The 43,101-nt window shown below is 61.9% G+C and carries 43 protein-coding genes; 24 read left to right on the top strand and 19 right to left on the bottom strand.

Annotation, left to right across the window (positions count from 1 at the left end; genetic code table 11):
* The first annotated feature begins 422 nt into the window (after positions 1-422).
* The 6 genes from FJ319_06180 to FJ319_06155 all read left to right on the top strand — a co-directional run bounded on the left by FJ319_06180 (position 423) and on the right by FJ319_06155 (position 7,805).
* Positions 423-704: a hypothetical protein gene (locus tag FJ319_06180; GenBank protein ID MBM3933878.1), complete on the top strand. Its 282-nt coding sequence runs from the start codon at positions 423-425 to the stop codon at positions 702-704.
* Between the two features lie 22 nt (positions 705-726).
* Complete coding sequence (locus FJ319_06175; GenBank protein MBM3933877.1) at positions 727-3,459, top strand: PAS domain S-box protein; 2,733 nt, start codon at positions 727-729, stop codon at positions 3,457-3,459.
* A gap of 172 nt (positions 3,460-3,631) precedes the next feature.
* The gene (gene prfA, locus FJ319_06170; GenBank protein ID MBM3933876.1) at positions 3,632-4,705 is read left to right on the top strand and encodes a peptide chain release factor 1; all 1,074 of its coding nucleotides are present in this window, start codon (positions 3,632-3,634) and stop codon (positions 4,703-4,705) included.
* Positions 4,702-5,568 carry a peptide chain release factor N(5)-glutamine methyltransferase gene (gene prmC, locus FJ319_06165; protein MBM3933875.1) on the top strand — a complete coding sequence of 289 codons (867 nt, stop codon included), beginning with the start codon at positions 4,702-4,704 and terminating at the stop codon, positions 5,566-5,568. The genes prfA and prmC overlap by 4 nt, the downstream gene beginning before the upstream one ends.
* Complete coding sequence (locus FJ319_06160) at positions 5,568-6,107, top strand: hypothetical protein (GenBank protein MBM3933874.1); 540 nt, start codon at positions 5,568-5,570, stop codon at positions 6,105-6,107. The genes prmC and FJ319_06160 overlap by 1 nt, the downstream gene beginning before the upstream one ends.
* 144 nt (positions 6,108-6,251) lie before the next feature.
* Complete coding sequence (locus tag FJ319_06155; protein ID MBM3933873.1) at positions 6,252-7,805, top strand: aminotransferase class V-fold PLP-dependent enzyme; 1,554 nt, start codon at positions 6,252-6,254, stop codon at positions 7,803-7,805.
* 120 nt (positions 7,806-7,925) lie between these two features.
* Here the strand turns inward: FJ319_06155 and FJ319_06150 are convergent, their stop codons facing one another.
* The 3 genes from FJ319_06150 to FJ319_06140 form a co-directional block, all read right to left on the bottom strand.
* Complete coding sequence (locus FJ319_06150; GenBank protein ID MBM3933872.1) at positions 7,926-9,341, bottom strand: hypothetical protein; 1,416 nt, start codon at positions 9,339-9,341, stop codon at positions 7,926-7,928.
* Complete coding sequence (locus FJ319_06145) at positions 9,338-10,687, bottom strand: DUF4365 domain-containing protein (GenBank protein MBM3933871.1); 1,350 nt, start codon at positions 10,685-10,687, stop codon at positions 9,338-9,340. Before FJ319_06145 ends, FJ319_06150 begins: the two co-directional genes overlap by 4 nt.
* Before the next feature lie 372 nt (positions 10,688-11,059).
* Positions 11,060-11,851: a hypothetical protein gene (locus FJ319_06140; protein ID MBM3933870.1), complete on the bottom strand. Its 792-nt coding sequence runs from the start codon at positions 11,849-11,851 to the stop codon at positions 11,060-11,062.
* A gap of 149 nt (positions 11,852-12,000) precedes the next feature.
* Between FJ319_06140 and FJ319_06135 the strand changes: the two genes are divergently transcribed.
* The 4 genes from FJ319_06135 to FJ319_06120 all read left to right on the top strand — a co-directional run bounded on the left by FJ319_06135 (position 12,001) and on the right by FJ319_06120 (position 15,330).
* Positions 12,001-12,765: an enoyl-CoA hydratase/isomerase family protein gene (locus FJ319_06135; protein MBM3933869.1), complete on the top strand. Its 765-nt coding sequence runs from the start codon at positions 12,001-12,003 to the stop codon at positions 12,763-12,765.
* A 159-nt stretch (positions 12,766-12,924) separates the two neighbouring features.
* Positions 12,925-14,325, top strand: a complete 1,401-nt coding sequence (locus FJ319_06130) for a phenylacetate--CoA ligase (GenBank protein ID MBM3933868.1) — start codon at positions 12,925-12,927, stop codon at positions 14,323-14,325.
* 86 nt (positions 14,326-14,411) lie between these two features.
* On the top strand, positions 14,412-14,858 hold the full coding sequence (locus tag FJ319_06125; GenBank protein MBM3933867.1) for a hypothetical protein: 447 nt from the start codon (positions 14,412-14,414) through the stop codon (positions 14,856-14,858).
* Between the two features lie 49 nt (positions 14,859-14,907).
* Complete coding sequence (locus tag FJ319_06120) at positions 14,908-15,330, top strand: hypothetical protein (protein MBM3933866.1); 423 nt, start codon at positions 14,908-14,910, stop codon at positions 15,328-15,330.
* Positions 15,331-15,334: 4 nt separating this feature from the next.
* Here FJ319_06120 and FJ319_06115 read toward each other — a convergent pair whose 3' ends face one another.
* Positions 15,335-16,852, bottom strand: a complete 1,518-nt coding sequence (locus tag FJ319_06115) for a hypothetical protein (protein MBM3933865.1) — start codon at positions 16,850-16,852, stop codon at positions 15,335-15,337.
* 159 nt (positions 16,853-17,011) lie between these two features.
* Between FJ319_06115 and FJ319_06110 the strand changes: the two genes are divergently transcribed.
* Genes FJ319_06110 through FJ319_06090 form a run of 5 tightly spaced genes read left to right on the top strand, consistent with a single transcriptional unit; the run spans position 17,012 to position 22,184 of the window.
* Complete coding sequence (locus FJ319_06110; protein ID MBM3933864.1) at positions 17,012-17,914, top strand: ABC transporter ATP-binding protein; 903 nt, start codon at positions 17,012-17,014, stop codon at positions 17,912-17,914.
* Entirely contained in the window at positions 17,911-18,849 is a 939-nt protein-coding gene (locus FJ319_06105; protein ID MBM3933863.1) for an ABC transporter permease, read from the top strand. The genes FJ319_06110 and FJ319_06105 overlap by 4 nt, the downstream gene beginning before the upstream one ends.
* Complete coding sequence (locus FJ319_06100; protein MBM3933862.1) at positions 18,846-19,796, top strand: ABC transporter ATP-binding protein; 951 nt, start codon at positions 18,846-18,848, stop codon at positions 19,794-19,796. The genes FJ319_06105 and FJ319_06100 overlap by 4 nt, the downstream gene beginning before the upstream one ends.
* Positions 19,797-20,519: a hypothetical protein gene (locus FJ319_06095; GenBank protein ID MBM3933861.1), complete on the top strand. Its 723-nt coding sequence runs from the start codon at positions 19,797-19,799 to the stop codon at positions 20,517-20,519.
* Between the two features lie 51 nt (positions 20,520-20,570).
* The gene (locus FJ319_06090) at positions 20,571-22,184 is read left to right on the top strand and encodes a D-aminoacylase (GenBank protein ID MBM3933860.1); all 1,614 of its coding nucleotides are present in this window, start codon (positions 20,571-20,573) and stop codon (positions 22,182-22,184) included.
* Positions 22,185-22,328: 144 nt separating this feature from the next.
* Here the strand turns inward: FJ319_06090 and FJ319_06085 are convergent, their stop codons facing one another.
* The 4 genes from FJ319_06085 to FJ319_06070 are packed head-to-tail and all read right to left on the bottom strand — an operon-like array spanning position 22,329 to position 26,628.
* Positions 22,329-23,054, bottom strand: coding sequence for a ribonuclease PH (locus FJ319_06085; protein ID MBM3933859.1), 726 nt, complete (start codon positions 23,052-23,054; stop codon positions 22,329-22,331).
* A 53-nt stretch (positions 23,055-23,107) separates the two neighbouring features.
* Entirely contained in the window at positions 23,108-25,546 is a 2,439-nt protein-coding gene (locus FJ319_06080) for a DNA internalization-related competence protein ComEC/Rec2 (protein ID MBM3933858.1), read from the bottom strand.
* Positions 25,547-25,567: 21 nt separating this feature from the next.
* The gene (locus FJ319_06075) at positions 25,568-25,870 is read right to left on the bottom strand and encodes a hypothetical protein (GenBank protein ID MBM3933857.1); all 303 of its coding nucleotides are present in this window, start codon (positions 25,868-25,870) and stop codon (positions 25,568-25,570) included.
* Entirely contained in the window at positions 25,855-26,628 is a 774-nt protein-coding gene (locus FJ319_06070) for a ComEA family DNA-binding protein (protein ID MBM3933856.1), read from the bottom strand. The genes FJ319_06075 and FJ319_06070 overlap by 16 nt, the downstream gene beginning before the upstream one ends.
* Between FJ319_06070 and FJ319_06065 the strand changes: the two genes are divergently transcribed.
* The gene (locus FJ319_06065) at positions 26,613-26,966 is read left to right on the top strand and encodes a DUF971 domain-containing protein (GenBank protein ID MBM3933855.1); all 354 of its coding nucleotides are present in this window, start codon (positions 26,613-26,615) and stop codon (positions 26,964-26,966) included. The two genes, FJ319_06070 and FJ319_06065, sit on opposite strands and share 16 nt — an antisense overlap.
* 10 nt (positions 26,967-26,976) lie before the next feature.
* Here the strand turns inward: FJ319_06065 and FJ319_06060 are convergent, their stop codons facing one another.
* The 3 genes from FJ319_06060 to FJ319_06050 are packed head-to-tail and all read right to left on the bottom strand — an operon-like array spanning position 26,977 to position 29,612.
* Positions 26,977-27,807 carry a pantoate--beta-alanine ligase gene (locus tag FJ319_06060; GenBank protein MBM3933854.1) on the bottom strand — a complete coding sequence of 277 codons (831 nt, stop codon included), beginning with the start codon at positions 27,805-27,807 and terminating at the stop codon, positions 26,977-26,979.
* Positions 27,808-28,704 (bottom strand): 3-methyl-2-oxobutanoate hydroxymethyltransferase, encoded by an 897-nt coding sequence (gene panB / locus FJ319_06055; protein MBM3933853.1) that lies wholly within the window; start codon positions 28,702-28,704, stop codon positions 27,808-27,810.
* A gap of 23 nt (positions 28,705-28,727) precedes the next feature.
* Positions 28,728-29,612 carry a DUF2520 domain-containing protein gene (locus FJ319_06050; GenBank protein MBM3933852.1) on the bottom strand — a complete coding sequence of 295 codons (885 nt, stop codon included), beginning with the start codon at positions 29,610-29,612 and terminating at the stop codon, positions 28,728-28,730.
* A gap of 124 nt (positions 29,613-29,736) precedes the next feature.
* On the opposite strand from FJ319_06050, the gene FJ319_06045 reads away from it, so the two are divergent.
* From FJ319_06045 to FJ319_06015, 7 genes are all read left to right on the top strand, one after another.
* Positions 29,737-30,315 (top strand): hypothetical protein, encoded by a 579-nt coding sequence (locus FJ319_06045; protein MBM3933851.1) that lies wholly within the window; start codon positions 29,737-29,739, stop codon positions 30,313-30,315.
* 168 nt (positions 30,316-30,483) lie between these two features.
* Complete coding sequence (lpdA, locus tag FJ319_06040) at positions 30,484-31,866, top strand: dihydrolipoyl dehydrogenase (GenBank protein ID MBM3933850.1); 1,383 nt, start codon at positions 30,484-30,486, stop codon at positions 31,864-31,866.
* A 134-nt stretch (positions 31,867-32,000) separates the two neighbouring features.
* The gene (gene pdhA, locus FJ319_06035) at positions 32,001-32,978 is read left to right on the top strand and encodes a pyruvate dehydrogenase (acetyl-transferring) E1 component subunit alpha (GenBank protein ID MBM3933849.1); all 978 of its coding nucleotides are present in this window, start codon (positions 32,001-32,003) and stop codon (positions 32,976-32,978) included.
* Between the two features lie 81 nt (positions 32,979-33,059).
* Entirely contained in the window at positions 33,060-34,037 is a 978-nt protein-coding gene (locus tag FJ319_06030; protein MBM3933848.1) for an alpha-ketoacid dehydrogenase subunit beta, read from the top strand.
* A gap of 22 nt (positions 34,038-34,059) precedes the next feature.
* On the top strand, positions 34,060-35,409 hold the full coding sequence (locus tag FJ319_06025) for a 2-oxo acid dehydrogenase subunit E2 (protein ID MBM3933847.1): 1,350 nt from the start codon (positions 34,060-34,062) through the stop codon (positions 35,407-35,409).
* A gap of 84 nt (positions 35,410-35,493) precedes the next feature.
* The gene (locus tag FJ319_06020) at positions 35,494-35,832 is read left to right on the top strand and encodes a DUF4258 domain-containing protein (protein MBM3933846.1); all 339 of its coding nucleotides are present in this window, start codon (positions 35,494-35,496) and stop codon (positions 35,830-35,832) included.
* Positions 35,829-36,062 carry a YgiT-type zinc finger protein gene (locus FJ319_06015; GenBank protein MBM3933845.1) on the top strand — a complete coding sequence of 78 codons (234 nt, stop codon included), beginning with the start codon at positions 35,829-35,831 and terminating at the stop codon, positions 36,060-36,062. Before FJ319_06020 ends, FJ319_06015 begins: the two co-directional genes overlap by 4 nt.
* Here FJ319_06015 and trpB read toward each other — a convergent pair.
* Positions 36,059-37,267: a tryptophan synthase subunit beta gene (gene trpB, locus FJ319_06010; GenBank protein ID MBM3933844.1), complete on the bottom strand. Its 1,209-nt coding sequence runs from the start codon at positions 37,265-37,267 to the stop codon at positions 36,059-36,061. The genes FJ319_06015 and trpB overlap by 4 nt on opposite strands.
* A gap of 103 nt (positions 37,268-37,370) precedes the next feature.
* Between trpB and FJ319_06005 the strand changes: the two genes are divergently transcribed.
* Positions 37,371-37,601 carry a zinc ribbon domain-containing protein gene (locus FJ319_06005; protein ID MBM3933843.1) on the top strand — a complete coding sequence of 77 codons (231 nt, stop codon included), beginning with the start codon at positions 37,371-37,373 and terminating at the stop codon, positions 37,599-37,601.
* Between the two features lie 139 nt (positions 37,602-37,740).
* On the opposite strand, the gene FJ319_06000 is transcribed toward FJ319_06005, so the two are convergent.
* The 7 genes from FJ319_06000 to FJ319_05970 form a co-directional block, all read right to left on the bottom strand.
* Complete coding sequence (locus tag FJ319_06000) at positions 37,741-38,025, bottom strand: hypothetical protein (GenBank protein ID MBM3933842.1); 285 nt, start codon at positions 38,023-38,025, stop codon at positions 37,741-37,743.
* Between the two features lie 165 nt (positions 38,026-38,190).
* Positions 38,191-38,376, bottom strand: a complete 186-nt coding sequence (locus FJ319_05995) for a hypothetical protein (GenBank protein MBM3933841.1) — start codon at positions 38,374-38,376, stop codon at positions 38,191-38,193.
* 62 nt (positions 38,377-38,438) lie between these two features.
* Entirely contained in the window at positions 38,439-39,767 is a 1,329-nt protein-coding gene (locus FJ319_05990) for an aspartate aminotransferase family protein (protein MBM3933840.1), read from the bottom strand.
* 20 nt (positions 39,768-39,787) lie between these two features.
* Positions 39,788-40,555, bottom strand: a complete 768-nt coding sequence (locus FJ319_05985; GenBank protein ID MBM3933839.1) for an amidohydrolase — start codon at positions 40,553-40,555, stop codon at positions 39,788-39,790.
* Between the two features lie 4 nt (positions 40,556-40,559).
* On the bottom strand, positions 40,560-41,315 hold the full coding sequence (locus FJ319_05980; GenBank protein ID MBM3933838.1) for a hypothetical protein: 756 nt from the start codon (positions 41,313-41,315) through the stop codon (positions 40,560-40,562).
* A 22-nt stretch (positions 41,316-41,337) separates the two neighbouring features.
* Positions 41,338-42,105, bottom strand: coding sequence for an amidohydrolase (locus FJ319_05975; GenBank protein MBM3933837.1), 768 nt, complete (start codon positions 42,103-42,105; stop codon positions 41,338-41,340).
* A complete protein-coding gene (locus FJ319_05970) occupies positions 42,106-42,864 on the bottom strand; it encodes a hypothetical protein (protein MBM3933836.1) in 759 nt (252 codons plus the stop codon).
* Positions 42,865-43,101 lie beyond the last annotated feature (237 nt).

The following is a 43,101-nucleotide window of genomic DNA, read 5'->3' as shown; positions in this document are numbered from 1 at the left end:
ACGCCCCTCCAGAACAAGGTTCAGTATCTGTGCTCTCTTCGCTTCTCGCTCGGTCAAATGTAGTCCTCTCATGGACTGACATATTCACTGAGCAGTTACCTACTGACAATATCACTGAGCAAAGACAGTCCCGGCAGCCGGCGCAGGCGCCGAAACGGAGGCACTCCGGAGAACGAGCCGCAGCCGGTGCACATTCACTTCGGAACTTGCGGGCCAAACCTCGGCAGGGTGAGGTTCTCGCTGTCGGACGTGGTCAAGGGACAGTCCACCACGCTGGTGCCTGAGCCGCTCAACGTGTTTACTGACGGCAATCACGCCATTAATCTTCACAAGTCCTACGCGGAGATGTCCATCTACAACGCCTGCGGCAACATCCCCGTGCAATAGCGCCGGCATCCGGCGCAGCGCCCCGAAGGAGGCCGATGGCATCCACCGGTTTCGAGCGATCGGACACTGCGCAGGCGGATCGCACCGCCCGTAGCCAGCCGCGCTTTCCGTTGCTCCGCTATTACCTAATCACGAGCCTGCTGGTAATTGCCGTCATGACCGTCCTTGTCGCATTCCTGTTCGTCCGGCGCGCGGAAGCAGACTTTGCGGAAAGGGCTTCGGAGCGCGGCGCCATCGAAGCCGGGCACCTCGTACAGCTCTTCTACCGCGACGTCTACCGCCCGGCGCAGCAGGCCAACCCCTCCCCCCACCCTTGAGCAGGTTGCCACAGACTCCGCCATGGCCGAATTCTACGACTCCGTCTTCGGCCTCGGCGTCGTGTCCATGCGCCTCCGCGATCCACGGGGCGACGTGATCTGGAACAGCCCCAGGTCCGTTGCAGTTGCGAGCGAAGACAGCCGATTTGAGCTCCAGGACGCGATAGACCAGCACGTTATTCTCTCCCGCCTCCTCACAGGGACCCTGATGAGCGGCGACGTGGGCGGACAGCGAATGGACGTTGTTCGCACCTACCACCCCATCCGGGATGTGCCGCTCAACGCACCGGTGGAAGGCGCGACACTGGGAGGGCTGGAGATCGATCAGGATGTCACTGCAGCGCTCGCGGACGCCCGCCAGACCAGCCGTGTCTTCGCCATCGTCGGCTCTTTCAGCATGGGGGCCGTCCTGTTCACCCTCCTGTTCCTGATCGTGCTCCGGGCGGACAGGACCATCGGGCGCAACCAGAAACGCCTGCTCTCGCAACAGAAGGCTATTGAGGAGAGCGAAGCGCTCTACCGCGCTGTCGTCGAGAACGCACACGACGCCATCGTCATAACAACAGACACGGAAAGGATATTCGTCAACGCTGCATTCCTGAGGCTTATGGGATTCACCGACAGGGTCCAGGCTCTTGCGGCGCCCCTATATTCCTTTGTTGTCCCCGAGGACCGCGAAGACGTGAAGGACCGCACAATGGCCCGCAGGCGCGGCGACATGCCTCCCGGCATGTTCGACTTCCGCATACAGCGGGCGGACAAAGACATCCGCACCGTCCAGGCTACAGCGGTCGGCATTACATACCGCGGCCAGGTGGCCACCCTCTCCATGCTCCGCGACGTTACAGACCAGATGCGCGCTCAGGTTGCCCTGCGCACAAGCGAGCGACGCTTCCGCACAATCTATGAGTCCTCTCCCCTCGGCATCTGCATCGTCGATGCCCAGGGTGTCTTCACCCAGGCCAACGACTCATTCACACGAATGCTCGGCTACACGGAAGAAGAACTCCGCTCGTTACGCTTCCGGGAGATTACGCACCCTGACGACGTGCCCAGAAACCTGGGGCTGTTCGAGCGGCTCGTCGCGGGCAATCTGCCCCACTACGGGATGGAGAAGCGATACATTCGCAAGGACGGCGGACTTGTGTGGGTGCACATGAACGTTTCCGCCATGCCTCACTCAGACCCCGAGTTCCGCTGCGTGGCGCTGCTCGAAGACATTACAGAGCGAAAAAAGGCAGAGGCCGCACTGGACAGGAGCGAGGCCCAGCTTCACCTGCAGTCCAGCGCTCTCGCAGCCGCCGCGAACGGCATCGTCATTACTGACACGGAAGGCATCGTGGTCTGGACTAACGGAGCGTTCAGCAAGATGACCGGCTACTCGCGTGATGAGGTGATCGGTAACACGCTGCGACTGCTAAAGTCCGGCAAACAAGACGACGATTACTACGCCCGCCTGTGGAAGGCGATCAAGTCCGGCCAGAACTGGGAGGGCGAGGTAATCAACAGGCGCAAGGATGGGACTCTTTACACGGAATTCCAGACGATCACGCCGGTGAAGAGCCCTGCAGGGGAGATCACCCACTTCATTGCGATCAAGCAGGACATTACCGAGCGCAAGGATACCGAAAAGCGCCTCCAGGAGACCAGCCGGCTCGTCTCCATCGGCGAGCTCGCCGCCGGCGTCGCCCACGAGCTTAACAACCCCCTTACCGGCGTCATGGGCTTCTCGGAGCTTCTCATGCACGAGGACCTGCCCGCGCAGACGAAGGAGGACGTACGCAAAATCTACACAAGCGCCCAGCGCGCCGCGCGCATAGTACAGAACCTGCTTTCCTTCGCGCGCCGCCATGAGCCTGAGAAGAAGTACATAGACGTTCGCGGCGTGGTCCACCAGGTGCTAGAGCTGAAGGCCTACGACCTCAAGAGCGGCAAGGTGAAGGTAACGACTGACATGCCGGACGGCCTGCCGCCCACTATGGCCGATCAACACCAGCTTGTGCAGGTGGTCCTGAATATCGTCTCCAATGCGGAGCAGGCCATTCTGTCGTCCAGAGGGACCGGAAACATCCTCGTTTCTACAAGCACTCACGCCGGACGCATAAGAATAAGCATAAAGGACGACGGCCCCGGCATTCCCCAGCAGTTGCTCGGCCGTATATTTGACCCGTTCTTCACCACCAAGGAGGTGGGTAAGGGCACCGGCCTGGGCCTGAGCATATGCTACGGCATAGTGCGCCAGCACAATGGGGACCTTACTGTAGAGAGCGTGCCGGGCCAGGGCGCAACCTTCAACATAGACCTGCCCATCATAGACCAGTCGGGCCAGCCGGCGGCCGCAGAAGTCTCCGCCGTCGTGGAGATGCGGGGCCACAAGCGCATTCTGGTTATCGACGACGAAGGGACCATACGGGAGCTCGTGAACAGAATGCTCACGCTGGAGCGGTTCGAAGTGGATGTTGCCGACTCCGGGGAGCAGGGGCTTATGAAGGTGCACGGCCGCCGCTACGACGGCATTCTCCTTGATATGAAGATGCCCGGCATGACAGGCCAGCAGGTATACCGCCACATCCGCGAATACGACCAGGCTCTCTCACGCAGGGTGGTGTTCATGACCGGCGATACGCTTAGCCCGGATACGAAGGACTTCATAACTGCCTCCCGGAACCCTGCCATCAGCAAGCCCTTCAGCCGGGAGACCCTCCTCGCCGCCATCTCCTCCACCGCATCGGAGGAGCCCGCCGCCGGGCGCTGAGCCCTGGGAGACCTCTCAATGCAGCCCCATCGGCTCCCTGCCTGGCCGACTGTTGCTCTGAACCCCGTTTTCATCGGGGCCCACTGAGGCCTGCTATACTATCTTCTGAAACATGGAGGCGCCTGGCTTCCATGTTTCCTTTTGCGAAATCCCATTTCTGGACCCGCCCCACATGATGCAGAAACTCGCGGCAATGGAACAGCGGTACGAGGAGATCGAGCGGCAGATGGCCGATCCGTCGGTGGCCGTCAACTTCTCGCGCATCCAGGAGCTCGTCAAGGAGCACGGCGCCCTCAAGACGCCCGCAGCGCTCTACCGGGAGTACGCACAGGTCGACAGGGACCTGAAGGAGGCCGTTGCCCTGTCCCGCGACGACTCCGACCGCGAGATGGCCTCGATGGCGAAGGATGAGGCCGCGCGCCTCCAGGAACGCAAGGAGCAGCTTGAGAAGGAGATCCGCACGGCCCTGCTGCCCAAGGACCCCAACGACGAGAAGAACGTCATCGTGGAGATACGCGCGGGCACCGGCGGCGACGAGGCGGGCCTGTTCGCCGCGGAGCTCTACCGCATGTACCAGCGCTACGCCCAGCGAATCGGCTGGAAGACCGAGCTGATTGACATGAGCGAGTCCGGCATCGGCAGCATCAAGGAAGTAATCTTTATGGTGAAGGGCCAGGGCGCGTATAGCCGCCTCAAGCACGAGAGCGGCGTCCACCGAGTCCAGCGCGTCCCCGTAACAGAGTCCAGCGGCCGCATCCACACCTCCACCGCAACCGTCGCCGTGCTGCCCGAGGCAGAAGAGGTGGACGTTCACATCGACCCGGACGACCTTCGCATCGACATCTTCCACGCAGGCGGCCACGGCGGCCAAAACGTCCAGAAGGTCGCCACAGCCGTCCGCATCGTCCACATCCCCTCGGGCATTGTCGCCATCTGCCAGGACGAGCGCTCGCAGCTCAAGAACAAAGAGAAGGCGATGGCCGTTCTGCGCTCCCGTGTGCTTGCGATGGAGACGGAGAAGCAGCAGGCGGAGATAACGCAGAACCGGCGCGCACAGGTGGGCACCGGCGAGCGCGCTGAGAAGGCCCGCACCTACAACTTCCCCCAGGACCGCGTGACGGACCACCGCGCAGGCTACACGCGCCACAGCATTCCGTACGTGATGGACGGCGACATCGACGACCTCATAGAGGCGATGATTGAGCAGGAGCAGGCGGAGAGCCTCAAGGCCGCCGGCCTCGCATGACCGTCCGAGAGGCGTGGGTGCGCTCCGCCCGGCGGCTGGAGGCGGCCGGCGTGCCGGACGCCGGCCTGGAGGCCGAGGTGCTCCTGCGCCACGCCCTGGGAGTCGACCGGACCATCTTCCTCACCCTGCTAACCGAGCCCATGCCCGACTCGGCCTCCGCCGCGCTTGAGGGCTACATCGACCGCAGGGCCTCCATGGAGCCCCTCTCCTATATCACCGGTCACCGCGAGTTCTACGGCCTTGATATATACGTAACGCCGGCCGTCCTCGTCCCACGCCCGGAGACGGAGCTACTGGTCGGGCACGCCATCAAACACGCCAGGGATGCCCCCACGGCCACCATCGTGGATGCGTGCACAGGCAGCGGCGCCATCGCCGTCGCAATTGCACGGAACGTGCCGGGCTGTGTATTATACGCAACGGACATCAGCGAGCGAGCGCTCGCCGTCGCCGAGGTGAACAGGCGGCTGCACGGCGTTGCGGACAGGGTGTGCCTGTACCACGGCGACCTTCTCACGCCGGTCAGTGGGCCGGTGGACGTGATCGTCTCCAATCCGCCATACCTCCGGACGGGCGCCATCGACGGGCTTGCGCCGGAGGTGCGGCGGGAGCCGCGCGAGGCGCTGGACGGCGGGCCGGACGGGCTGGACATCGTGAGGCGGCTATTCGAACAGGCGTCGACGCGACTGAAGCCCGGCGGTATGCTCATCTGCGAGATCGACCCCGACCAGGCGGACGCCGTGGCTGGGATGGGACGCAGCGCGTTTCCGGGCGCAGTGGTCTCCGTTGAGAACGACCTCGCGGGGCTCAAACGCGCAGTCAAAGTATGCCTGGCCCCGGCACAAGTGGGCGAGGTGCAGTAATGACGCAAGTCAACAGGGCAAGGCAAAGCGGCGGCGACGAGGCCGCGCCAAGTGCGGCGGCCTACAACGCCCTCCTGAAGCAGTACGGCGAGGCGATGATCCGCATCGGCCAGCTTGAGTCCCGGGTGGAGCAGCTCCGCAGGCAGACTGGCGCAGGCGCGGGTCCATCCGCCACGCCATCCCGCGGGCCGTCCGGCGAGTCCCCGGAGGTGGCCGCGCTAAACGCGAAGATAGAGTCCCTCCAGGCGACCATGGCCGCCATGAACCAGCCGAGGCCCTCCGCGCCGGCACAAGCCGCCCCCGGCGAGTCCGAAGAGCTGCGACAGATGCGCCTGCAGATGAACAACCTCGCCAACCATCTCCAGATGACGGAGCAGCAGCTCGCCTCCGCCGCCGGCGGCAGCCACACCCGCCACCACCGCAGGCGCGGCGAGCACAACCGCCCAATGTGGAAAAAGTTCGCCCGCAAGGTCGGCCTCAGCAAATCCAAGTCCCGCCGTACCCGCTCCGGCGATTCGAAGCCATCCGAAGGCGGATAGGCGGAGCAAACAGCCTGCCCCCTGGTACACTCGCGGCCCGGCGAACGAGATTGGGCGAACGAATTCGCGGGCCAGCGAATTGAGCACCGGAGCACCAGAGAATGAGAACGGGCGAGGCGTCACGGGCGAATTGGCCCTGTGCGAATGGAGCCGTGGGCGAATGAATTCGCCGCTGCGTGGCGCGTCCATCGCGATGCGATGAACGACGCCGAACGTCCGCCTGCGCGGACGATCCGATCCGGCCTTGCGCACAGTGCTCCAGGCATGCTTTGTTGTCCGCATAGGCGGACATCCGGCGATGTGAATTGCGAAGCAATACACACGCCCGCAGCGGCGAATTCATTCGCACATCGCCTCATTCGCCCAGGGCCCTCGCCCACATTCCGGGCGCCCACCGCCCAAATCGCCCACGGCCTTTCGCCCACTACCTCATTCGGCCTTTACCCCCTGGCGCTTTTCCCTCGATTCCCCTCGCCCGTACTCCTTCACCGAAATGCGATATCATTCACCCGTTCCCATTTGCCATCTCACCCAACGGAGCGCTCTATGGACCTGGCAAACGTCCGCCCCCTCTTCCCCATCCTGAAGGAGCGCACGTACCTCTTCAGCGGCGGTCATGCGCCCGCGTCCACGCCTGCGCTACAGGCCATGGAGGCCGTCGCCAGCCTCTGGACGCACGACATGGCCGTGCTCTACGGCAGACTGTACGACGACCACACCAGGGCGCGCGAGCTGTTGGCCGGCCTGATCGGCGCGGACGTGGACGAGGTGGCCGTGACGGACAGCACCGGCACGGGCTCCAACTACGCCGTCGCGATGGTAGACATCCCGAAGAAGGGCAACGTCGTCTTCGACGAATGGAGCTACCCCTCCAGCATCTTCCCCTGGATGCTCCCCGGCCGCGACCATATTGAACGGCGCTTCGTGAAGGCGCGCAACGGCGTCATCGACTACAACGACCTCGAAAAGGCGATCGACGGCGGCACCGTCGCCGTGAGCATCTCGCACGTGACGCAGGGAGAGGGGTTCCGGCACGACCTCGCGCAGGCGTCTCGGCTGGCCCATGCAAAGGGCGCCGTGCTCATCGTGGACGCGGCGCAGTCCGCCGGCGCGGTAAGTATCGACGTGCGGAGGGACGGCATCGACTTCCTCTCCACGGGGGCGTGCAAGTGGCTCCTGGGCGCGACGGGCGTTGGGTTTTTCTACGCCGCGCGCCGCCACATGTCGCACATCCCCCCGCACGCGGGCGCGCCAAGCTCCGCGAGCGACCCCATGAATGCGGGCCGCGAGCCCTTCATCCCGAAGCCGGGGGCAGAGCGCTTCACCATCGGCATCCCCAACCTGCTCGGCCTCGCCGCCTCCCGCGCCGGGCTGGAGATCCTCGCGTCGGCAGGCATCGACGCCGTCGAGGCGCGCGTCCTGGACCTAACCGGCTACTGCATCGAAGGGCTCAAGTCGCGCGGCTTCGACCTGCTGACGCCGTCCGACCCCAAGCGCCGGGGCGGCGTAATCGCGGCCGTCACAGACCACGGCCCGGAGATAGAGGCGTTCATGCGCGAGCGCAAGATAGACATCTTCGGCGGCCACACCTACAACCGCTCCCTCCGCATAGACCCCCACCTCTTCAACACCCGCGAAGACATCGACCGCCTGCTCGAAGCTCTGGACGAGTGGGGGCGGGTGGAGAGAGGGAAGTGAGGTGACCGCCATCCTGCGGCCTCAAGGAACATTCGATGGCCTCTAATACGCGCAGGGCATGTAACGGGAGTCAGGGGCAGAGTAATGTCGTTTTGCCCGAAAGAGACTTTCGCCACCGACTCACATATAGTGCCCGTATCCAGGCTCGATCTTCTCGCCAACTGCAACGTACTTTAGAATTGCGCCCACCTGACGAGCACCTCGGACTGTAATAGGGTCGCGGCCGTCAAATTGCGTGTTGTTCCAATTCATCTTCGTCAGACCGAGAACCTCTTGGGCGAGGAAGAGCGGTGTTTGCTCCATAGATTCACATCTAACGAGAAGTGGGAGGGGAACATAGAGGCCCGGAGACATCCCGAAGAAGTCTACACTGCCCTTCGTGTACAAGATGTGTGTTTTCTCGTCCAAGTTTAAGAAGGTCCCTCGCAGAGGAGGGTGGCTACCTTCCCGAAACAAACGCATATACGAGTCGCCAAGACTTAAGAAATCCACTGAATCGATGCCATGGTCGTTGGCAGCCGCCCTGAATCCAGAGAATTCGTCCGAACTATAAGACGATGTCTTATGTATAACAATGCGGGCGGGCATCGTACGATGTTCCAGTTTGTAAGTTGCGAGGGCGGTTTTAAGCAGGTCCTTGGCTCCTTGTGAGTCAAGGTGTGGCTGGCGATCATCCTTTGAGATCGTTGCCTGATTTCCTCGTACTATTAACCCGTCTCCCCTCTCGTTGAAGACTTGGGCCATACTTGTGAAGATTTTCTCACCGTCAAGACTCTTATAGAAACTAACCCCCACGCAACACGACATAAGTTGCGATGCATCCCTAGTCATTCGCCACAGAATGCCGCCTGCCTTGTAGTAAAGGGCGCTATGTAGATTCCAGGCGCGGGTGGCCTCATCCTGCTGTCCCCTCACCCGATCTGGCCGCCGCTTTTGTTTTCGCTTCTTTGATGAGTCGTAGGTATAAGGCCAAATAAGCTGAATGGGCACGCCTATCTGCATTGCCCTTGCTTTCAACAGGTCATGGAAGTCATACGTGAACGATTGCGCTAACGTCGGTGTTCGTTGTACCGCCTCGAGAACTGCCACTGGTGGGGCGCATAGCACCACGCCAAGCCTGGCCTTACCAACTACGTGGCGGACGCCATCCAAGAAAAGTTCGACGAGATCAGAAACGGCGTCATTCGAAGGCGCGGCAGTCAGTCGGGAAACCTCTTTGGCGGAAACAACAACTTGCGTACGGCTTTCGATCAGGAGCGTGGACCTGAGGCCAGCGTCTGGTCTGAATCCTGGAAACGGAACATAGAAATTGGCATATGGGCTTTGTTTGGCAGCGATCTCGCCCCGACACCGGTCCAGCCACAGTCTCAAACCTTCAATGCTTTCGTTAGTGCCCACTATGCCAATAGGGATGGAACGCATCCGGGGGACTTCGATGTCGAGCGGGCCGAAATGGTTCAACCCGAAGCGCATATCTATGTGGCGGCCACCGCCGGCAAACTCGAGTTCCGGCTCATCCATAATTTGGATGTTCATGATTCCTCAAACCGAAATTGCATTTGCAGCAATTCGCTGTCGTCGTCGATTTCTTCGGCAACGGCGTCGGCCAGTTCACGCCTCATTTTCCATTTTGCATCGTCGATGCCCTGTTCAACTTGGAATTCTAAAGGAGTCCCAAAGCCCATAAAAGGGTACGGATCAGCAAACATGTCTGCACGTCTACTGAGTAATGCCGCCCACATGATTAGTTGGCCTCGCACCGCTTCGTGACCTTCAAATTCCTTAATCCGTTTCAGAAATACTCCGTGATTGGGCCGTAGGTGATAGCCGTCGCTAGTAAAATAGTAAGTGGGAGAGACCTGAAGGAACCATCTGTTGTCGAACCGGCGAAACCTGTGTTCGAAAGCGGAATGTCTGTAGTACTTCACCGTCCCGTCTTCAGCGGCATAAGCTTTGAAAACTGTTCTGTCGGTCGCGGAGAGTAACGACTGGTAAGCCACTTGCCGTTCAGACAGATCAGACGAAGCCCGGAAGTAGAACATGTCCAAAGGCGCACTGTAGTCTAGATCCACAGCCAGCTTCGCTCTGAGGGTTCGGGATAGAAGTTCTACGAAGTCCCTCAGACGGTCGGCGTCGTCAGTGAATGCCCATTCATCCGTCCCAAATTCATCTACGGAACCCTGTTCGCAAATCCCCGTCCATGCCAGGCTAGGTAAGTCGTGAAAACTGGTAATAGCCTTATTGCGAAAGACCCACTCAGAACCTATCTGCCCTGTCGCACGACCGCGTTGCCAAACCTCGGCAGGCCTCACAAAATCCGTATGGCCGACATAGATCGTGTCAGCCAACTGAGTTACCGGCAGGAGATTAGAAATCAGGCGTTCAGTCTTATTTGGGGGCGACAGATAGACGCCGGCACTCTTCGGCATTGCGAGTTCAAAAACCGACTCTCGGCATTTGACATCGAATCGGTCTCGCTTCTTGTCAAAGTGTATTTTCCGATCACTTCTGCGGAGTGGATTCGCGAAGTAGTCTTTTACCGATACCCAATATGCCTCCCCCTTGAACGGCCGTGACACGATGAGCAAGACCGGGAGATTGCCTTTCGTCCAGTAGTCGATGTCGCGCGGGTCGCAATAGAAGTCAAAACCAAAATCGGTTTCATTAGCCAGTGGTCGATCCGTGGCCTTGCTTTGAACTCCGATTACCGAGTTGAAAGCCTCCCCTGTCTTGTTGTCTCGGAGTTCGATCTCCCCGTCAATGCCCGCATCCACTGTTCCCCGGGAGTGCCAGGCAAAGCCCATTTCCATGGTGATGCGTGCGATGAGGTTCACTCCTAGCTCGCCAACAAGAGTAGATTGGGTAATCTTCTTTGGTTGCATGTGAAGGCCTTGTCACTATGGCGCTAGACAATAGTATACCCAAGTATAGTCGTTTAAGAACTGTTATTCTAGCGGGTGAGGTCTAACGCACTTCATACTGTCGAATCGCGTTTAGCACTGACAAGTCGTACAAGTCGATGGGAATCCGTTGTGCCTGCAGCAGGCTGCCAGTCCGCGGAATGAAGGGCTAACCAGGCAATGCCACAATGGACAGGCATCGACTCAGTCGCTCTTTGAACAGCCTTCGAGATAACACAACTTGCCATCAAGCGGCAATTACACGATATCGTGGGGAATCGGAGCAGCCTGAATAACTCAAACACACGAGCAAGGTAGGAGGCCAGCGTTAACTTGGACCCCCCACCCTCCCCCTCACCGCACCAGCCACTGCAGCATGCGCTTTGTGAACAGGAGGTTGTCGCCCTCGCCAAGGATGCCCCTGCCGGGCCAGGTGGTGCCCGGCTCGCCGAGGATGTCTGAGTCCGCGTGAGCTATCACCTTACCCTTGCACGCGCCCAGGTCTCCCCTCGCGCCGTTGAACGCCACCGCGTAGACGCGGCCGTCCACGGACTGCCCCTTGTAGCGGTCCAGCACCGTCGGAGAGAGGTATGCCAGGGGACGGCCCGTCTTGTGCCACACGCTGCCGGTGGAGTTGGCGACGATCACCTTCACCGCAGGCTCTTTCCGGTCCCACCCGGTGATGATTTCGTGGTCCGAAAGCAGGTTGTTGGCAATGTATGTCAGTGTCATCTTGTCCGGCGTCTTGAAGCTCGTCGGCTCGAACACGAAGCCCAGCCGAGACACTGCGGCGTTGTCGCTGACCTCGTTCGGCTGGTGGTTGGACATCATCAGCAGCCGCCCGCCGGCGGCGACGAAGTCATACACCGCGTCCGCCTCCGCGGCGCTCGTCGGCGCAGTCCGCGTCGTGGATACAAGCAGCGTCGCGCCGGAGAAAGCCTCCTTCGTGAGCGGCTTCGCCGGGTACGCGATCTCCACCTTCGGCGCAAGACCGCCCACCAGCTCAAGGAAAGTCTTGAGCCTCTTCCCCTTCACCTCTTCGCGCTCAAGGTGCGCCTGCACCTGATAGCTCTGGGTATCCATCACAACTTTCATGGCGGCCCTCTCTCCCTTTTCGGTCTCCTCAAGTGGCGGGATTATAGCCATTGGGCATACAATCTACAACAGCAGGAAGGGTGATGGGTGCTAGGTGCTGGGTGCTGGGTAAGAACTAATGCCCGACTCTCAGCAACTGCCCTCGGCCTTTACCCCAACACCCAGAACCCAGCACCCAGCACCCCTATAGGAGCTTTAACGTGCCGCTCATCGAGTACGTCGTAAAGGACCGCATCGCGTACATCACTCTCAACAGGCCGGAGAAGCTGAACGCACTCACGCACGAGATGCTGGACGGCCTCTGGAAGGCGTACACCGATGTCAAAAACAACCCGGACGCATGGCTGGCGATCGTCACCGGCACCGGACGCGCGTTCTCGGTCGGCCACGACCTGGTGGAGATGAGCAAGAAGAGCGCGACCGAGCGCAGCTCCGGCTCAACGGACGAGCTGTACTTCTACCAGCAGCACATCTGGAAGCCGATCATCGCCGCCGTCAACGGCCTCTGCCTTGCCCAGGGCGCCGGCATCGCAATGGGCGCGGACATCATCGTCGCGTCGGAGCAGGCGCAGTTCGGGTGGCCTCAAACGAAGCGCGGACTATCCTCCATCAGCGGCCCCGTCATTCTCAGCCACAAAGTCCCCCTGAACCGGGCGCTGGAGGTCCTCTTCACCGGCGAGTTCATCTCCGCCGCCGAGGCCAAGTCGCTGGACCTCATCAACTACGTCGTCCCGGCCGATCAGCTCATGCCCAAAGCCGAGGAGATCGCTCTGAAGATCCTCCAGAACGCTCCCCTCGCCGTCCGCGGCATGAAGGAGGCGTCGATGCGCGCCCTCCACATGTCCCTCCATGACCGCCTCAACATCGCCACCATGGTATTCGAGCGCGTCGCCAAGACCGAGGACGCCAAAGAGGGCCTCAAGGCCTTCCAGGAGAAGCGCCCGCCGACGTGGCAGGGGCGATAGGGCAGCAGTGGGCAGTGCGCAGTGAGCAGTGAGTCCGATCCATCAGCCAAAGCTGCTGCCGGTTCCCGGCTGCTAGCCCACTGCTCACTGCTCACTGCCGTTTGCGCCTCCCCGCGCAAACGCATATCATTATTCCCATTCTCGTTGAGCAGGATATCCATGTCGGTCAACAAGTCCGGCGGTGCGGCGGGTGTGAGGCCCTCGCGCGATGAAAACGTCGCGAAGCTGAGGGCACAGCAAAACAGGTCGCTGGGGCGCATGATGGACCTGGTGGCGCAGGGCCACCCCCACTATCAGCAGATATTCCGGCAGCACGGCCTCTCCCCTTCCGACTTCCGCACCGCGGAAGACCTGCGCAAGCTGCCGCTGACACGGAAAACGGACTGGATGGCCGACCCCGACCGCTTCCGAATGCGGCTCGATGGCATCCCCGGCCTCTCTCTCGAAGAGACGACCATCGCCGACATCATCTACACTACCGGCTCCACCGGCAAGCCGACGCCCTTCTACGACACGATGCACGACCGCTTCGCGCGCATCCTCCACATGAAGCGCGTGACTCAAATCGCCGGCATCGGCCCGGGCGACGTTGTGATGAACCTCTTCCCGCTCAGCTCGATCCCCCACCAGGGCTTCCTGAGCGCCATGTGGGGCAGCCAGTCCGTCGGCGCAAGGCTCGTCAGCGGCATGACCGGCCGCGAGTACCCGGACTTCCCCATCCACAACCGCATGGACCATTCCATCATGATGATCGAGCGCGACCGCGCCACCGTGATCTGGGGCATCGCCACGTACGTCCGCAGGCTGGTCATGCGCGCCCAGGAGCTCGGCAAGGACTTTTCCTCCGTGCGGCTGGCGATGGTCATGGGTGAGCCCTGCCCGGACGGCATGCGCGCCGATATCATAGCCCGTCTGAAGTCTCTCGGCAGCGCGGACCCGAAGGTGAACAACGGCTACGGCTTCACCGAGGGCCAGGCCCCCGCCGTGCAGTGCTGCGATGCCGTCGACATGCACTTCGGCGCGCCCGAGCAGTACTTCCTGGACGTTATCGACCCCAAAACGGAGCAGCCCGTCCCGGACGGCGAAAAGGGAATGCTCAGCATCAGCCACCTCAACAGGAGGGGGACAGTGCTGCTCAGGTACGTCGTGGGCGACATGGTAGTGATGACGCACGAGACTTGCGCGAGATGCGGCCTCACGGGTCCGCGCTTCACGATGACTCCCTACCGCGCCGACGGCCTGTTCAAGGTCAAGGGAACGCTTATCAATCCGGCGTCCATACACGACAAGCTCGCACAGATCCTGACGGACGGCGTGACGGAGTACCAGGTTGTCATCACAAAGGAAGTCGCCGATGACCCATACTCCACGGACGCGCTCATGGTGCGACTCGCATGCAACGAGCGCGAGCGCGAGCGTCTGGAGCGCGCGGCGAAGTCGCTCGTAAGCAGCGCGGTGGAGATCACCCCGAAGGTAGAGTTCCTCCCGGAGGACGCCTTCTCGGAGATTGCGCGGGGCTACAAGTTCAAGCGGTTCGTGGACGAGAGAAAAAAGCAGTGAGCAGTGAGCCCCGATTCAGCCGATGAAGCATCGGCTCCATACGGGGTCCACGACAGTGAGTGAAAGACTAAGGGACAGGTGCTAACGTGACAACGGGCGCGAAGAAGAGATCTGATCAGTTTGCGGTGGGCGATACCTACGCCGACTTTGAGTTTACGGTGACGCGGGAGTTCAACGAGAACTTCTGCCAGTCGCTGGAAGACTTCCATCCGCGCTACATGGAGTTTGGCCCGGACGGGAAGCCGCCGATTGTGCACACGGGCCTGCTGATCAACTTCAGCAACCTCACCCGGAGCCCGTCGTTCAGCCTGCCAGCAGGCATGGCCGCCATCCACACGCACGAGGAAGTCACGTACGGCAAGCCCGTACGTGTTGGAACGAAGATCAAGGTCTCTTGGACGGTCGTGGAGGTCTATGAGAAGCGCGGCAAGTGGTACCAGGTGCTGGACTGCCCCATCCGCGACGAGCAGGGCGACCTGATCCTGCGACGCAAGTCCACCAACACATTCTTCGGCCAGCCGAAGAGCACCTAACCCTAGCCCTTCCCTGAGAGGGAAGGGAACAAAGCATCGGAGCACCCACATGACCAACACAACAGTAACCGACCTCGCCGTCGGCCAGACCATCAACGGCAAGACGAAGTTCGTTACCTCTTACCGCACCTGGCAGTTCTCAGGCGGGTGGCCGCACCGTGAGGGCTGGCCGGCGAAGAACGTGCACACCGACCTGGAGTTCGCGAAGACCGCGGGCTTCCCCACGCGCGGCGCAAGCGGCGCAATGCTGGAGGGTTACCTGGCAGAGCTCATGGTGGACACTTTCGGCGAGGAGTGGCTCTCGAACGGCGCTTTCACGCTGAAGTTCATCGCCATCGTCGACGCCTACGACAAGGTCACTACAAAGGCCACGGTGCTCTCGAAGGCCGACGGCAAGTGCGAGCTCGAAGTCTGGTGCGACAACCAGCGCGGCGAGAAGGTGGCCGTGGGCGCCGCCACGGCGCGGGTGTAGGGAACTACGGGACAGCCCGCCTGACAAGGACGGTACCGTTGCCTTCGCCGTCACTGTACCCCGGCGTGAGGTTATCGACTGTCAGCGCCCCACCGCCGGCTCGATCTACCAGAGCGGTTATCTCCGCGAGCCGTTGCGACCGGAATTCAGCGTTGCCGACGATGACCACCCCTCCCCTTTCCACAATGGTCTCCCATGTCAGCGGCGCCGTGTGTGTCGGCGCTCCCAGGAAGAAGTAGACGTGGCGGCTCTCGTCCGAGAGCACGGGCGCATGTGACGGCAGTGCGACTGGGTTATCGACCAGGTAAAGCCAGTACTCGCTCTGCGGCGACCGCTCGTAACCGCGATAGAGTGAGACGGCGGTAGATAGCATCATCAGGGCCACAATGCCGTAGGCCACGTACCTGAGGGGACCGGAGCGCACAAGCAGCACCAGAAGGACGGGGAGCAGGTAGACGACGTAACGGTAGCTCTGGAAGCTCAGGGCGCCCGTGGCCAGGATGCCGGTTGCGCATACCATGGCCAGGAAAACGGCCAGGTGCTCCTTCTTCCGCCGGCCAAGAACGGCAGTCAAGACTATCGCGGCCGCAACGGACAGCGAAATGACTGGCCAGAGGAGCTTCCCCCATCGTCCAAGCGACAAGAGGAACAGGTCGGGCACCGTTTCAGTGGCGAGGACGCGCGCGTTGTCACCCAAAGTGCCCAACCCTCCCGCCACGTCGTCCGCCACTGACGCCATCCGGCTCGTGTCAACCGCCAGGTAGACGGTTCCCAGAGACGCAACGGCAGCGAGGCAGGCAACGAACGCCACCGCCGTGGTCTTCCGGTCCAGCGCCAGTCCCGCTGCGATTGCGGCTGACCCGGCGACTAGCAGCGCATTGATTTTGAAGTGAACGAGCACAGATGAGAGCGCCAAAATCGCCACCCATCGCAGGATGGTGCCTCTGGAAGTTAATTCGTCCCGCCCTCGCCTCGCGTTGTCCAGCTCGAACGCCAGCAGCAGCACGAGCATCAAAACGAGAGGGTTGAAGATCCCGTCATTTATCGGCAGGAGCTGCACGCGGTAGATATGGTATGCGCCGAAATATCCGGCAACGATCACTGCCATCGGGGCGCCCCAGCGAATGCCCATCCTGCGAGCAAGCAACACCAGCGCCAGTGCGGAAGCGGCGAAGATCAAGTAGTTCAAGACTGTGAGGGCTATCAGCGCGGCCTCGCCCCTTATGCCAATGGCAGACATGGCAAAGTAGAGCGCTACCACCCCATTTTGTGGCGTCTTCAAGAGCAACGGCGGGTCGGATGTGATGTCCAGCGTCTGCCCGGTCTCGTGGATGCTGTCGGCAATCGCGATGTAGTAGAAAGTATCGCTGCCGACCAGATACATGCGGTTGGCCAGAAAGAAGGCGAATGAGGCGACAGAAAGCACGGCTGCGACGGCGACGATGGACACGGCTATCGGCCGCTCGCGAGCGAGCGCCGGCCGGCGCAAACTGCCGACGATATTTCGAATGCTAACGGGCAAGAGAGTTCTCCAGGAAACCAGCGGATTGCCGGCGCGCACATGATACAGTGCTCCGGCCCTTTTGAGCAGGTGCGCCCGGCCCGGGAGTGGAGTTCAGGGAGGAATCGGGCGCTTCAAACGCCTACCAATCGCCGTTTTTCCTGTAGTACACTGGCGGTCATGCCCCCACTACTGGAAGCCAAGCAGCTTACTAAGCGATACGGCGATACGCTCGCGCTGGATGCCGTGGACTTTGAAGTGCACGAGGGCGTCACCGGCCTGCTGGGGCCGAACGGCGCGGGTAAAAGCACTTCGATAAAGCTGTTCCTCGGCCTCCTCAGGCCCACGTCCGGCTCCGCAGAGCTGTCCGGCGTGCGGCCGTACGAGTCGATTTCCGCCCGGGCGCGTATGGGCTACATGCCTGAGCACGACTGCCTGCCGACCTCCACCACCGCCACCGAGTTCCTCACCCACATGGCGCAGGTCAGCGGCCTGCCTGCCGCGCAGGCCCGCACGCGCGCCGCCGACACACTCCGCCACGTGGGCCTGCACGAGGAGCGCTACCGCTCCATCGGCGAGTACTCCACGGGCATGAAACAGCGCGTCAAGCTGGCGCAATCCATCGTTCACGACCCGGTTATCGTGCTCCTGGACGAGCCAACGGCCGGCCTGGACCCCGCGGGCCGCGACGAGATGCTTGAGCTCATCCAGAAGATCGGCAAGGAGTTCGGCATAAGCGTCGTCATATCCACGCACCTCATCGGCGACGTGGAGCGCATCTGCGACAGGGTCATCCTGCTCGAGGGCGGGAAGGTCACTCAGCAGGGCGAGGTCTCCTCTTACACCCAGGAGACACAGACGCTTTACATTGAGATCGACGGCAAGCTCGACGACCTCCTGGCGGCGCTCGCAAAGCGCAAGGTGCAGGCGACGGCGGACGGCGGCATCATCCTCATCGAACAGGCGACTGACGTCGACTACGACGCTATCCGCGACGCCATCGTCGAGGTGGACGCGAGGCTACGGAGGCTGGCGCCGGGGTGCGGCAGGCTTACCGACATGTTCCGGAGCGCACCGAAATGACCACCGAATCGAGAGGCGAGCTGTTCGATATCGGTTACCGGCGCTACGACGGCCCCCGGGAGGGACTGTGGCGCGCCCGGCAGACGCTGTGGACCAACGGAATCCGCACCGCCCTCGGCATCGGCCGGGGAATGCGCGCGAAGATACTGCCGCTCCTGCTTCTCATCGGCGTGGTGGGTCCTGCGGTCATCACGGTCATCATCGCCTCACAGAGCCCGGAGGCGGCCAGGGACGCCCTCAGCCCTCCGACCTACTACCACCTCGTCTCGACGTTCGTGATGATATTCGCGGCGATTGTCGCACCGGAGCTCATCTGCCCGGACCGCCGGGACAGGGTGCTCCACCTCTACCTGGTCCGCCCAATCAGGCCTCTGGACTACATCTTGTCCCGCTGGGCGGCTTTCTTTGCCGTCATGCTCTTCTTCGTCTACATCGGCCAGATAATCATGTTCGCCGGCACGCTCCTCGCTTCCGGAGACCAGTGGCAATACATCAAGGACTACTGGCTGGACGTCCCCAAATTCATGGTCGCAGGCCTGGCCATCGCTGCGTTCTATACAACTCTGTCGCTCGCGATATCCTCGTTCACCGTGCGCCGCGCGTATGCGTCGGCCTTCATCGTCGGGGTGTTCATCATGGGCGCCGCCTCCTCCGGCATCCTCACGGGGTGCGACGAATCGAGCTTTGACGTTCCCGAAGGCACTCCGGTCAACTGCGTCCCCATCACCGGCGAGAACGGCAAGTGGTTCGCGCTGCTGGATGTGGCCCGCGCGCCCACACATATCAGCAACATGGTCTTCGACTACGAAGATGAGTCGCTCACCGGCATCTACGTGCAAGACCTCCCGTCGGCCGCTCCCATCGGATGGTACCTGCTGATGGTGGTTGTGCCCGGCTTCATCCTTGTCCGGCGCTACCAGAGGATAAGCCTATGACCCAGAACACCGCTCCGGCGACTCAGGGGACGCGGCCGACGATCGAGGTGAACAAGCTCTCGAAGTGGTACGGCAACGTCGTCGCCGTCAACGACGTCACGCTCAACGTCTACCCCGGCATCACCGGCCTCCTCGGCCCCAACGGCGCGGGCAAGACGACGCTCCTGCATATGATGACCGGCCTGGTGCAGCCGTCCGAGGGCGACGTTACCGTCCTCGGCGAGCACGTCCGGGACAACCCGTCCCTGTACAGGCGCATCGGCGTCATGGCGGAGCACGAGTCCGTCTACCAGTTCCTCACGGGGAGGGAACTGGTCACGCTCGCGGCCAGGCTGTACGGCGTGCCCAACGTGGAGCAGGCCGTAGATAAGGCGGTGAAGGCTGTAAACCTCACGGACGCGCAGTTCCGCAAGCTCGGCACATACTCGCGCGGCATGCGCCAGCGGATGCGCCTGGCCGCCACGCTCGTCCATGACCCTGACGTACTCATCCTGGACGAGCCGTTGAACGGCACCGACCCGCGGCAGCGGCTGGAGTACCACGAGCTCATGCGCCGCATGGCGGACGAGGGCAAGACGATCCTGGTCTCCTCCCACATCCTTGAGGAGGTGGAGACCCTCGCGGACCGCATCCTGCTCATGGTCAGCGGCAAGCTGGCGGCCTCGGGAGACTTCCGCGCCATCCGCGAGATGCTGGACGAGCAGCCGTACAAGGTCCGTGTCGTCACCGACTCGCCGCGCTCGATGGCCGCCGCCCTGGTGGGGCTGGACGCCGTGGACTCGGTGAGCATCGAAAAGGACGGCGAGATTACCGTCCTCAGCCGCAACATCGCCGTCCTGCAGCGCTCGGTTGCGAAGCTGGCGAAGGAGCGCGGCATCCGCCTCAAGCGCGTGGAGCCTATCGACGAGTCGCTCGAGAGCGTCTTCAGCTACGTGGTGGAGAGATAGATGGACCCCATACTACAGCTATCAATTCGCCAGCTCTCGGGAAAATGGCGCGTCACGCTCATCGCGGTGCTTGCAGCTCTGCCCGTGGCGCTTATGCTCTTCATAAAGCTCGTCGCAGGTGAGGAGATCGAGTTCAACGCCGACTTCATAAACGTAACCCTCAGCGGCATGGTGATCGGCGCAGTGCTGCCGATCGTCCTGATAACGCTGTCCACGGCGTCCCTGGGCAACGAGGTGGAGAACCGCACACTCGGCTTCCTGATCACTAAGCCCGTCCCCAGGTACAGGATCGTCCTGCCCAAGGTTCTGGCCGCGGTCGTCATCGGCGGCTCGTTCATAGTCGCCAGCGCAGTCGCGTCGACCTTTATCGGCGGGGGCAGCGTCCAGGCGGCGATTGCGGTGGCGGCCGGCGTCGCCATCGGCGTCATCGCCTACTCCACAATCCTGACCTGGGCGGGGCTGCTGACCAGCCGGGCAATCGGCTTCGCCATCGTGTACGTTCTGCTGTGGGAGGGCGCCATCAGCTCCTTCCTCGGCGGCGCCCGGTACGTGAGCGTCAGGGCCTACGTCCTATCGATCATGCACGAGCTCGACAAGGACTCGTTCGCGCCCCTCAGCGACGGCGTCATAGAGTGGCCGGCGGCGGTCGTCGGCGCAGCGGCGGTCATTGTAGTCTTTTTCTGGTTAACTGTCCTGCGCCTGAGGCGAATGGACGTTCAGTAGGATGGCAGTTGGAAGTTGGAAGTTAGCAGCTAGCAAGACAGGGAAAAGAAGATGATTTTCGACATACTTATAGCAAACGGGACGGTTGTGGACGGGACCGGGAAGCCAGCCTTCCGGGGCGACATCGGCATAGCGGGCGACCGCATAGTCGAGATAGGCAACATGTACCTGGCGAGCGCCAGGACGCGGATCGACGCCGAAGGGATGATCGTCAGCCCCGGCTTCATCGACATGCACACCCACTCAGACCTCAGCCTGCTGGACCATCCCGGAGGGGAGAGCAAGGCGTACCAGGGCGTGACGACGGAGGTCACCGGCAACTGCAGCTGGACGCCGTTCCCGGCGGGCAAGCTTGGGCCGAAGGAGCTACGGGCATCGCTGGGCTCGACGTTGCGTTCGAAGGTCGAATGGGACTGGAGCACTCTGGACGCGTGGGCGAGCCGCATGGAGACCAACGGCATCAGCCTTAACGTTGCGCCGCAGGTAGGCCAGGGCGGCATACGCGCGGCAGTGAACTTGAAGGAGCGCCGCGACCCCACACCTGACGAGATGAAGGAGATGAAATACCTCCTTTCCGAGGCGCTGGAGCAGGGCGCGTTCGGCATGACCACCGGCCTGACCGTTGCGCCGTCCATGTACGCTTCCACGGACGAGATCGTGGAGCTGGCGAAGGTGATGCGCTCCCACTACGGCGCGTACTACGCCACCCACGCTCGCCTGTGGCCGGGCGGGCACGTGAACGCCGTCCGCGAGGCGGTGGAGGTCGGCAAGCGCGCGGCCGTGCCGGTGCAGTACTCCCACATCGCGATCATCGACCGGCGCATGTACGGCAGGGGCGATGAGATGACGGTGGTAATCGACAAGGCGAGGGACGAAGGGCTCGACATCACATGCGATATGTACCCGTATACCGCGGCAGGGCACGGGCTGAGCCAGATACTTCCGGACTGGGTCCAGGAAGGCGGCGTACCCGCGATGGTCAAGCGCCTGCGCGACCCGCAGCAGCGCCGCAGGGCCGCGGAGGAGACGGAGCACGGCACACCGGACACCGAGGCGCGCGACTGGCTATGGCCGCGCATCTTCATTGCGGAGATAGGGACGGGCAAGAACCTGAAGTACGTCGGCATGACAATCGCCCAGATAGCCAAGGAGCGCAACGTCGAGCCTGCCGAGGCCGTGGTGGCCCTGATCGAGGAAGAGGAGAACAACGTCCGCGTCGTCACGCACAACCGCATTGAGACCGACGTAACTTATTTCCTGACCTACGAGCAGTCGATGATCGGCTCGGACGGCAACGCCGTGGACCCGAGCGGCCTCATGGCCATATCGAAGCCTCACCCGCGCTTCTACGGCACCTACCCGCGCATCCTGGGCAAGTACGTGCGAGGCGAGAAGGTGATGACGCTGGAGAAGGCCATCTACAAGATGACCGGCTTCCCGGCCAAGCGTCTGACCCTCAAGGACCGGGGCGTGATCGCCAGGGGCAAGGTGGCGGACGTGGTTGTGTTCAACCCGAGCACTATCACCGACATGGCGACGTTCGACGATCCTCAAAAGTACGCGGTGGGCGTGCAGCACCTGCTGGTTAACGGGACCCCGGTCATCGCCAACGGCAAGCACACCGCAATCCGCGCCGGCAAGGTTCTCAGGAGGGGGAAGGACTAGGGTGCTGGGGGAGTTGCTGACGGATGGGTCCGTCTTTGTAGGGGCGCACAGCAGTGCGCCCGTCCCTGGTCCTCGATTGCCACAGCGGCCACAACGCAACGGGCGCTGCTGTGCGCTCCTACACCATTCATTTGATTCGGCCTTCTACAGGTACTTTGTCACCTCGCGCTGGAGCCTGAAGATCTCGGCAATGCCGCCGTCGGCGATTCGGAGGATCTCATCGAGGCCGGCCCTCGTGAACGTCTTGTTCTCAGCCGTGCCCTGCACTTCCACGAACTCGCCCTTATCCGTCATCACCACGTTGAAATCGACCTCGGCCTTTGCGTCCTCTTCGTAGCAAAGGTCCAGGGTGATTTCTCCACTCAGAATGCCGACGCTGGTGGCGGCGACGGCGGCCTTGAGCGGCATTGCGGTGAGCTTCCCTGCCCTGACAAGCGTCCCAAGCGCCTGATAGAGGGCCACGTACGACCCGGTGATGGAGGCAGTGCGGGTGCCGCCGTCCGCCTGTATGACGTCGCAATCGACCATAAGCGTTCGTTCGCCGATGGCGTTGAGATCCACGGCCGCGCGGAGCGAGCGGCCGATGAGCCTCTGGATTTCGTGTGTGCGTCCCTTCGGCCCACCGCCGGAGCGGCCCTCGCGCTGGTTGCGCGTCTGCGTGGAGCGCGGGAGCATGGCGTACTCAGCCGTGATCCAGCCCTTGCCGGAGCCCTTCAGGAACGGTGGCACCGTCTCTTCTACGCTCACCGCGCAAATCACCTTCGTCTTGCCGGTCTCCACAAGCACGGACCCCTCCGCGAACTCCTGCGCGCCGGGGGTAATGACCGTCTTGCGAAGCTGGTGGGGAAGGCGTCCGTCGATTCTCGGCATGGCTAGTCTCCGGATGGGAATGGCGAGGGCGAGTATAGCACACCCGCGGCGGACTACCGCTCCGTCCTCACCCACATGCGTTTGCCGTCCGTAGTGAATTCTATCGTCCCTCGCTCGGCCGTCTGGTATATGCTGCCGGGCGGCATGAGCCGCGCGAGCTTCTCCAGCGTGCCGGGGTTTGGGTGGCCGTAGCGGTTGCTGGCGCCGGCGGATATGACGGCCGCCTGTGGGGACACCGCCTCCAGGAACGCCTCCGTAGAGGAGGTGCGACTGCCGTGGTGGGCGACCTTGATAATGTCCGAGTCAACGTTCAAGCCGGCCGAGAGCACGTCCCGTTCCGCTTCGTGGAACATGTCGCCGGTGAACAGGAAGCTCGATTCGCCGTAGACCAGCCTGAAGACGACCGAGGCGTTATCGATGTCCGAGTCGGACTTCAGGAATAGCTCTTCACCCGGGCTAACTACCTCCAGACTCACTCCGTCGCCCAGGTGGACGACCTGCCCCGCGACCGCCCTTGTCAGCTGCGCCCCTTCAAGGTCCGCGGCCTTGCGCCAGGCCAGGTAGTCGGGGCTCTCGTAGAAGACCTCGCGCTGGAGGACGTGCCGGACCTGATACCTCTCCAGTACCTCGACCAGTCCAGCGACGTGGTCGGCATGGGCGTGAGTCAAGATTACCATGTCGATATGACGTTTCCAGAACGGCATCCGCCTGCCGATGTGCTGCACCGCGGCCGACGGGCTCGGGCCGCCGTCGACAAGGATGTGCAGTCCTGACGGCGTTGTGATCAGCGCCTCATCGCCCTGGCCCACGTCGAAGAAGGCCACGTGAAGCCGGCCGTCGCGGTCGGAGAGGACGGCGACGAACAGGAGCGAGCACACGGCCGCGAGGGGGACCATTACGCCGGCGTGAACGCCCCCGGGCAACGCGACCCGTAGCCTCAGCCTCGGCAACGCAGGCGCCGTCCACCTTGCGAATCGAATCAGGCGCAGTCGGAACGCTACGTAGCCCACGGACAAAGCCGCGTAGTACAGCGCGACGGCCCAGCCCGGAATCCCGATGGTATCGAGCGCTGCAAACGGCAGGCGCGAGAAGAGCGCGGCTACTCCGGTGAGGTACGCAGTCGTTACCCACGCCAGCCACCCGAAAGGCGCGGCGAGGGCTGGGGCGATGATGCCGATCACGGCGGCGACGGCCTGCGCAAGTAGCTGGATAGTCAAGGCCGGGAGGATCGCGATGTTAGCCAGCACTCCCACAACAGAGAATTTCTCGAAGTAGAAGATGGACAGCGGCACTGTCGTAATTGTCGCGGCGACCGTGGCGGCGACGGCGTCTATCGAGAGTGATGCGAGGTTGGTCGGGGGTTCGCCCTCCGCCTGCTCACCAATGAGGGAGGCCTTCAGGGCTCCGGCAAGCGGAGTGGCAATTACGGCAATGCCCGCCATTGCAGCGAAGCTAAGCTGGAAAGAGACGCTCCACAGGACCATCGGGTCAAGCGCGGCCATGATCGCCGCCGCCCCGCCCAGGGCAGGCAGTATTGTCCTGGGCCGCCCAAGTGCGTACGCGGCAAGGTAGACAGTGCCCATGATGGCAGCCCGCGCGACGGATGGCGAGAGGCCTGCCAGCATCGAGTACGACCACACCAGCAAGAGCGGCGGCAGCAGGTAGTAGTGTCCACGCCGGCCAAGCGCCCACCGGCTCACGGCGAGGCTCAGTACCAGAATGAGCGCAATGTGCATGCCCGATATGGCAATAATGTGCGCCGTGCCGGTATCGCGGAACTCCTGGACCGTGTCAGCCGGCATCGAGCTTCGGATGCCGAGCAGCAGAGCGACGGCGAGTGACGCCTCCGGCTCGGGCATGAGGCGCTCCAGAGACTCTGCCAGACTTCTCCGGAGCGGGAACAGCGCCTGGTAGACGGGCTGGCCTCGCCCCTCGCCAAGGAGGTCTACCCTCGGGAACGACACCACCGCGGTGATCCCCTGGCGGTCCAGGAACGTCGCGTAATCAAACCCTCCGAGGGTGGGAGGAGCTTCAAGCTCGCCGTCCAGCAGGACACGGTCTCCATACCTGAAGTAGGGTGCGTCCCGGTGCAGCACAAGCTCCGCCGATGGCCTCGCTGTCACGAGCGCGTCCCCACCGGCCTGCCGCCATTCGCCGCATACGTGGACCGAGTCAACCGCCACACGGAACCGCGTAGCCGAGCCCGCGGGCTCTGGGTCGCTGACGATCACCCCTTCGGCCGCCCTGGGGGCGCATTCGTGGCGCAGCAGGGACGGCGCGCGGCCGTCCCCGAATGCCTCTACCCTGCCCGAGCCGAGCGCGATAGCGACTACCAGCGCTGCGCGCAAGAGCCCTCGGCGGAGGCGCCGGAGCATGAAGCCCAGGGGAATCGATGCGGTGATGAGGGCGGCTATCGCGACCGGGTGGACGCCAGACTGTGCGCCGGCAAAGATACCGGTGAGGAAGGCCGCGGCTATGGTGAGGAGTACCATGGCTGCGCCGCTCCGTTCCGGCTAGGGCACTACTGACGATTCGGCAACGGGAGGGCTGTCCGGCACGGTGCAGAGGATGGCGGTCCCGCCGACGAGGGAGATCACCAGGAGGAGGATGGCGAGCCTGCGCGTGTGGGGCCACGCGCCGCGCCTGACCTTGCGGCTGGCAAGCCAGATGGAGACCAGGAACGTACCGATCAGGACGACCCAAAGCCACTGTGTGGGCGGGCTTTCGCGGTAACGGAAGTAGACCTGGAGGAGGAGAACGACGATCGCCCCAGCCAGGAGGTAGAACCGGGCCTCTTTCATCACGTTGCGTACCATGCACTCTCCGGGGGCGACAGGCGGCCCGCGCAACAGGCTTCAACAAGCTCCCTTATGGCGTCCAGCGTCGCGCGGCCGATGCCGCTCACTTTGAGCAGATCGTCAACGGTCTTGAACGGCCCGTTAGCTTCGCGGTACACGACGATCGCATGTGCTTTTACCTCGCCGATGCCGGGAAGCGCCATGAGGTCAATGACCGTTGCCGTATTGATGTTTATCCTGGCAGCCACGCCGGCCGCCGCCTGAGGACTTCCTGTTGACTGGGAGACCTTCGGGACGGGAGTCTCCCCCACCCTGGGTATGTGCCAGTGGTCTTGGTCGCTCAGTATCACCGCAAGGTTCACACTCTCGAGCGCCGCGTCCGCCGTCGCGCCTCCGGCGGCCTGCACCAGCGAGGTTAACCGGTCTCCGGGCGTGATTTCGTATACGCCCGGCGTGGCGACGGCGCCGGTGATGTAGGCGGCCCACGTCCGAGGGACGGCCGTGCGCGCCGGCTCAGGGGTGGCGATTTCAATGGCGCCCGCGGTGGAAAGGCGGTTGGCAAGCAAAACCACACCGGCTATGGCGACGGCGCTGAGTACTGCAAGGATGGCGGTGTTGGCTGCGTTCCTCATTCGCGGAGACCGTGGACCCGGGATAGCGGCACTATATGCGCCCGCCGCCGGGGTGTCAATCGCTAGTGGAATCCTGCCCGCCCGTGCCTGTAAACTGGTACTCATCCAATCGGGATAAATGAGGGTCCATGAGCACCAGCGCATCCGTTAGAACTATCTCGCTCTCGCCGGCCGCCATATCCGTCGAGTGGACGGATGGACACCAGAGCATCTACCCGCCGAAGTACCTGCGTATCAACTGCGGCTGCGCGGAGTGCGTGGAAGAGTGGACGAACCGGAAGCTGCTGAACCCGGCGACGGTCCCCGCGGAAATAAAAGCTGAGGACTACATGATGGTGGGGCGATACGCGGTGCAGTTCCTCTGGAGCGACGCGCACTTCACTGGTATTTACCCGTTCGACGTGCTGCGCAAGCTATGCCCGTGCGACGAATGCAAAGCACAGAACGCGGGCACGGCGGCGGGGGCAGAGGCCAAAAAGTAGACCCGGCAGCTCACTGCCCTATTGTCACGTTATCGATCAGCCGTGTCTTGCCAATCCGCACGGCCAGCGACACTAGGGCAGGCCTGCCGTCCAGCCGGTCCAGTTCTTCAAGGGTGTCCGGGTCGGCGATGCTGACGTAGTCGATCTTCGCGAGGGGCTCCTGCTCGATGAGCGCGCGCATGCGGCGGCGCACTTCCTCGGCATCGGAGATACCCAGCTCGCTTGCGAATCGCAGAGACCGGAACAGCACCGGCGCAGCGGCACGCTCTTGCGGGTTGAGGTAGCGGTTACGGCTGCTCATCGCCAGGCCGTCCGGCTCCCGCACCGTGGGGCAGATAACGATATCTACGCCAAGGTTCAGGTCCGCGTTCAGCTTCTTGATGACCATGCACTGCTGCGCGTCCTTCTGTCCGAAATACGCGCGGTCCGGCCGCACTATAGAGAGGAGCTTCGTGACGACGGTCGCGACGCCGCGGAAGTGGCCTGGCCGGGACTTCCCTTCAAGCCTTTCTGTCAGCTTGCCGCAATCAACGTAGGTGTCGAACCCAGGAGGGTAAATTTCATCGGTCCCGGGAGTGAAAACGATGTCCGCGCCAGCCTTCTCCAGCATGGCAAGGTCATCCTCGACCGGTCGTGGGTAGGCAGTAAAGTCCTCGCTCGGTCCGAACTGCCTGGGATTGACGAAGATCGTTGAGACGACGGTCGGGTTCTCGCTCCTTGCGCGCTCCACGAGTGAGGCGTGCCCTCTGTGCAGGGCGCCCATGGTGGGGACGAGACCGACGGGGTGAGCAACCGAGAGGAGCTCCTCCCGCACGCCGGCGACCGTGGATATGACCTTCATTTATTTCCGACCTTCGATTCTATTCCGGTATCCCGCGCCCTCAACGAGCCCGTCAACAGGGGAACCGAGCGCGTTCATCTCCTCAATCGCATGGTGGGCCATGTGAAAGCTCTCTCGGTCAGTCGGGAATGCGCCGTTGCGGACGTCCTGGATGTACTGCTCCATGACGGCCTTGATGAGGTTGCCGACCTCTGCGTACCGGCGGGCATGCTTGTGCATTTCGTCAGTGATAAGCCCGAGGATATCGTGGAAGACCTGCACCTGCCCGTCGCAGTGGACGCCCGCGCCGATGCCGATGGTGGGGATGCTCAGTTTCCGGGTTATCGACTGGGCGAGGTTCAGAGGGACCATCTCCAGGACGATTGCGTATACTCCGGCCTGCTCGAGGGCGAGGGCGTCATCCATGAGATCCAGCGCGGCTTTTGCCGTCTTCCCCTGCACCTTGTAGCCACCGAGCTGGTTGAAAGACTGCGGCGTGAGCCCGATGTGGCCCATGACAGGTATGCCCACCTCTACGATCCGCCGCACCGTCTCCGCCATCACGCGCCCGCCCTCCAGCTTCACCGACGACGCTCCGCCCTCCTTGAGGAGCCTCCCGGCGTTGCGGATCGCGTCGGCGACGTCCGCCTGGTAGCTCATGAACGGCATGTCCGCGATGACGTGCGCCTTCTGCGTCCCGCGCACCACCGACTTCACGTGATAGATGATATCGTCCATCGTCACGGGCAAGGTGGAGTCGTGCCCCTGCACCACCTGCCCCAGGCTGTCCCCGACGAGTATCAGCGGTATCCCCGTCGACTCCACCAGCCGCGCCGACGTATAGTCGTACGCGGTGATCATGGGGATTTTCTCGGCCTTCCTCTTCATTTCCTTGAGGTCAGTAATGGTCACGCGCATGGAAGCCTCCTTGAGACTCCGCTTCAACCCTTAGTGCCTTCCTGGAGCAGCTGCCTTATCTCTTCCGCCTTCTCGGCCGATACGTTGCCCTTCTCCAGCGCCACCGGGAACGCCGCAAGCGCCATGTTGCAGTAGACCGGCACCATCTCCGGAGAGAACTCCCGGAGCGCGTTCATGTGCTTCCTTACCGTTCCCGCATCTCCGCGCACATAAGGCCCCGCCGCGGCAGCGGGCAGCCCCAGCGAGGCGAGCGTTGCGGCTGTGCCCTGCATGATGGGCGCGAGCGACTTCAGCGCCTGGTTGCGGTCTATTCCGAAGTTCTCCTGCCACAGCCCGGCGATTGCTCCGCACAGGCCGTTTAGTATGCCGCCCATCATTACCACGGTGCAGTGGTACAGCGCCTTGTCTTCCGCCCGCAGGAAGATCGGCACGCCACCTAGCGCCAGCGCCATCTCCTTCAGGTACGCCCGCATCTCCTCTTCGCCCTCAATGGCGAACGTCGTTCCCGGCAGGCTCGCAACCGCCTTCTCTACGTCCGAGAACGTCTGCAGAGGGTGAAACGCTCCCGGGACGGCGCCCATCGCCTTCGCCAGGGCGAAAACATCCGTGGACGTTGCGCCGGAGCAGTGCGCCACGCCCTGCCCCTTGCGCCACTTGATGCTCGCGGCTATCGGCGCTATGGACGCGTCCGTGCCGGTAATAAAGACCATGTCGCACTTTGAAGCGGCCTCGTAGATGGACCGGTAGGCAACGCAGCCCGGCACAAGATGGGCCAGGGACTCCGCGGAAGCGAAAGTGCGGCTGGCAGAGGCGACGACTTTGTACCCCTTGCGCGAAAGCGCGGCAGCCATCGACTTCCCCACCTGTCCCGCGCCGATGAATCCGATTCGAGAGTTACGGTCCAGCATCCGGTAGATAACCTGTGCGCCCGGGCGGCATTAGAAAAAGAATAAGCCTCCCCGGAGATGGGAAGGCTCACACAATCGTAGTGGCCATGACCTTACGGCCATGGCGTAAAGACGTATTCTGATTGTGCTCACCGTTCCCATGGGGATTGGCTGCATAACCTATAATAACAGGGAGTCAGAAAAGCGTGAAGGGCGTTCAAGTCATTCTCGCTTTAGCTTGACGCGGCGGCGGCGCTTTATTAGACTGCGTGAAATATTTTTGGGACGACACCTGCGGACATTTAGCCAGATGCAAAGACCCGATCAGATCAAGCCCGAATCGAAGCCCAGCAAGGCCGACACAGAGTTCCTGAATGCTGTGACGGACGGGAAGCTCATGCTTTCCGAGTGTACCCGGTGCGGCGGCCTGTTCTACCGGCCCACCATTTGCCCGGACTGCCGCGCAACCACGTTCAAATGGGTGAAGGCGCAGGGCGAGGGCAAAGTCTTCAGCTTCGTGCTCACTTACCCAGGCGGGAAACAGGGAACGGGGCTGCCGAAAGCAGTTATTGCGGTCATTGAGTTAATTGAGGGGCCGCGATTCATGGCTGGACTGACCGGCATCGCCCCAAGGGACGTCTACGTTGGATTGCCGGTTATCGTAGATTTCGACGCGCCGGAGGTCTCTTCGGACGTAGCGCCTTTCAGCTTCCGGCCCGCCTAGAGGCCCTTACGATCTTCGTCGCCTTCGGCCCAAAAATAGGCCTTGCGTTTCACGATTCCGAGTTTCATAAACGCTTAAATCGACGCAGTTTCTTTGTGGCTGCATATGCATTGATGTAGAATGGTGCCCGTCTCCAGGCTTACGGATTTGCTCATTTGAGGTGTTCGAGTGCCAGATTATGATGTAGTTGTCATCGGCAGCGGTCCGGGCGGATACGTGGCCGCTATTCGCGCGGGCCAACTTGGCCTCAAGACAGCCATTATCGAACGGGCCGAGGTGGGCGGCATATGCCTGAACTGGGGGTGCATACCCAGCAAGGCCCTCCTCAAGAACGCCGAGGTCCTGAGCTACTTCAAGAACGCCGCCGACTGGGGCGTCTCCGTCGACAATGTGCAGTACGACTTCGGCAAGGCCGTAGACCGCAGCCGCGACGTCGTGAAGCGCCTCACCAGGGGCGTCGCCTCCCTCCTCAAGAAGCACAAGGTTGAGTACGTCGAAGGGCTGGGCGTAATCAAGGACAAGAACACCGTCGTAGTCGAGAGCGCCAAGCGAACACTCACGACGAAGAACATCATCATCGCCACCGGCGCGCGCTTCCGGCAGCTGCCCACCCTGCCCGTCGACAAAAAGGTCGTCATCACCAGCCGCGAGGCTCTTGAGACCCGCGAGGTCCCCAAGAAGGCGATCATCGTGGGTGCGGGCGCGACGGGCATGGAGTTCGGATATGTCTGGAGCAAGTACGGAGCGGACGTCACAATCGTTGAGCTCCAGCCCCGCCTGGTGCCACTCGAGGACGAGGAGATCAGCACCCAGGCTGAGCGCGCCTTCAAGAAGCAGGGCATCAACGCCATGCTCGGCGCCAAGGTAGACAAGGTTGAGGTCACCGGCAACAAGGCCAAGGTGACGATTACGAACTCCGCCGGCACGACCGTAGTCGAGTGCGACAAGGTGCTCGTCGCCGTGGGCATGCAGGGCAATATCGACGGCATCGGCCTTGAGGGCGTCGGCGTTAAGACAGACCGCGGGTACGTGACCGTGGACGACAAGATGCAGACAAACGTCCCGGGCATCTACGCCATTGGCGACGTCAACGGCAAGATGTTGCTGGCGCACGTGGCGTCCGCACAGGGCGTCACCGCAGTGGAGCACATCGCCGGCCTCAACCCGCCCAAGCTCGACTACGTGAATATGCCCAAGGCTACATATTGCAAGCCCCAGATCGCCAGCTTCGGACTTACCGAGGCACAGGCGAAGGAGAAGGGCTTCAACGTCAAGATCGGCAAGTTCCCGTTCGTCGCCAGCGGCAAGGCGCTCGCAATGGGCGAGACCGACGGCTTCGTCAAGGTGGTGGTGGACGCTGAGATCGGCGATATCCTGGGGGCGCACATGATCGGCCCTGAGGTCACCGAGCTGCTGGGCGAGCTGGGAATGGCCCGCCTGCTGGAGAGCACAACGAAGGAGCTTGGGTGGCTGGTGCACCCGCACCCGACCATCTCTGAGGCGGTCAAGGAAGCGGCGCTTCAAGCGGACGGCGAAGCGATCCACATATAAGGACCGCAGGGCGCCTCCCATCGTCTAGGTAAAATTACGAATATGGGATGGTAAAATAGGAGCGTTGCTGCTCCTATTTTTCTAGAATGTTTATACCGGCTTATGGCAACTTTTCCGGGTGTGTGAGGTCATAGATGAAGGTGGCGATCAATCTGGACAAGGCCCAGGTAGCGGAGATGTACAGGCAGATGGCGCTGATCCGCCTGTTCGAGGAGCAGTGCGCGCGCCAGTACCAGCAGGGCAAGATACGCGGCTTCCTGCACCTTTACATCGGCCAGGAGGCCGTCGCGGTGGGCGCCATGTCCGTCACACGCAAGGACGACTACGTGATTACCAGCTACCGTGACCATGGCCACGCAATCGCGAAGGGTATCCACCCCAACGCCGTCATGGCGGAGCTGTTCGGCAAGGTTACGGGTTGCAGCGGCGGTAAGGGCGGCTCCATGCACCTTTTCGATATTGAGAAGCGCTTCATGGGCGGCCACGCCATTGTTGCCGGCCAGATGCCGCTGGCATGCGGCCTGGGGCTGGCCATCAAGCGCAAGAAAGAGGACAGCGCGGTCCTCTGCTTCTTCGGCGACGGCGCCGTGAACGAGGGCTACTTCCACGAATCGCTCAACCTCGCTTCCCTCTGGAAGCTGCCGGTCATCTTCTTCCTCGAAAACAACATGTACGGCATGGGCACCCTCGTCAGCCGCGCTCGCGCCGCCGGTAAGGACATTTACCTGGCCGCCGACGCCTACAACATCCCCGCCGCCCAGATCGACGGCATGGACGTAGCAGCCGTACGCGAGGCGACAGCGGAGGCTCTCAAACGGGTCCGTACAGGTGACGGACCCGTTTTCATTGAGGCCATGACGTACCGCTTCCGCGGCCACTCCATGTCGGACGCCTCGTACTACCGGGAGTCATCCGAGGTGGAGCGGGAGCAGGTCAGAGACCCGATCCCCGCGTTCAAAAAGCTCGCAGTCACGGAAGGGTTGATTTCCGAGAAAGAGCTCGCGCAGATAGACAAGGAAGTCGAAGCGGCGGTGACGGAGTCCATCAAGTTCGCCAACGAGAGTCCGAACCCGCCGATGGAGGCGCTGTTCGAGCATATTATCGCGTCTTAAGGCAGGCCCTCACCCATCCCGATTCCATCGGGATGGCCTTTCCCGGCTTTGCGGGAGAGGATCTGAAAGTCGGAAAGTAGCATGGCTGAGATCATAATGAGAGAGGCGATAGCCCGGGGCCTCCGCGAAGCCCTCGATAAAGACGAGAGGGCGTTTATCATGGGCGAGGACGTGGGCGCATACCAGGGCGCCTACGCGGTGACGAAGGGCTTCTTCGAAAAGTACGGCCCGGAGCGCGTCCGGGACACGCCCATTGCAGAGGGTGTGATGGTTGGCGCGGGCGTCGGCGCGGCAATGGCCGGCCAGAGGCCAATCGTCGAGATAATGACGATCAACTTCCTTCTGCTGGGCATCGACCAGGTGGTGAACCACGCGGCGAAGCTGCGGTACATGTCCAACGGCCAGCTCGAAGTGCCTCTGATAATCCGCACTGTCACCGGCGGCGGCGCGCAGCTTGCTGCCACGCACTCGCAGAGCTTCGAGGGCTGGTTCGCCTCCGTACCCGGCATAAAGGTCGCGATCCCTTCCGATCCCTACGACGCTCTCGGCCTATTCAGGTCCGCGCTGGACGAGCGCGACCCGGTGATCTTTGCCGAGCACGCCCTCCTCTACGGTTTCAAGGGAGAAGTGCCGGACGCCCCCTACAAGGTGCCCTTCGGCCAGGCCGCCGTCAAGCGCGAAGGCAAGGACATCACACTGGTCGCCTACGGCCGGATGGTGCACGTGGCACAGAACGCCGCGAAGCTCTTTGCCGAAATGGGCAAGCAGGCGGAAGTCATCGATGTCCGCACGCTACGGCCGCTGGACCTGGACACCATCGTCAAGTCCGTCAAGAAGACCAACCGGTGCATCGTCGTGGAAGAGGTCTGGGAGACCGGCGGCTTCGGCTCATGGATCGCCCAGTCGGTCCAGGAGGCCGCGTTCGACGACCTGGACGGCCCGGTAGGCCATGTCGGCGGACTGGATGTACCGGCCCCTTACAACGGGGTCCTTGAGGCAGCTGCAATCCCAGACGCCAAGCGCGTCCTCCAGAAGGCCAAAGAGCTCTTCGGAATGTAGAAACAACGATTGGGGGTTAGCTTTGGCTACCGAATTGACGATGCCCCAGATGGGCTATGACATGCAGGAAGGCACCCTTGTGCGCTGGCTTAAGCGCGAAGGGGCCGAGGTGAAGGTCGGCGACGCGATAGCCGAGATAGAGACTGACAAGGCAGTGGTGGAGTTCGAGGCGTCCGAAGCGGGCGTTCTGAACAAGCTCCTTGTTGCCGAAGGCACTTCCGTTCCCGTCGGCAAGCCGATAGCGATCATCGGCGCGCCTGGAGAGAAGGTGACCGCCCCCGCGGCCGCTCCGGCCCCAGCGCCCGCTGCCAACGGCAAGGGCGCACCGGCGTCGAGCCCCAAGCGGCCGCCGGAGGCCGTGGAGGCCCGGCAGGAGCCAGTAACCGCTCCCGCTCCCGCAGATGACCACGCGGCCGCCCCCGGCGAGGTCCGCGCATCGCCTGTTGCCCGGAAGCTGGCGGACGAGATGGGCATCGACCTCTCGAAGATCAAGGGCACCGGCCCCGGCGGCCGCATCACCCGTGACGACGTGATGGCCGCGGACAAGTCGAAGGCCGCGAAGACCGAGACGAAGGCGGAGCCGCAGAAGCCTGCCGAGGCAACCGCGAGGCTGGCGGCGCCGGCCCCGGCCGCCCCGAAGAAGGAAGCTCCCGCGGCCGAGCACGCCCCTGCCCCGGCGGCAAAGCCCGGCGAGAAGGTCCCACTGAGCAAGATGCGCCAGCAGATCGCCCGCGTGACCACGAAGAGCAAGCAGGAGATCCCTCACTTCTACGTTACCGCGGAGATCGACATGACCGAGGCGATGAAGCTGCGCAAGCAGATCAACGCCAGCCTGGAGTCGGAAGGCATCAAGATCAGCGTCAACGACCTCATCATCAAGGCCTGCGTTGGCGCTCTCAGGAAGATACCGAACCTGAACTCCTCCTACACAGGGGACGCCATACAGAACCATCCGTCCATCAACATCGGCATCGCCATTGCTATGGAAGACGGACTGATCATGCCCGCGATAATGGACTGCGCCGGCAAGACGCTCGCCCAGATATCCCAGGCGAGCAAGGACCTCATCACCCGGGCCCAGAAGGGGACGCTCCACGCCCAGGAGTACACCGGCGGCACCTTCAGCATCAGCAACATGGGCATGTTCGAGGTGACCAACTTCGCAGCGATCATCCAGCCCCCGCAGGCTGGCGTGCTGGCCGTGGGCACGGTGATGAAAAAGCCGGTCGTCCGCAACGACCAGGTGGTCATCGCCGAGACGATGAACGCCACGCTCTCCGTGGACCACCGCGTCTCCGACGGCGCGGAGGGCGCAAAGTTCATCGTAGAAGTCAAAAAGGATTTGGAGAACCCGCTCAGCTTGCTGGTGTAGAGCGCGAAAGTCTTCCGTGAAAGCAAACACGCCCGCGTTCACGCGGGCGTGTTTGCTTTCACAGCCAGGTGGTATGATTCTTCGATGAGTCAAGATGCTGACTGGATAAATGATATCAGGAAGCTTTTCCAGGCAGATCGAGTGCTCTACACCGGCCATTGCCTCAGAGAGATGCGTCTGGAGGAATTTGGGATAATAGAAGACAGGGAGATTGTTGAGGCAATAGAATCAGGACAAGTCATTGAGCATTATCCCGATGACAGGCCGTACCCGAGCGTCCTGGTCTATGGAACCACCAGAATTGGCCGACCGATTCACACCGTGTGTGCTTTGGATCCCCATGATAGCAGAGTCATTATTGTGACCGTATATGAGCCGGACCCGCGACGGTGGGCTCGTCACACCAAGAGAGTAAAGAAATGAAATGCATCGTGTGCCACGGTGACGACATCCAGGTGACCGAGGTCAATGAAGAAGTCCGGCTCGACAACAATGTCGTATGGGTGCAGATCAAGACGCCCGTTTGCAGGACGTGCGGCGAGAGATACTATGACCGCCGTACCGTTCACTTGCTGGAGAAAATCACCAGGGAGCTAAAGGCAGGCAAGCTGGCTTTGAAAGAGGTGGGCAAGGTCCTAACCTACAAGCCCTAACCCCACAGTTTCACTCCCAGCGCTCCTGCGACCGTGTTGATGTCCTTATCCCCGCGTCCGCTCAGGCCGAGCAGAATTATCCTGTCCTTGGGCAGCGTGGGGGCCAACTTAGCCACGTAGGCGATTGCATGAGACGGCTCAAGCGCTGGGATGATTCCCTCGGTCCGGCAGAGCAGCTGGAAGCCCTCCATGGCCTCCTTGTCCGTTATGCTTTCGTACCGCGCCCGCTCCGTGTCCTTAAGATAGCTGTGCTCCGGCCCAACACCCGGATAGTCCAGCCCCGCCGAAATGCTGTGCGTCTCCATCACCTGGCCGTTCTCGTCCTGTAGAAGGTAGGACATGCTGCCGTGAAGCACCCCTACCCTGCCTGCTACGAGCGTGGATGAGTGGCGCGGCGTGTCCACACCATCCCCGCCTGCCTCAACACCGATCAGCTCAACGTCCTCGTCCTGAACGAACGGGTAGAAGAGCCCGATCGCGTTACTGCCGCCGCCGACACACGCAACGGCGTAGTCCGGCAGCCTGCCGGCCGCCGCTAGCATCTGCGAGCGCGCCTCGGTGCCGATGACCGACTGGAAGTCGCGCACCATCATGGGATACGGGTGCGGCCCCACAGCGCTGCCGATGAGGTAGTGCGTCGTCTCCACGTTCGTTACCCAATCGCGAATGCACTCGTTGATCGCGTCCTTGAGTGTTTTGCTGCCGGAAGTGACCGGCCGCACCTCCGCTCCAAGCAGGCGCATCCTGAAGACGTTCAGAGACTGCCTCCGGATGTCCTCCTCGCCCATATATACGACACACTCCTGCTTGAGCATGGCGCAGACCGTAGCTGTGGCCACGCCATGCTGCCCCGCGCCCGTCTCAGCGATGATCCGCTTTTTGCCCATGCGCGCCGCCAGGAGGCCCTGTCCAAGGGCGTTGTTGATCTTGTGCGCGCCGGTATGGGCCAGGTCTTCGCGCTTGATATAGATCTTCGCGCCGCCGAGATGCCTGGTCAGGTTCTCAGCGTAATAGAGCGGCGTCGGCCGCCCGACGTAGAGGTTCAGCAGCTTCTTCAATTCGGCCTGGAAGTCGTGGTCCTCCTTGATCTCACCATAGGCCGATTCCAACTCCTCCAGGGCGTGCATGAGGGTCTCTGGGACGAAGCGCCCTCCAAACTGCCCAAAATGGCCTATGGAATCAGGTTGCGTGCGGGTGTGCGTCATTTTCGGGTCCTTCGGAATTTGTCCATCCATTATACCTTCACAGCTTGACCATGAGAGCCGCCGAAAATAAAATTGGGATGCACGAGGTCTATGGAGTAGCGCTATGCCAGTATATGAATATGTGTGCAAGACATGTGGGTGCGGGTTCGAGAAGCTGCGCCCTGTGAGCGACATGGACGCGAAAGCGCCATGCCCTGACTGCGGATCGGAGTCCCGGCGCAGGCTGTCGGTGTTCATTTCAATGACGACAGTCGGTGGCCGGTCCGAACCGGTGTCAGGTGGCGGCGGCGGGTGCTGTGGCGGCGGCTGCGGTGGAGGCGCCTGCAGCGCCTAGAGACAATAGGCATTTAGGAAAGGAAAAGACCAGTGGGCCGGAGTACTCCGCCCACTGGTCTTTTCGCGCCTATACTGCTCTGCCGCGGTCTACGATTAACCGCGGGAAACCCCATGCAGGATAGGTGACTTCGCCGCTGCTACTCCGGGCCGCCGGAGATATCGGACAGGAAGGTCCCCACGAAGATGGAGGAGACCAGCATGAAGGCGATCGCTCCGATGATTACCGCCGCGCCGAGTACCACGACGAATACCTTGCCCAGGATCTTGATCAGCCACCCTATGCCGGGAAGCGCTGACCCCTTGTTGTACACCTTAATAATGGGGTCGGTGATCGGCCTGAATGGCTTGGTTACCTTCTCCACAAACGTATCTTTAGGTTTGTCGCGCTTCGACTCATCCGGCAGGGGCTTATACTGAAACATCTCTTGCCATACCTCTATCGCAAACGGATTATGCGCTACACATCACAACCAGATGCACGTTTCAGACGCCCCAGGCCAGCGACCCGGAGCCAAGTCACGCAGCGACTATACTACCTGCAAATGCCGCACTAGGCAACCACCCGAGCATGACAAATTCCCCGGGGATTAGTCGTCGTCCCTGCTGGAGGAGACGAAACCCCGGAGGTCGGTCTCCTGGTTGCCGAAGAAGTCTGTGAACACGTACAGCGAGCCCAGAACGACTGCAATGGTCGCCAGCATTCCAATGAGGATGATCCCCTCAATTTCAATAACGTTATAGGTATTGCGGGCAATTGTCCGAACGATCGTCATACTCTAACCTCACAACAGCCTTTCACTCCGCCGCCGGGGCTGTACGCCACGCCGACTAATCCCTAGTCCTTATCCGCCAGAACTTCGCTGAGTGCCTTCAGAAAACCGTCTATTGTCGCATCGCTCATGGGCGTCGACAGTGTCATGCTCATCGGCGTGGGGCCAATACTGTAGCCCTTGATAAGCAGTCCCACTATGATGCGCTCGAGCATGGCGCCATCCGCCTGCCTGGCGCTCCTGTAGTCCTTGACAGGCTTCTCAGCTATATATGCATTAATCATAGAGCCTCGGCTCAGCACTTGGCAAGGAACTCCCGCCTTCTTGAAGGCGGCCTCCAGCCCTTTGTGCAGCCGCGCGCGGAGGCCTTCGAGCTGCTCGTAAACCTCCGGCGTCAACCCACGGAGAGTAGCCAGCCCGGCGGCCAGCGTGAAGTGGTTGCCGGAGAATGTGCCGCTCTGGAAAAGTCCGGTTGGCGCGCCGGTGTTGTCCAGCACGTCCATAAGCTCCCTGCGACCCCCGATGGCCCCAACCGGCAGTCCCCCTCCGAAGGCCTTTCCGAATATGCTCAGGTCCGGCTTCACCCCGGCTTCTCCCTGGTAGCCGCCTGGCCCAGCCCGGAAGCTGACCACCTCGTCCATCACCATGTACATCCCAAGTTCCTGGGTGATCTTCCGGACGAATTTAGTAAAGTCGTCAGGGATGTCCAGCATGCCCGGCTTGCCGTCGTAGAACACGCCCGCAACCTCGTCCTTGTGCTCCCTCAGGATGAGCTCAACAGACTCCCGGTCGTTGTAGGGGAGAATGATCACCTCATCGTTAGCCGCGCGCGACATGCCCTTGTGGGTGGGAACGGCCTTGGGCGAGGTAGCCTCGCCCGCCTTGTCGAGCGGCGGCGCCACGCTCACTTCGAGCGCGTCGTGACTGCCGTGATAGGCCCCCTCAAACTTGGCGATCTTGGGCTTGCCGGTCTTGGCCCGGATGAGGCGAGTCGCATGAAGCGACGCCTCAGTACCGGAGTTGGCGAAGCGCACCCGCTCAATCGAAGGGAAGCGCCGGGTGATCTCCTCGGAGATCTCCGCCTCGTATTCGGTCGGGTGGCCCAGGCCGATACCCATCTCCATCGCGTTCTTTAGCTCCGCCATCACCCCCGGCGGGTTGTGTCCCAGCACAGTGGTCGAATGGTGGTTTTCAAAGTCCACGTACCGGTTTCCATCGATGTCCCAGATGTGGCAGCCTTCCGCCTTCTGCACATAGATGGGATGCGGGGGCCGCCAGTAAGCGCCTTTGATGATGCCCCCGGGCATGCTATCCTTGCCGCGCTCCCACAGCGCCCTCGACTTCGGCGTCATCTTCAGCAGCTCAGCGTCAAGGGACGCTTTAGACCTGACCATGGCTCCTCCAGCGGTAATTGCTAAGACTTGTTCTTGAGACCCAGTAGCTTTATTGCGTTGAGGCCCAGTACCTTCTTCTTGGCCTCGTCTGAAATGTCGGCGGTCACTATGCGGCCAACCTGGTTGCGCGCGTCCAGGAGAGGCATGTCGGACCCGTACAGCACCCGGTCCTCCCCCGCCCCGTTCACAAGAAATTCAATGGTGCCCGCCTCCGCCATCGACGTGCACGTCTCCAGGTAGATGTTGTCACACTCTCTTGCCGCGGCCACGGCCTGGGCCTGCCCATTCATGTTGTTCCCAGAGTGGCCGAGCACCCACCGGACCTTGTTAAACCTCTTGGCCAGCGCCGGAAAGAGGCGCGGCATAGTCAGGGTATCCCCTTCGAAAAAGAAGGACGAATGGCTCATGATAACAATGCCGTGATCGTTGGCCCATTCAAAAATGGGGAAGTAAGACGGGTCGTCAATCGGCTTGCCGAGATATGTGGGGTACAGCTTGAGGAACCTGGCGCCAAGCTTACCGAACGCGCGCTCGAGCTCAGGTATGGCGTCCTGCAGGTACCGCGGCGTCACGTAGGCCACGGGCACGAACCTGTCCGGGTGCTTCTTGACGAAGGGCATCACGGAGTCCAGGTTTCGATGGGCCTCGCCATAGAAAATGCAGTTGATGCAGCTAATATCCACCCCGGCGGCATCCATCACCCTGAGATACGTCTCTAGGTCATCTGCCATTCCGAAAGAGCCCCACCTGCCGACGTGGGCGTGGAAGTCTACAACGGGCGTCTTCATGCGTTTATCCCTTCCCCAGGAGCCGGCCCAGGTTGCCCGCGCAGACGGCCTGTAGCTGCGATTGCGACAACCCCGAGCGGTGCAGATAGTATAACTGCGGCGCCATTGCAGAGTCCGGGAACCTGCTGCCGAACATGACGCGCTCAGCGCCAATGGCATCTATGAGCTTGTTGAAGGAGTTGGGCTGGAGCATCCTCGATACTTCGATCGAGACATTCGGGAGGCTCATAAGCAGCGGCACCGCCCATGTCTCATGCATGAAGTGGACCTGGCTCATCACGAACCTGAGGCCCGGCCGCCCGGAGACGGTCGCGTGGAACTCCGAAGGGTCTATCTCCTCAGCGGCCACCCATACCGGCGTCCTGTTGGCCTCAAGCCAATCGAAGAACGGCCCGAGCACCCACTCGCGGAACGGGTATCGCTGGAACTTGGGAGCGATGCGCAGCGAGCGCACGCCGTGCTGCTTCATACTCTTGGCCATGAGAGGCAAGTCGTCGAACGAGGGATTGACCGCAAACTGCGGCACAAGCCGAGGCTGCCCCTTGATCATCTCCATCAGGTAGGAGTTGCCTTCCACGCTATCGAAATCGAGCGCGTGCGGGGTGTAGGCGAGCGCCCTCTGCACGCCAGCCCTGTCCATCGTCGCGAGCGTGTCGGCCACGTTATCCACTCGAATATACCGATCGTACCGGCGCCCAACAGTGATGCAGGCGTCGAACACCGGAACGGACGGCTTGAAATCCAGGTCTACCTTGCCCATTAGTCCCTGCCTGTCGAGGTGTCTATAGCCCTAGCAGCTTCTTTGCGTTGAGTCCCAGCACTTTCTGCTTCGCTGCCTCTGAAATGTCTGCCGTCACTACTCGGCCCACATGGTATCGCGGGTCCATGAGCGGGATGTCAGAGCCGAAAAGGACCCTGTCCTCCCCGGCGCCGTTTACGAGGAACTCGATGGTCCCGGCCTCCGCAAAGGATGTGCATATCTCCAGGTAGATATTCGGGCACTGCTTTGCAGCCTCAACGGCGAGCACCTGGCCGCGCATGGCGTTGCCGGAGTGCGCCAGAAGCCACTTGACCTTCGTGAACCGCTTGGCCAGGCCGATGAACTTCGTCGGGAGGGTCAGTGTGTCCCAGTCAGCCACGTTGGAAGAGTGGCACATAATCACTATGCCACGGCTGTTGGCCCACTCGAAGATAAGATCGTACGAGGGGTCGTCTACCGGCTTGGTGTAGTAAGTGGGGTAGATCTTCATGTACTTGAAGCCGAGTTGGTCGAAAGCGCGCTCGAGCTCCGGGATCGTCTCGTCCGGGTGGCGCGGCGTGCCGAACGCGACGCCGATGAACCTGTCCGGGTACTTGCTCACCCAGTCCGCGACCACGTTGTGCGACTTCCGCTCGTCGTCGAAATAGATGCAGTTGAACCCCATTCTGTCCACCCCGGCCGCGTCCATGATATCAACGTACATCTTTGGCGAGGCCGGCCTGAACTTTGCGCCCCACTGGCCAACGTGGGCATGTACATCGATTACCGGGGTGTCGACGATCTTTGCCATTTACGCAGCCCTTCCAAGAAGCTTTTCAAGGTTGCCGGCGCAGATTGCAGAAAGCTCCGCCTTTGTGAAGCCCATCTGGTGCAGTCCGTACAGGTGGGGCGCCATCGCGGAATCAGGGAACCGCGAGCCGAACAGGACCCGGTGCAGCCCCATTGCGTCTACGAGGCGCTTCGGCCCGTCAACCACGACGAACCGAGAAATCTCCACGTAGACGTTGGGCACGGCCCTGACAAGCGGGAATATCCATGGGGTATGCACGTAGTGGACTTCGCTAAGGACGACGCGCAAATCCGGGTGCGCGCGAAGCATGGTGTGAAGTTGGTCTGGCTCTATCTGAGGGGCTGCGACGAAGACAGAAATCCCCTCTTTAGCAAGCCTGTCCAGCCATCCCTTCGCCATCCAGTCCGTGAAAGGGTAGTTGTGCTGCTTGGGGTCTATCCGAACTGAGCGCACGCCATGGGCACGCATCTGCGCGATGAGCTGCCCTGCATCATCCATAGTGGGGTTGGCGCCGAACTGGGGCACGAGCCGCGGTTGCCCCTTCATCTCCTGGAGAAGCACCTCGTTGCCGTCCTCGCCGTCAAAGTCGATAGCATGGACGTGGGAGACGAGCGCCTTGCCGACACCGCACCGGTCCATGGATTCGATAATGCCTGCGACGCTGTCCGAGCGGACGTAGCGGTTGTAACGCCTGCCCAGGAAGACGCAGGCGTCGAACGTTGGAACGGCGGCCTTGAAGTGTAGCTCTACCTCTCCCATATGCGCTCCACAGGGGGATTCAATGCGAGCGCAAGTTTATCATAAAGAAGGGGTAAAGGGTACGGGGACGGCGTATGAGTGTCTTTGCTCAGTGATATTGTCAGTAGGTAACTGCTCAGTGAATATGTCAGTCCATGAGAGGACTACATTTGACCGAGCGAGAAGCGAAGAGAGCACAGATACTGAACCTTGTTCTGGAGGGGCGTTGCGAGGCAAGTAAGGCCGCTGAGCTGATGG

The sequence above is a fragment of the SAR202 cluster bacterium genome, assembly GCA_016872355.1.
Taxonomy (GTDB): Bacteria; Chloroflexota; Dehalococcoidia; order Lucifugimonadales; family VGZY01; genus VGZY01.
The sequence above is the reverse complement of the archived record's forward strand: the minus strand, read 5'-3'. Positions and strand labels throughout refer to the sequence as shown.

Bases quoted from the DNA above. Each gene is read 5' to 3' on its own strand.
- FJ319_06180 (MBM3933878.1), top strand. From the start codon at position 423: ATGGCATCCACCGGTTTCGAGCGATCGGACACTGCGCAGGCGGATCGC.
- FJ319_06175 (MBM3933877.1), top strand. From the start codon at position 727: ATGGCCGAATTCTACGACTCCGTCTTCGGCCTCGGCGTCGTGTCCATG.
- prfA (MBM3933876.1), top strand. From the start codon at position 3,632: ATGATGCAGAAACTCGCGGCAATGGAACAGCGGTACGAGGAGATCGAG.
- prmC (MBM3933875.1), top strand. From the start codon at position 4,702: ATGACCGTCCGAGAGGCGTGGGTGCGCTCCGCCCGGCGGCTGGAGGCG.
- FJ319_06160 (MBM3933874.1), top strand. From the start codon at position 5,568: ATGACGCAAGTCAACAGGGCAAGGCAAAGCGGCGGCGACGAGGCCGCG.
- FJ319_06155 (MBM3933873.1), top strand. From the start codon at position 6,252: ATGGAGCCGTGGGCGAATGAATTCGCCGCTGCGTGGCGCGTCCATCGC.
- FJ319_06150 (MBM3933872.1), bottom strand. From the start codon at position 9,341: ATGAACATCCAAATTATGGATGAGCCGGAACTCGAGTTTGCCGGCGGT.
- FJ319_06145 (MBM3933871.1), bottom strand. From the start codon at position 10,687: ATGCAACCAAAGAAGATTACCCAATCTACTCTTGTTGGCGAGCTAGGA.
- FJ319_06140 (MBM3933870.1), bottom strand. From the start codon at position 11,851: ATGGCTATAATCCCGCCACTTGAGGAGACCGAAAAGGGAGAGAGGGCC.
- FJ319_06130 (MBM3933868.1), top strand. From the start codon at position 12,925: ATGTCGGTCAACAAGTCCGGCGGTGCGGCGGGTGTGAGGCCCTCGCGC.
- FJ319_06120 (MBM3933866.1), top strand. From the start codon at position 14,908: ATGACCAACACAACAGTAACCGACCTCGCCGTCGGCCAGACCATCAAC.
- FJ319_06110 (MBM3933864.1), top strand. From the start codon at position 17,012: ATGCCCCCACTACTGGAAGCCAAGCAGCTTACTAAGCGATACGGCGAT.
- FJ319_06105 (MBM3933863.1), top strand. From the start codon at position 17,911: ATGACCACCGAATCGAGAGGCGAGCTGTTCGATATCGGTTACCGGCGC.
- FJ319_06100 (MBM3933862.1), top strand. From the start codon at position 18,846: ATGACCCAGAACACCGCTCCGGCGACTCAGGGGACGCGGCCGACGATC.
- FJ319_06095 (MBM3933861.1), top strand. From the start codon at position 19,797: ATGGACCCCATACTACAGCTATCAATTCGCCAGCTCTCGGGAAAATGG.
- FJ319_06090 (MBM3933860.1), top strand. From the start codon at position 20,571: ATGATTTTCGACATACTTATAGCAAACGGGACGGTTGTGGACGGGACC.
- FJ319_06085 (MBM3933859.1), bottom strand. From the start codon at position 23,054: ATGCCGAGAATCGACGGACGCCTTCCCCACCAGCTTCGCAAGACGGTC.
- FJ319_06080 (MBM3933858.1), bottom strand. From the start codon at position 25,546: ATGGTACTCCTCACCATAGCCGCGGCCTTCCTCACCGGTATCTTTGCC.
- FJ319_06075 (MBM3933857.1), bottom strand. From the start codon at position 25,870: ATGGTACGCAACGTGATGAAAGAGGCCCGGTTCTACCTCCTGGCTGGG.
- FJ319_06065 (MBM3933855.1), top strand. From the start codon at position 26,613: ATGAGCACCAGCGCATCCGTTAGAACTATCTCGCTCTCGCCGGCCGCC.
- FJ319_06070 (MBM3933856.1), bottom strand. From the start codon at position 26,628: ATGCGCTGGTGCTCATGGACCCTCATTTATCCCGATTGGATGAGTACC.
- FJ319_06060 (MBM3933854.1), bottom strand. From the start codon at position 27,807: ATGAAGGTCATATCCACGGTCGCCGGCGTGCGGGAGGAGCTCCTCTCG.
- panB (MBM3933853.1), bottom strand. From the start codon at position 28,704: ATGCGCGTGACCATTACTGACCTCAAGGAAATGAAGAGGAAGGCCGAG.
- FJ319_06050 (MBM3933852.1), bottom strand. From the start codon at position 29,612: ATGCTGGACCGTAACTCTCGAATCGGATTCATCGGCGCGGGACAGGTG.
- pdhA (MBM3933849.1), top strand. From the start codon at position 32,001: ATGAAGGTGGCGATCAATCTGGACAAGGCCCAGGTAGCGGAGATGTAC.
- FJ319_06030 (MBM3933848.1), top strand. From the start codon at position 33,060: ATGGCTGAGATCATAATGAGAGAGGCGATAGCCCGGGGCCTCCGCGAA.
- FJ319_06020 (MBM3933846.1), top strand. From the start codon at position 35,494: ATGAGTCAAGATGCTGACTGGATAAATGATATCAGGAAGCTTTTCCAG.
- FJ319_06015 (MBM3933845.1), top strand. From the start codon at position 35,829: ATGAAATGCATCGTGTGCCACGGTGACGACATCCAGGTGACCGAGGTC.
- trpB (MBM3933844.1), bottom strand. From the start codon at position 37,267: ATGACGCACACCCGCACGCAACCTGATTCCATAGGCCATTTTGGGCAG.
- FJ319_06005 (MBM3933843.1), top strand. From the start codon at position 37,371: ATGCCAGTATATGAATATGTGTGCAAGACATGTGGGTGCGGGTTCGAG.
- FJ319_06000 (MBM3933842.1), bottom strand. From the start codon at position 38,025: ATGTTTCAGTATAAGCCCCTGCCGGATGAGTCGAAGCGCGACAAACCT.
- FJ319_05995 (MBM3933841.1), bottom strand. From the start codon at position 38,376: ATGACGATCGTTCGGACAATTGCCCGCAATACCTATAACGTTATTGAA.
- FJ319_05990 (MBM3933840.1), bottom strand. From the start codon at position 39,767: ATGGTCAGGTCTAAAGCGTCCCTTGACGCTGAGCTGCTGAAGATGACG.
- FJ319_05985 (MBM3933839.1), bottom strand. From the start codon at position 40,555: ATGAAGACGCCCGTTGTAGACTTCCACGCCCACGTCGGCAGGTGGGGC.
- FJ319_05980 (MBM3933838.1), bottom strand. From the start codon at position 41,315: ATGGGCAAGGTAGACCTGGATTTCAAGCCGTCCGTTCCGGTGTTCGAC.
- FJ319_05975 (MBM3933837.1), bottom strand. From the start codon at position 42,105: ATGGCAAAGATCGTCGACACCCCGGTAATCGATGTACATGCCCACGTT.
- FJ319_05970 (MBM3933836.1), bottom strand. From the start codon at position 42,864: ATGGGAGAGGTAGAGCTACACTTCAAGGCCGCCGTTCCAACGTTCGAC.